A 57671-nucleotide genomic window follows, 5' to 3' on the forward strand; every position below is an offset into this window, starting at 1 on the left:
CGCCGCCAAACGCGCGCTCTGGCAACAGATGTGTAACCATGACAGCCATCTCTTTTCTCACCCCTGACGACCGGGCGCAGGCCTTTGCCATTGAGTGTCGTAGTCACGCCTTTCCCTGGAGTGAACAGACGTTTGCCCGTAACCAGGGCGAACGCTTTCTCAATCTGCGACTCGACGTTGAGGGTCAAATGGCCGGCTTCGCCATCACTCAGGTGGTACTGGATGAAGCTTCGCTGTTCAACATTGCGGTCGATCCCGCCTGGCAGCGCCGGGGATTTGGCCGTCAATTGTTACAGCATCTGATTGATGAACTGATTAAACGCGACGTGCTGACGCTGTGGCTGGAAGTGCGGGCCTCAAATCTGCCAGCGATTGCGCTCTATCAGCAGCTGGAATTTAACCAGGTCAGCCGTCGTCCCAATTATTATCCCACCGTCAGCGGTCGTGAAGACGCCATCATCATGGCGCTGACGCTGTAGCGGTGTTAAGGAGCTTTGATGTTAGATAACTGGGATTGCATCCTGTTTGATGCTGACGATACCCTTTTTCATTTCGATGCTTACGCCGGTTTACAGCGGCTGTTTGCCGGCTACGACGTGCAGTTTTCCGACCAGGACTACGCCGACTATCAGGCGATTAACAAGCCGCTGTGGGTCGATTATCAGAACGGCGCCATCTCGGCGCTGCAGCTGCAGACCCAGCGCTTTAATCACTGGAGCGAAAAGCTCAGCGTGGCGCCGGAGATCCTCAACAGCGGCTTTCTCACAGCGATGGGCGAGATCTGCACGCCGCTGCCGGGCGCGGTCAGCCTGATGAACCGGCTGCATGGCCGGGTGAAGATGGGCATCATCACCAACGGTTTTACCGCGCTGCAGCAGACGCGGCTGGAACGCACCGGTTTTCGTGACTACTTCTCGGCGCTGGTGATCTCGGAACAGGTGGGCGTGCCGAAACCGGCCGCAGAGATCTTTGATTATGCGCTGAAGCAGATGGGCACCCCGGATCGTCAGCGGGTGCTGATGGTGGGCGATACGCCGGAATCGGATATTCTCGGTGGAATGAATGCTGGTCTGAAAACCTGCTGGCTCGATCACGGTACCCGTCCACTGCCGGAACATATTCATCCGACCTGGCAGGTCAAATCGCTAAGCGAACTGGAAGCCCTGCTGGCTGGTTAATGCGGGATGCCTCGCAAAGCCACACGCTGATAGCTAAAAAGGCCCGTCTGACGGGCCTTTTCAGTTGTATCATCGCGCTGCGGGACAACAGACGAGGCGCTACTCTTTTTTCTCATCTTCCTCATCGCGATCTTCTTTCACCGGCGTACTGGCGGTGAGCAGAAACGGCGACTGCTGCCAGCGGGTACGGCGATGGCGCAGCAGGGTGCGGGAGAGGATAATGCCGATCGCCAGCGCCAGCAGCATCATCAGGCGCAGAATATTGGTGGTGTTATCCACCTGACGCGATTCGGTGACCAGCACGTGGGTATCGAGCGTGACGCGTAAAAAGCCGAGCGGGCCATCGTTACCGGCCAGCGGCTGGACAATCTGATGATTGAAATAGCTGCCGGCGCGTTTGCCGTCCAGCGCCAGCCGGTCGCGCACATTGATATTTTCACCGCTGTGCGCCACTAAGCTGCCGTCGCCGTCATACACCGAGGCATCAAGGATGCGGCTGTTGGCGGTCATCTGATTAAGAATGGCTTCAATCTGGTTGCGGTTATTTTCGCTGTTATCCATCAATGGCTTCAGGCTGAACGCCACCTGATTGGTCAGGGTATGCGCCAGCTCCTCGACCTGTTCGGAACGCGCCATTTGATGGCCGAGACTGAACCAGGAGGCGCCCTGCATCAGGACCACCAGCAGCGCCATTGAGATCAGCACAATCACCGTGCGATGTAAGCGAAATTTTAGTGCGGTTTTAGCCATCAATAATCCGTGTCACGTCACAACAGAAAGCCTGGAGATTATGTTGCCAGAAGCGGCGCAGACAAGGTAGCCTCTTGCGTGGTTTTGTTGTCCCTACAGGAGCTGTGATGCCAAATCGTTTAACCTGGTGCGATCTGCCCGCCGATGTCTCTCTCTGGCCGGGTTTGCCCCTTTCCCTTAGCGGTGATGAAGTGATGCCGCTGGATTATCGCGCTGGCCGGACTGGCTGGCTACTGTATGGCCGCGGGCTGGATAAGCAACGGCTGACCGACTACCAGCACCAGCTGGGCGCCGCGATGGTGATCGTCAGCGCCTGGAACGTTGATGAGTATCAGGTGATTCGCCTGGCGGGCTCACTGACGCCGTTCGCCAGCAAACTGGCGCATGACGCCGGACTGGACGTGGCACCGCTGGGTAAAATTCCGCACCTGAAGACGCCGGGCCTGTTGCTGATGGATATGGACTCGACCGCCATTCAAATCGAGTGTATCGACGAGATTGCAAAACTGGCCGGTAGCGGCGAGCGGGTGGCAGACGTCACCGAACGGGCGATGCGTGGCGAGCTCGACTTCACCGCCAGCCTGCGTGAACGGGTGGCGACCTTGCACGGGGCCGATGCTAATATTCTGAAGCAGGTGCGCGATGCGCTGCCACTGATGCCGGGCCTGACCACGCTGACGCAAAAACTGCAGGCGCTGGGCTGGCAGGTGGCGATTGCCTCGGGCGGCTTTACCTATTACGCCGAATACCTGCGCGATAAGCTGCATCTGTCAGCGGTGGTGGCCAATGAACTGGAAATTCGCGACGGCAAACTGACCGGCAACCTGCTGGGACCGATTGTCGACGCACAATACAAAGCCGACACGCTGAAAAAACTGGCGCAGCGTTTTGACATCGCGCCGGAACAGACCGTGGCGGTCGGCGATGGGGCCAATGACCTGCTGATGATTAAAGCCTCAGCGCTGGGCATTGCCTACCATGCGAAACCTAAGGTGAATGAGCAGACTGCGGTCACCATTCGCCATGCCGATTTGATGGGGGTGTTCTGCATCCTCACCGGCAGTTTGATCCACGAAGAGCGTTAACAGAGGTATTGATTTGGCCAAAGTGGCAAAACGCGCATTTGTCTGTAACGAATGCGGCGCAGACTATCCACGCTGGCAGGGGCAGTGCAGCGCCTGTCACGCGTGGAATACCATCACCGAGGTGCGGATTGCCGCCTCGCCTGCTGCGGCGCGTAACGAGCGTCTGAGCGGCTATGCAGGCAGCGCCGGTACCAGTCGGGTACAGAAGCTGTCCGAAATCAGTCTGGAGGCGTTACCGCGCTTCTCGACCAGCTTTAAAGAGTTTGACCGGGTGCTCGGTGGCGGCGTGGTGCCGGGCAGCGCCATTCTGATCGGCGGCAGTCCGGGTGCCGGTAAATCGACGCTGCTGCTGCAGGTGATGTGCCGCTTGTCGGAAGGAATGAAAACCCTTTACGTCACCGGGGAAGAGTCGCTGCAACAGGTCGCGATGCGCGCCCATCGTCTGGGGTTACCGACCGAAAACGTCAATATGCTGTCGGAAACCAGCATCGAGCAGATCTGCCTGATCGCCGAGCAGGAGCAGCCGCAGCTGATGGTGATCGACTCGATCCAGGTGATGCATATGGCGGAGATCCAGTCTTCGCCGGGCAGCGTGGCGCAGGTGCGTGAAACCGCTGCCTACCTGACGCGCTTCGCCAAAACGCGCGGCGTGGCAATCATCATGGTCGGCCACGTGACGAAAGATGGTTCGCTGGCCGGTCCTAAAGTGCTGGAACACTGTATCGACTGTTCAGTGCTGCTGGATGGTGATGCCGATTCCCGTTTCCGCACTCTGCGCAGCCACAAGAACCGGTTTGGCGCGGTAAACGAATTAGGTGTTTTCGCCATGACCGAGCAGGGGATGCGTGAAGTCAGCAACCCGTCGGCCATCTTCCTGTCGCGCGGCGAAGAGGTGACTTCCGGCAGCTCGGTCATGGTGCTGTGGGAAGGGACCCGTCCGCTGCTGGTGGAGATTCAGGCGCTGGTGGACCATTCGATGATGGGTAATCCGCGTCGCGTGGCGGTGGGTCTGGAACAGAACCGCCTGGCGATCCTGCTGGCGGTGCTGCACCGTCATGGCGGGCTACAGATGGCGGACCAGGATGTGTTCGTCAACGTGGTCGGTGGGGTCAAGGTGACGGAAACCAGCGCCGATCTGGCGCTGATGCTGTCGATGGTATCGAGCCTGCGCGATCGTCCGCTGCCGCAGGATCTGGTGATTTTCGGCGAAGTGGGGCTGGCGGGCGAAATCCGTCCGGTGCCCAGCGGTCAGGAACGTATCTCCGAAGCGGCAAAGCATGGCTTTAAACGGGCCATTGTGCCGGCTGGCAATGCACCGAAAAAACCGATCGACGGAATGCAGGTTTTCAGCGCGAAGAAGCTGGCCGACGCGCTGGCGATTCTGGACGACCTGTAATGCGCCAGGCGTCCGCTGATGGCGTGCCGTCAGCGGACGAGGGGGCGTCGTTCAACCTTAACCGCATTCACGCAGGAGGCACGACATGTCGTCGTTTGATTATCTGAAAACGGCCATTCGCCAGCAGGGCCACACGCTGCAACAGGTCGCTGATGCCAGCGGCATGACCAAAGGCTATCTCAGCCAGTTGCTCAATGCCAAAATCAAAAGCCCCAGCGCGCAAAAGCTGGAAGCGCTGCACCGCTTTCTCGGGCTGGAATTTCCGCGCCGTGATAAAACGGTCGGCGTGGTGTTCGGTAAGTTTTATCCGCTGCACACCGGCCATATCTATCTGATCCAGCGCGCCTGCAGTCAGGTGGATGAACTGCATATCATCATGGGCTATGACGAACCGCGCGATCGTGAGCTGTTTGATAACAGCGCCATGTCGCAGCAGCCGACGGTCAGCGACCGGCTGCGCTGGCTGCTGCAAACCTTCAAGTATCAGAAAAACATCCGCATCCACGCCTTCAATGAAGAGGGAATAGAGCCCTATCCGCACGGCTGGGATGTCTGGAGTGAAGGCGTCAGCGGCTTCCTGAACGAGCATGGCATCACCCCGGATTGCATTTATACCAGTGAAGCGCCCGATGCGGAGATGTATCAGCAGCATCTGGGGATTCAGACGATACTGGTCGATCCCAACCGATCTTTTATGAGCATCAGCGGCGCACAGATTCGCCAGGATCCGTTCCGTTTCTGGGAATACATTCCGACCGAAGTAAAACCGTTTTTCGTGCGTACCGTGGCGATCCTGGGCGGCGAATCGAGTGGTAAATCGACGCTGGTGAATAAGCTCGCCAATATTTTCAACACCACCAGTGCCTGGGAATATGGCCGCGACTATGTCTTTTCGCATCTTGGCGGTGACGAAATGGCGCTGCAATATTCTGACTACGACAAAATTGCACTGGGGCAGGCGCAGTACATCGACTTCGCGGTCAAATATGCCAACAAGGTAGCGTTTATCGACACCGATTTTGTCACCACTCAGGCGTTCTGTCTGAAGTACGAAGGGCGCGAACATCCCTTTGTTCAGGCGCTGATCGACGAATATCGCTTTGATTTGGTGATTTTGCTGGAAAATAACGTGCCGTGGGTAGCAGATGGATTGCGCAGTCTCGGCAGTTCAGTTGACCGTCGTGAATTTCAGTCGATGCTGGTGACAATGCTGCGTGAAAACAATATCGATTTCGTTCATGTGCGTGAAGATGATTATGACACCCGTTTCCTGCGCTGCATTGAAGTGGTGAAAGGGATGCTGGGCGAGAAGAACGCCCAACCCTGATGCGACAAGGGGACCGCGGCGGGTCCCCTGCTGAATTAATAAACCATCACCACTTTGCCACGCATGTGGCCTTCCAGCACCCGCTGATGGGCCGCTTTCAGCGTCTCAACGCTTAATCCCTGCAGCGTCTCGCTCAGGGTGGTTTGCAGCTTACCTTCATCCAGTAAGGCCGCAACAGCATCCAGAATTTCACCCTGACGCGCCATGTCTGGCGTGTTAAACATGCTGCGGGTATACATCAGCTCAAAGTGCAGTGCTGCGCTTTTCAGCTTCAGCTGATCCATCGACAGCGGATGCTCATTCTCTACGATGGTGCAGATGTGACCCTGCGGCGCGATCAGTTTCGCCATGGTCTCCCAGTGACCGTCGGTATCGTTGAGGCAGAAGATATAATCGACCTGCTTGATCCCCTGTTTCTCCAGTTCACCCGGCATATCTTTATAGTTAATCACCAGATCGGCACCGCGATCGCGGCACCATTGCGCCGAATCCTCACGGGAGGCGGTGGCAATGACTTTCACCTTGCTGTGCAGCTTCGCCAGCGGGATCGCCAGCGATCCGACACCGCCAGCGCCACCGACGATCAGCAGCGTTTGATCTTCGCGGGCAGCGGTCAGATTCAGCCGCTCAAACAGTCCTTCCCAGGCGGTCAGCGCCGTCAGTGGGATCGCCGCCGACTGCGCCCAGTCGAGGCTCTTCGGCTTGTGGCCGGTAATACGTGCATCGATCAGCTGTTCGGTGCTGTTACTGCCGGGTCGGGTCAGATCGCCAGCATAGTAGACTTCATCGCCCGGCTTAAAGTTGCTGACTTTGCTGCCGGCTTCCAGTACCACGCCGCTGGCGTCCCAGCCGAGAATACGCGGCACCTGCAGCCCGTTTTTGATCGCGCCTTTGTGAACCTTGGTATCAACCGGATTCACCGAGGCGGCTTTAACTTCAACCCGCAGGTCATACTCACCTGGCGTCGGGGTTTCAGGAAAGATTTCAATAAAGTTCTCAGGACTCTCTGGATTAACAGCAATAGCGCGAATAGACATAGTGGATCTCCTGTGTAGTTACGCTAAGTGTAGAACCTGGATTTAGCGGTGATAAGATGGACAATCTTTCATAGAGTGTTCGTCTGAGGTGAACAATGGCGTTTCGTCAGTGGCAGGATATGGCGCTTTTTGCGCTGGTGGCAGAGTGCGGCAGTTTTACCGCTGCGGCGGAGCGCGCGGGATTGCCAAAGTCGAGCGTCAGCCAGCGCATCAGCCAGCTGGAGCAGCGGCTCGGCATCCGGCTGCTGAACCGCACCACCCGCCAGCTCAATCTGACTTTTGCTGGTGAGCGCTATCTGCTGCATTGTCAGGAGATGATGCAGGCCAGCGAACGCGCGGACCAGGCGATCGCCAGCCTGCGTGAAAATCCCAGCGGGCGTCTGCGCATCACCAGCCCGGCCGGCATTGGCGCCACGCTGCTGGCGCGCTGCAATGCGGCGTTTTTACAGCTTTATCCCGATGTAACGCTGGATGTTTCGATCTCAGATGATATGCGTGATCTGGTGCAGGAGGGGTTTGATGTGGCGCTGCGCACCGGTCAGCCGCAGGAGTCGTCGCTGATAGGTCGTCGGGTTGGCTATTGCCAGCGACGGCTGGTGGCCTCGCAACACTATCTTGATCGGCATCTGCCGCTGGTGCATCCGCAACAGCTGGCTGCGCATCGCTGCATCGCCCATCGTGCCTGGAACAAATGGGTATTACAGCGTGACGACGAGTATTATCGCTGGCTGCTGCCGCCCGGCCATCTGACCGATAATTTAATCTACGCCCGTGAATCTGCGCTGGCAGATGCCGGCATTACGCTGCTGCCGCATTTTCTCACCGATGGTGCGATGGCGGACCCGCGTCTGGTGCCGGTGCTGCCGGACTGGCAGATGGAAGGGAATGAACTGTGGCTGGTCTATCCGGGACGTAAACTCAACTCTCCGGCGCTGGCGCGCTTTGTTGAGTTCGCGCTGCAATCCCCGGTGTTCAGGGATTTTTATCGCTGACTTTTATATAACAGGAATTACATTAACTTATAAGTTTGATACCTGTAGCAGAAAATTATATTTCATTAAATATGATGATGTTTCCTGTGGTTCTCAGAGGAAGAGGATTTTTATGAAAGCTCAAAATTTAAAGACTGCATGTATCAAAACCTTATCAAAAAGTGAGCTTTACGATCAGCGAGAGTTTAATGGCGTAACGGCTCTTAAAAATATTCTGGGTGATGAAAATAGGGTGATTGAAACTACTTTTATCCTTAGGGGCAGTAATGTCAGCTGCAATGCATCCGTTACCTGGTATGATGCCAGAGAGTCACATGAAACTCGTTCCGAGTTCCGACTTTACTATGAAAGCAATCCGATAACAGAACTGGCGGTTCCCGGAGATAATATTGTGATTGGTTTTGATAAAAAGAATATATTCACCTGCATTTTATTTAAAACAAATGATGAGGAGCATCAAGGGCTTATTGAACAATGGACTCAGATTTATTAACTTAATAAAAAAGGGAAGCACTCGCTTCCCTTTTTAACATCAATCACGCTGCGATTACTTAATCATACGCTTGTACTTGATACGCTTCGGCTCCAGCGCTTCGGCACCGAGGGTGCGCTTCTTGTACTCTTCGTATTCGGTAAAGTTACCTTCGAAGAATTCGATGTTGCCTTCATCCTGATAGTCCAGGATATGGGTCGCGATACGGTCCAGGAACCAGCGGTCATGCGAGATCACCATCGCGCAACCCGGGAACTCCAGCAGGGCGTTTTCCAGCGCGCGCAGGGTTTCAATATCCAGGTCGTTGGTGGGTTCATCGAGCAGCAGCATGTTGCCGCCGACCTGCAGCAGCTTGGCGAGGTGCAGACGACCGCGCTCACCGCCCGACAGTTCACCGACACGTTTGCCCTGATCGACGCCTTTGAAGTTAAAGCGGCCAACATAGGCGCGGCTTGGCATTTCGGTGTTGCCGATACGCATGATGTCCTGACCGCCGGAGACCTCTTCCCACACGGTTTTGGAATTGTCCATGCTGTCACGGAACTGATCGACTGACGCCAGCTTGACGGTGTCGCCGAGCACGATGCTGCCGGAATCAGGCTGTTCCTGACCGGACATCATGCGGAACAGTGTCGATTTACCGGCGCCGTTCGGACCGATGATACCGACAATCGCCCCTTTCGGTACCGAGAAAGAAAGATCGTCGATCAGCACGCGGTCACCGTACGATTTACGCAGGTTGCTGACTTCCAGCACTTTGTCACCCAGACGCGGGCCAGGCGGAATAAACAGTTCGTTGGTTTCGTTACGCTTCTGGTATTCGGTGTTGTTCAGCTCTTCGAAGCGCGCCAGACGGGCTTTACCCTTGGACTGACGGCCTTTAGTGCCCTGACGAACCCACTCCAGCTCTTTCTCAATCGACTTGCGGCGGGCCGCTTCAGAAGAGGCTTCCTGCGCCAGACGCGCATCTTTCTGCTCCAGCCAGGAAGAGTAGTTGCCTTCCCACGGGATGCCTTCGCCGCGGTCCAGTTCCAGAATCCAGCCTGCCACGTTGTCAAGGAAGTAACGGTCGTGGGTAATTGCCACGACGGTGCCTTCGAAGTCGTGCAGGAAGCGTTCCAGCCAGGCGACAGATTCAGCATCCAGGTGGTTGGTAGGTTCGTCGAGCAGCAGCATGTCTGGCTTTTCCAGCAGCAGACGGCAGAGCGCGACGCGGCGACGTTCACCACCGGAGAGCGTGGCGACTTTCGCTTCCCAGTCAGGCAGACGCAATGCATCCGCAGCACGCTCCAGCTGAGTATTCAGATTGTGACCGTCGTGTGCCTGGATGATCTCTTCCAGACGGCCCTGCTCAGCGGCCAGTTTGTCAAAGTCCGCGCCCTCTTCGGCATACAGCGCGTAGACTTCGTCGAGACGTTTTAACGCGCCAACCACTTCAGACAGCGCCTCTTCAACCGACTCGCGCACGGTGTGTTCCAGGTTGAGCTGCGGCTCCTGCGGCAGGTAGCCAATTTTAATGCCTGGCTGCGGGCGCGCTTCCCCTTCGATATCTTTATCGATACCGGCCATGATGCGCAGCAGGGTAGATTTACCCGCGCCGTTCAGGCCGAGGACGCCGATTTTGGCGCCAGGGAAGAAGCTAAGTGAGATGTTCTTCAGGATGTGTCGCTTCGGTGGAACCACTTTGCCGACGCGGTGCATGCTATAGACGAATTGAGCCACGTTGTATTGAGCCTCTGGGTCTGTTGGTCATTTGGATGATGTCGAAGTTTAGCCTTTTTCACCGTCTAATCACAGCCGGGGCGCGGCGAATATTCCGATGCGTGCCGCAGTTCGGGATAACTGTTTGATTTCCGCGCAACCCCGGCACTATGCTGCTTTTTTGCCTTAAAAACCGGGAGAGTGATGATGAGAGTATTGATCGCAGCGGATGAACACGCCTGGGGCGGATTGATTCCGTCTATTCGTCAGCGGCTGCCGGACGTGGAGTTTGTCGCCTCGGCAGGCCACGCCGCCGAAAGCCTTGCCGGCTTCGATGCGCTGATCCCCGGCATGTGCAAAGTGGATGCGGCGCTGCTGGCGACAGCCGATCGGTTAGCTCTGATCCAGCAGGCAGGCACCGGGCTGGAGGGGATCGACATCGCTGCGGCAAAACAGCGCGGCATCATGGTTGCCAATGTGCCGTCCGACAGCTCAGGCAATGCCGATTCGGTGGCGGAACTGGGCATCTGGATGATGATTGGTCTGGCGCGTCGTTATCACGAAATCGCCGATTGCCTGGCGCAGCAGCAGCTGGGACAGCCGGTCGGCCTGGGATTGAAGGGCAAAACGGTCGGGCTGGTCGGCCTGGGCGGCATCGGCAAAGCGCTGGCGGCGCGGCTCAGACCCTTTGGCATGCGGATGATCGGCGTCAGACGTGAAGCCGATCCGGCCTTTGCTTACCAGCACGGTCTGGCGTGGCTGGGCGATATGACACAACTGCCGCAGCTGTTGCAGCAGGCCGATTTTGTGGTGCTTAGCCTGCCGGATAATCCGCAGACCCACCAGATTATTGACGCGGCAGCGCTGGCGCAGATGAAACCGCAGAGCTTTCTGATCAACCTTGGGCGCGGTGGATTAATCGACAAAACGGCCTTTCTCAACGCGCTGAAAAACCAGGCGCTGGCCGGTGCCGGGCTGGATGTTTTCTGGCAGGAGCCGCCCGATCCGCAGGATGAGGTGTTTCGCTATAACGTTATCGCCACGCCGCACATTGGCGGTGTTACCGATATCTCTCTGGCGGGCAACCTGACCGGGGTGTGTGACAATCTGCGCCGCCTGCGTGACGGCGAAGCGGTAGCAAACCGCTGGGCGTAAACTTACGGCAGGCGCAGCGGAATCGCCTGTTGCGCCAGCCAGTTTTGCAGTGCCTGATCGGGCGCGCTGTCACTGACCAGCAGATCAAAGCGGCGCAGTTCGGCGATGCGGGCAGGCAGCACCTTGCCATATTTACTGCTGTCAGCCACCAGAATGCACTGGCGCGCCCGGCGCATTGCGTGGTGCTTCATCGCCAGTTCATTGGTGTTGTAGCAGGTCGCGCCCTGATCTTTATCGATCCCGGCCGCCGAGATAAAGGCCAGAGTCGGACAGAGATCGTCGAGGATCGAATGGGCACCGATCGGCGTAAACAGCGCATTGTCGGCATGAAATTCGCCGCCACTGAGGATCACGTTACAGGCTGGCTTCTCTTTTAACGCCAGGAAGGTGTTCATGGCGCAGCAGATCGCGGTAAATGGCAGCGCGTCAGGAATGGCATCGACGATATAGGGCAGGGTGGTGCCGCAGTCAAAAAACACCGTGTCATTTTCACCGATCAGACTGGCGGCCGTTTGTGCCAGCCGCTGTTTTCTGGCGGCATTCTGACCGTGCTGGTCGGTGACAAAATAGTGACCGGCATGGCTTTTCGGATCGCTGACGATGTAGCCGCCCAGCAGCACTACGCTGGAGGCCGGCTCGGTCAGATCGCGGCGGATGGTCATCTCTGATACGCCAAGCAGCTGCGCCGCGTCTTTCAGATGCAGTTTATCGGTGCGTTTAAGCGCCTGAGCCAGCTTATGAATACGTTCGTCGCGCCGGGTTTCCATGGTCATCTCTGTCTGTTGAGTATCCTGCTGGGCTGATTGAGGGGCCGGAAACCGGCGTAATCATCGCGACAAACCTCACAGATTTTAAGGGGTTGCGTCCTCTCCGCCAGGCTGATTTTCAATCTTACCTGCAATTGCTAAACCCCGCAAACCTCACGCGACACCGTCCGGTGGTGGCATCACTGCGGTCAGGCCGCGGCCCTTGCTGCGGTCTGCTCTGATGTCTGATTGTTACAATCGTAACACGATAACCGGCCTTTTATCGGCGCAAATCGGGTTATATGCCGCTTCAGGATGTGGTTTTTATCACATATTTAACCTTTCAGAATTGTTATTGTTAATTTTATAACATTTGAAGGTTAAAAAACATCCGGGAGAAAACAGTCATGGATATCGCGGTCATCGGCTCAAATATGGTCGACCTGATTACCTATACCAACAGCCTGCCAAAAGCGGGCGAAACCCTTGAAGCGCCAGATTTTGCCCTTGGCTGTGGTGGCAAAGGGGCTAACCAGGCGGTTGCTGCCGCCCGAATGGGCGCTAAAGTGATGATGGTCAGCAAAGTGGGCGACGATCTGTTTGCGCCCAACACCGTTGCTAATCTGCAACAGCAGGGCGTGGATACCCGCTTCGTCACCACGGCGGCGGGTACCTCCAGCGGCGTCGCGCCGATTTTTGTCGATGATCAGTCACAGAACCGCATCCTGATTATTAAAGGCGCCAACCAGCAGCTGAAGCCGGCCGATATCGACGATGCCGCTGAGGCGCTGAAAGCCTGCCAGCTGATCATCCTGCAGCTGGAGATCCCGCTGGAAACGGTCTATTACGCCATCGATTTCGCCCGTCAGCATCAGATCAAAGTGATCCTCAATCCTGCGCCAGCGGTAGCCGATCTCAATATCCACTACGCCTGCAAGTGTGACTTCTTTATGCCTAACGAAACCGAGCTGGAGATCCTCACCGGCCTGCCGGTGGCCAGCGATGAAGAGGTGATCCTCGCCGGGCAGTCGCTGTTAAAGCGCGGGCTGAAAAACCTGATTATCACACTCGGCAGTCGCGGCTCGGTATGGATGAGTGGCGATAGGGTGCATCGGGTGGCGGCGACACCGGTTCAGGCCGTCGACACCAGCGGGGCCGGCGATGCCTTTATTGGTTGTTTTGCTCACCTGCTGGTTAAACCGGCGACATCGCGACCGCCATGACGCAGGCATCGGCCTATGCCGCCTGCAGCGTCACCGGACGCGGCACCCAGCGCGCCTATCCCGACTCAGAGAGTTTTCAGCGCTTTCTTAACCTTCACTGAGGTCACGCTATGCAACAGAAAATTGTTCAGCAATCTGATGGCTATCTGAACCGAACGCCGCGTTTTCAGTTCATCCTGCTGTCGTGCCTGTTTCCGCTGTGGGGCTGCGCCGCCAGCCTCAACGATATCCTGATTACCCAGTTCAAAAGCGTGTTCGCGTTAAGCGACTTTGCCAGCGCGCTGGTCCAGAGTGCCTTTTACGGCGGCTATTTTCTGATTGCGATCCCGGCGTCACTGGTGATCCGACAAACCAGCTACAAGCTGGCGATCCTGACCGGGCTGGCGCTCTACATCCTCGGCTGCGTGGCGTTTTATCCCGCCTCGCACATGGCGACCTATACCATGTTTCTCGCAGCGATTTTTGCTATCGCCATCGGGCTGAGCTTTCTTGAGACCGCCGCCAACACTTACAGCTCAATGATTGGCCACCGCGACCACGCCACGCTGCGGCTCAACATCAGCCAGACTTTCTATCCGATTGGCGCGCTGATGGGCATTGTGCTGGGTAAATATCTGGTATTTCAGGAAGGCGACAGCCTTGAGAGTCAGATGGCGTCCATGACCGCAGAGCAGGCGCACGCGTTCCGCCTGACGATGCTGGAACATACGCTGGAACCCTACAAATATCTGGTGATGGTGTTAGTGGTGGTGATGCTGCTGTTTATGTTCACCCGCTATCCGCGCTGCAAGCCGCAAAGTAATGAATCATCGCTGCCCTCACTGGCGGAGACCTTTCGCTATCTGGCGACCAACCGCCATTTTAAACGCGGCATCGTAACGCAGTTTCTCTATGTCGGGATGCAGGTCGCGGTCTGGTCGTTCACCATTCGTCTGGCGCTGACGCTGGGGGCGACCAATGAACGTCACGCCTCCAACTTTATGATCTACAGCTTCATCTGCTTCTTCATCGGCAAGTTCGTGGCGAATTTCCTGATGACCCGTTTCCGCGCTGAGAAAGTGCTGATCGCCTATTCGGTGCTGGGGGTGCTGACGCTGGCGTATGTGATGCTGGTGCCTGACTTCACCGCTGTTTATGCCGCAGTATTTGTCAGCGTGCTGTTTGGTCCCTGCTAGGCGACCATTTACGCCGGAACCCTGGCGACGGTAGACAATAAATATACTGAAGTGGCTGGCGCATTTATCGTGATGGCAATTGTTGGCGCCGCATTCGTGCCGGCGCTACAGGGGCTGGTCTCTGACCTGGCTGGCTCGATGCAGCTGGCGTTTGGCGTCTCGCTGCTTTGCTTCGCCTGGGTCGGCTTTTACTTCTATGGCGAGCTGCGCCATAAGAAACCGGTGTCCGGCGGTCGTCTGCTGGAGGAGTTACCATGAAAACCCATTTACCGTTACGCCGTGAGCAGTTTCATTTTACTCCTGAGGTGTTGCTGGAGAGCGATGACTTTCGGGTGGAGCTGTTTCGCTACCCGGCGGGGATTGAAGCGGTGCGCATACATAACCGGCGAGGATCGGTGACGGTGCTGCCCTTCTTTGGTCAGATGATCTGGGACGTGCAGTTCGACGATCATAACCTGACCATGGGCAACAGCTTTAAGCAGCCGCTGCCCGGCGATTCGATCATCGACACCTACGGCTGTTTTGCGTTCCACTCGGGATTGCTGGCGAACGGCTGCCCGTCGCCCGAGGACGATCATCCGCTGCATGGCGAAATGCCGTGCGCCCGGATGGACAGTGCGTGGCTGGTGCTGGAGCCGGACAGGCTGTCACTGGAAGGGGAGTGTGAATATATCAAAGGCTTCGGCCATCACTACCTGGCGGCACCCGCCGTCCGCATTCAGGCCGATCGGCCCCGGCTGACGATCGAGATGACGGTGACTAACCTGGCTGGCGCATCGATGCCGCTGCAGTATATGTGTCATCTCAACAGCGCGTGGATCGATCAGGGACGCTTCCGGCAGTCGATCCCGGATCGGGCCTTTCAGCTACGGACCTCGATCCCGGCCCATCTCAAACCGACGCCTGCCTGGCGCGACTACACCGCGCAGCTGGCTGCGGATCCGCAGGCGTTACAGCAACTCGATCAACCGCAGTTGTGCGATCCGGAGATCGTCTTTTTCGCCGACGACCTGCCGCAGTATGGCGATGTGGTGCAGTTTGAGCTGCACGCGCCGGCGGGCTACGCCCTGATGACGCGCTTCTCTACCGCGCAGTTTCCTCACGCCACCCGCTGGCTGCTGCACAACACCGATCAACAGGTCGCGGCCTGTATCCTGCCCGCCACCTGTCGGCCGGAAGGCTTTCTGGCGGCGCAGCAGGCTGGCACCCTAATCACCCTGGCCAGCGGCGAACAACGCCACTTTTCCGTCGAGACCGGTTTGCTGTAAGCGTGATGCGCGGCCTTAAATTGCTACCAGGCCGCGCACGCCTTCGGCTTCCATGCTGTCGCCACGGCCACGCTGCACGATTTCACCGCGCGACATCACCAGATAACTGTCCGCCAGTTCGGCGGCAAAATCATAAAACTGCTCAACCAGCAGGATCGCCATATCCCCACGCTGCGCCAGCTGACGGATCACTGCGCCGATCTCTTTGATCACCGACGGCTGGATCCCTTCGGTAGGCTCATCAAGGATCAACAGCTGTGGGCGGCAAGCCAGCGCCCGGCCGATCGCCAGTTGCTGCTGCTGTCCGCCCGAGAGATCGCCGCCACGGCGTGACTTCATGGCAAACAGCACCGGGAACAGCTGGTAGATCTCGTCCGGGACCTGACGTGCCTGTGACGCCGGAAAGCGGGACAAACCCAGCAGCAGGTTCTCCTCCACCGTCAGCCGCGGAAAAATCTCCCGGCCCTGCGGCACATAGGCGATGCCGGACTGTACCCGCTGGTGCGGTTTACGACCGTTGAGCTTCTGCTGCTGCCAGTGGATCTCGCCCGATTTCGCCGGGATCAAGCCCATCAGGCACTTCAGCAGCGTGGTTTTCCCCACACCGTTGCGGCCCAGCAGGCAGGTGATCTCACCCACTTTCACCTCAAACGACAGGCCGCGCAGAATATGACTGCCGCCATAATATTGATTCAGTTCAGTAACCTGTAACATCTCAGCGCCCCAGATAAACGTCGATCACCTGCTCATTGGCCTGTACGTCGCGCAATGATCCCTCGGCCAGCACCTGTCCCTGATGCAGTACCGTTACGTGGTCGGCAATGGTTTCGACAAAGCCCATATCATGCTCCACCACCATCAGCGAATGCTTACCCGCCAGATCGCGGAACAGCTCGGCGGTGTAGTCCGTTTCAGCGTCGGTCATGCCCGCTGCCGGCTCATCCAGCAGCAGCAGATGCGGCTCCTGCACCAGCAGCATGCCGATCTCCAGAAACTGCTTCTGACCGTGCGACAGCAGGCCCGCGCGGCGCTGCCGTTCAGCGCCGAGCCGCAACAGCCTGAGGACCTCATCAATCCGATCCTGCTGCTCGCCATTGAGTCGGGCGCGCAGACTGGCCCACACCGATTTGTCAGCTTTCAGAGCGATCTCCAGATTCTCAAACACGGTTAACGCTTCAAACACCGTCGGCTTCTGGAACTTACGGCCGATCCCGGCGCGGGCGATCTCCACCGGCGACAGGCGGGTAAGATCGCTGTCCTGATCGTAGATTACCCGGCCGGCGTCGGGCCGCGTCTTGCCGGTGATCACATCCATTAGCGTGGTTTTGCCTGCGCCGTTGGGGCCGATCACGCAGCGCAGTTCGCCGACGCCGATCTGCAATGAGAGATCGGTCAGGGCGCGGAAGCCGTCGAACGAGACGCTGATCTTCTCCAGTTGCAACACCGGATCGCGCTGCGCCCGATGGCGATCCGCCGGATGAGGTTGGGTAAAGAGTGCGTCAGTCATGTTTCCTCCGGCGCAGCAGGCCAATCACGCCGTGCGGCAGAAAGAGCGTCACAAGGATGAACATCAGGCCGAGGAAAAACAGCCAGTATTCCGGAAACGCGACGGTGAAAAAGCTGCGCGCGCCGTTCACGATCGCCGCACCCAGCAGCGGGCCGATCAGCGTACCTCGACCACCCAGCGCCACCCAGATGGCGGCTTCAATTGAGTTGGCTGGCGACATCTCGCCGGGATTAATAATCCGACCTGCGGCACGTAAAGCGCCCCGGCCAGCCCGCACAGCATCGCCGACAGCGTCCAGACAAACAGCTTAAAGCCGCGCGGATCGTAACCGCAAAACATCAGGCGGTTTTCGGCATCGCGCACCGCGGTCAGCACCCGGCCAAACTTGCTGCGCGCCAGCGCGAAGCCGATCGCCAGGCTCAGCAACAGCAATCCTACCGTGGCGATAAACAGGCCGATGCGGGTGCCGGTCGCGCTGACTGAAAAGCCGAGCAGGGTGGTAAAGCCGGTGAAACCGTTGTTGCCGCCAAAGCCGGTTTCATTGCGGAAAAACAGCAGCATACCGGCGTAGGTCAGCGCCTGGGTGATGATGGAGAAGTAAACGCCTTTGATGCGGGAGCGAAAGGCAAAAAAGCCAAATACCAGCGCCAGCAGGCCCGGTGCCAGCACGCTGAGGCAGAGCGCCCAGGCGAAGTGCTCGGTGCCGCTCCAGAACCACGGCAGCTCACGCCACGACAGAAAGGACATAAAGGCCGGCAAGCCTTCGCCCGCCGCCTGACGCATCAGGTACATGCCCATCGCGTAGCCGCCGAGGGCGAAAAAAGAGGCCGTGGCCCAGCGACAGTAATCCGGCGTAGCCCCATACCAGATCCAGCGCCACCGCCACTACCGCATAGCAGAGGATTTTGCCGACCAGCGTCAGGGTATAGGTGGAGATCGCCAGCGGATGACTGGCTGGCAGCAGTGCCAGAAACGGCATCACCAGCAGCGCCAGCGTCACCACCAGGCCGATACTGAGAGTCAGGCGCGGCGCTTTGCGCGCAGCGCGGAGCGTCATGGGTTGCGTCATCAGTCAGTCACCCTTCCTTTCACCGCAAACAGCCCCTGAGGGCGTTTCTGGATAAACAGCACGATAATCACCAGAATCAGGATCTTGCCGAGCACCGCGCCAATCTGCGGTTCCAGCACTTTATTGAGAATGCCGAGGCTGAAGGCGGCGACCACGGTGCCCGCCAGCTGGCCGACGCCGCCCAGCACCACCACCAGAAACGAGTCGATAATGTAGCCCTGGCCGAGTTCCGGTCCGACGTTACCGAGCTGCGACAGCGCCACGCCGCCCAGTCCGGCAATGCCGGAACCCAGGCCAAACGCCAGCATATCAACCCGGCCGGTCGGCACGCCGCAGCAGTCCGCCATGGCGCGGTTCTGCGTCACGGCGCGCACGTTCATGCCAAGACGGGTGCGATTCAGCAGCAGCCAGGTGAGCGCCAGCACAAACACCACAAACAGGATCACCGCGATGCGGTTCCACGGCAGCACCAGGTTAGGCAGCACCTGCAGTCCGCCTGACAGCCATTGCGGATTTGCCACTTCGAGGTTTTGCGCCCCGAACAGCATCCGCACCGCCTGGATCAGCATCAGGCTGATCCCCCAGGTCGCCAGCAGCGTCTCCAGCGGGCGACCGTACAGATGGCGGATCACCGTGCGCTCCAGCGCCATCCCGATAGCGGCCGTCACCATAAACGCTACCGGCAACGCCAGCAGCGGATACCAGGCTAAATAGTGCGGAGCAAACTGCTGAAACAGGCTCTGTACCCACCAGGTGGCATAGGCACCGAGCATCAACATTTCGCCGTGCGCCATATTGATCACGCCAAGCAGACCGTAGGTGATCGCCAGTCCCAGCGCCGCCAGCAGCAATACCGAGCCCAGCGACAGGCCGCTGAACGCCTGGCCCAGCAGATCGCCCCACATCAGGCGTTTCTGGATCTGTTGCAGGCTGTCGGCGGCGGCGGCGCGCACCGTGGCGTCCGGTTCATTCGCTGGCTGGGTTAGGCGTTGCAGACTGGCCTGAGTATTGGGATCGCTGGAGTCACCCAGCAACGTCACCGCCTTGAGCCGCACCATCGGCTGGGCGTCCGCCAGCTGCAGGTTGGCCAGCGCCAGCGCCAGCGCGGCATGTACCCGACTATCTTTTTCGGCCGCCAGTCGCTGCTCAATCAACGGCAGCTGATCGGCCGCGCCATCATTTTGCAGCTGCCGGGCAGCACGCAGCCGCAGATCAGCATCGTCACTCACCAGCTGATGGGCCGCCAGCGCGCCGTTAACCAGCACCCGTAGCCGGTTGTTCATAAACAGTTTTTTCAGATTGCCGTCTGGCTGTGGCCGGGCATCCAGCGGCAGCAGCCGGTTGCCCTGCTGGCTGAACGGCTGTTTATTCTGGTCGATGACCACGCTTTCGGCGTTCAGCGCTTCCAGCAACGGTAACCGGCTGCTGTCTGGCGCGGCGGCCCACTGTTGCAGCAGCGTCGCCTGCTGGCTGCGGCTGGCAGCGGCGAAGTCGGCCGCCGGTCCGGCGCTGGCAAGCAGCGGCATCAGCAGCAGCAGGCTGAAAAGGCAGCGGCAAAGGTTCATAGAGAAGACCTCGTTAAAGGGATAAGCGGCAGACAATCTGCGTTTGTGCCATCCACGCAGCGGGGTGCCGGCCTGCAACGTTGCAGGCCGGCACCTGACGCACTTACTGCGCGGCTTTCATTGGGTGATCAGGTTTCTTGTCATTACCGGCAATGTACGGGCTCCACGGCTGCGCGCGCACTGGCTGATCGGTCTGCCACACCACGTTGAACTGGCCGTTCTCTTCCACTTCGCCAATCATCACCGGCTTATGCAGATGGTGGTTGGTCTGATCCATGGTCAGGGTAAAGCCGTCTGGTGCCTTAAAGGTCTGACCGGCCATCGCCGCCCGCACTTTGTCCACATCAGTGGTGCCCGCTTTTTCTACTGCCTGCGCCCACATATGGATGCCGACATAGGTCGCTTCCATTGGATCGTTGGTCACCACGCTGGCGGCGTTCGGCAGGTTGTGCGCTTTGGCGTAGGCGCGGTAATCAGCGACAAATTTCGCGTTGGTGGGGTTATCGATTGACTCAAAATAGTTCCAGGCGGCTAACTGACCGACCAGGGGTTTGGTATCGATACCGCGCAGCTCCTCTTCGCCCACCGAGAAGGCGACCACCGGAATATCAGTGGCTTTAATCCCCTGATTCGCCAGCTCTTTATAGAAGGGAACGTTAGAGTCACCGTTGATGGTGGAGACCACCGCCGTTTTGCCGCCGGCAGCAAACTTTTTGATGTTGGAGACGATGGTCTGGTAATCGCTGTAACCAAACGGCGTGTAGACCTCTTCGATATCTTTATCCTCTACGCCTTTGCTGTGCAGGAAGGCGCGCAGGATTTTGTTAGTGGTGCGCGGATAGACATAATCGGTGCCGAGCAGGAAGAAGCGTTTTGCGCTGCCGCCATCCTCGCTCATCAGATATTCCACCGCCGGGATCGCCTGCTGGTTAGGCGCGGCGCCGGTGTAGAAGACGTTAGGTGACATCTCTTCGCCTTCATACTGCACCGGATAGAACAGCAGGCCATTCAGCTCCTCAAACACCGGCAGGACCGATTTACGCGATACCGAGGTCCAGCAGCCAAACACCACCGCCGCTTTATCCTGGGTGAGTAACTGTCGCGCCTTCTCGGCAAACAGTGGCCAGTTGGAGGCGGGATCGACCACCACCGGCTCCAGCTTTTTCCCCAGCACGCCGCCTTTGGCATTGATCTCATCAATGGTCATTAGCGCCACATCTTTCAGCGGCGTTTCCGAAATCGCCATGGTCCCGGACAGGGAGTGCATGATGCCGACCTTAATGGTATCAGCCGCCTGCGCACTCCAGGCGAGACCCATGCTGGCAACGGTAGCGGAAAGCGCGAAAGCCTTGAGCAATGAACGTCTTTTCATGGTGTTAAAACCCCTTAATGTTGTGTTTGTTATTCAATGGGTTGAAGCCGGGCCTGCTGGAGCCGGTGCAAAGTGATTTTCCTGACTTCTGCCTTGCTGACGGCGATATGGTCGGTCAGGATGCGTTGTGCCTCCTCGGTCTGTTGCTGAAAAATCGCCTGTAAAATCTGTTCATGCTCCTGATAGGTCGCGGTTATCCGATCGTCCGAGGTGAAGTCGAGTCGGCGGATAATGCGGATTTTCTCCGTCAGCTCGGCGTGAATACGCGCCATCTCCGGGTTACCCGCGGCGGCCACCAGCGTCATGTGAAACGCCTCATCGTGTTGTGACACGGTAAGGCCGGCGGTCAGCCGTTCGTCCTGGCACCAGAAGCGCGTCAGCCCGGTTAACAGGGCGCTGCACTGCGCCGCAGGCAGGGCGCACAATCGTTTTACCGCCTCACACTCCAGCACGGTACGCAGGTCATATAGCGACTCGAACCAGGCAAAATCGAAATTCCTGATCTGCCAGCCGCTGCGGAACCACACTTCAACGAAGCCTTCGCGTTCCAGCCGGAACAGCGCCTGACGGACCGGGGTGCGGCTGACCGCCATGCGACCGGCAATTTCACTTTCGCTGAAACGATCGCCGGGCATCAGGCGAAAAGCGAAAATCTCCTCCTTCAGCGCCTGATAAACCCGTTCCGCCAGCGCTTCCGGCCGGACCTTTGGGGTGGGGGAGTGCATCGTCATAGGGACTCCTTATTCCAGCCACAGCAGGTTCTCGCCGGGACTCACCGGACGGCCCGCCTGGCAGGCAATGCGTTTCACTCGCCCGTTCTGCGGCGCGACAATCGCCAGCTCCATCTTCATCGCCTCGACGATCACCAGCGTCTGACCGGCGCTGACCGTCTCACCCGGTTGCACCAGCACTTTCCAGATGTTGCCGTTCATATCGGCCTGCACCGCCAGCGCGCTCTCATCCTGCTCAGCGACCGGCGGCGGGGCGTCCGGCGTCAACGGTGCGTTCTGCTCTTCCTCTGCCCACAGCGTTACTTCCCGCTCAAACGCGGTCGCCTGACGCTGGCGGAAGGCCGCAATCTCATCGGCGTTGTCCGCCAGAAACTGCTGGTGGGCAGCAAAATCAAACTCTGTCTCTTCAATCCGCACACTGGCGCGGCCTTCGCGGAAATCTTCCCGCAGCTGCGTCAGTTCGGTTTCGCTCACCGGATAGAAACGCACCTGATCGAAAAAGCGCAGCAGCCAGGGCTCTTCAGCCGCGAACTGCGGGTTTTTCAGGAAGGTGTTCCAGATGGGCAGTGTGCGGCCAACCAGCTGATAGCCGCCGGGTGAATCCATGCCGTAAATGCACATGTACATGCCGCCGATGCCGACCGTGCCTTCGGCGGTGAAGGTGCGTGCCGGGCTGTATTTGGAACTCAGCAGACGATGGCGCGGATCGATCGGCACCGCACAGGGCGCGCCGAGATAGACATCGCCCAGCCCGAGCACCAGATAACTGGCGTTGAACAGGGTGTCGCGCACCTGTTCGCGATCGGTTAATCCATTGATACGCTGTATAAAATCAACGTTGTTTGGCAGCCAGGGAGCGCTGGACCGCACCGTTTCCTGATAGCGGGTTACCGCATCCAGAGTGGCACTGTCCTCAAACGCCATCGGCATCCAGACTACGCGTGACGGCACTTTCAGCGTGCTGACGTCGCCCAGCGTCGCTTCCAGCGTCAGCAACAGCGACATCAGTTCAGACTGACTGAGGATGCGGCTGTCGTAGCGCACCTGCAGGGAACGCACGCCGGGCGACAGCTCTTCGACGCCGGGTACCGCCCGTTCGCGTAGCGCAGCCATCAGCAGGTGAACGCGCAGTCGCAGCGCCAGATCCAGCACGTTGTCGCCATATTCAATCAGCACATATTTGTCGCCCGCCTGACGATAAACCGCCTTCGGTGTGGTCGCGGTGGCGTCCAGTGCGGCCAGCACGCTGGCGGAACCGTGCGCGGTTTCAGCCAGAGAAGGGATAGCAAATGCGGGGGAATGATGTGGGCGCAGCGTGGCGATCGCCTGCTGCTGTGCCTTTTCCCGCGCCAGTGCTTCATCAGCCGCGATCGGATGGAAACGAATGCGATCGCCCGGTTTAACCTGACCGACTTTCCACAGCTCGGCTTTGGCGATGGTGACCGGGCAGACGAACCCGCCCAGGCTGGGACCGTCATGCGTCAGGATCACCGGGAAGTCGCCGGTAAAATTGATGGCACCAATGGCATATTCGCAGTCGTGGACGTTAGAAGGGTGCAGACCCGCCTCGCCGCCGTTGGCGCGGGTCCAGCTCGGTTTCGGGCCGACCAGCCGTACGCCGAGGCGGTTGGAGTTGTAATGAACCTGCCAGTCGCTGGCAAAAAATTCGTCGATAGCGGCCTGGGTGAAGAAGTCCGGGGCGCCGTGCGGGCCGTAGAGCACGCCAATGCGCCACTCGGTACCGTAGTGCGGGATCATGGCCGGATCGGGCGACTGTGGCGCGCTGACCGGCGGCGGCGTGGTGCAGGCCGCCAGCTCAGGCCGGGAGATTGTCAGCATATCCGCGACGCGCAGCGTCCGTCCGGCATGGCCGCCAAACTGGCCCAGTGAGAAGGTGCTGCGGCTGCGAGGTATTCCGGCACGTCGAAACCGTTGCGTACCGCCAGATAGCTGCGACAGCCCTGCTGCGCGCGACCCAGTGCCAGCGTCTGTCCCGCTTTGATCGTCAGCGGCTGCCAGTTGCTGACCGGCTCGCCCTCCAGCGTTGCCGCACAGTCTGCGCCGGTCAGGGCGATAATCGCATCACAGTGGAAGCGCAGCGTCGGGCCCTGCAGGGTAAACTCCAGACCCGCCGCCGATTCGTCGTTACCGACAATCCGGTTCGCCAGCCGAAAGGCGAAATCATCCATCGGGCCGGACGGCGGAACGCCAATGTCCCAGTAGCCGAGGCGGCCCGGATAATCCTGAACCGAGCTGAAGGTGCCAGGCTGCAGCACTTCAATCACCGGCGCGGATGGGGTGAAGCTATCAAGATATCTGGTCCAGACCGCGCCGCTGCGAAACGCTTCGGTCGCCACGATCTGACGCAGATAGTCGAGATTGGTGGCGATGCCGTGCAGCTGAGTAGCGTCCAGCGCCTGCTGCATTTTTGCCAGCGCCGCCTCGCGGCTGTCGGCGTGCACAATCAGCTTGGCGACCATCGGATCGTAGAAGCTGGAGACTTCGCTGCCGGTTTCAATGCCGCTGTCGACGCGCACGCCCGCGGGAAAGCTGACGGCGGTGAGCAGGCCGGGGCTGGGCTGGAAGTTTTTCAGCGGATCTTCCGCGTAGAGCCGCACTTCAATGGCGGCGCCCTGCGGTGGCTGCTGCAGGCGCGGCCAGTCAATCTCATCGCCCGCCGCCACTTTTAACATGCATTCGACCAGATCCAGCCCGGTAACGCATTCGGTGACCGGATGCTCAACCTGCAGCCGGGTATTCACTTCGAGAAAGTAAAACGCCTGCTGAGTGACGTCATAGATATACTCGACGGTACCGGCGCTGCGGTAGCTGACCAGCTCACCCAGACGTACTGCCGAGGCGAGCAGGGCGTCACGCGTGGCGGCCGACAGGCCCGGAGCCGGGGTCTCTTCCACCACCTTTTGATTACGGCGCTGTAGTGAGCAGTCGCGCTCACCCAGCGCCACCACGGTGCCGCGACCGTCGCCAAAAATCTGCACTTCAACATGGCGGGCACGATCGATGCAGCGCTCCAGAAACACGCCGGCATCACTGAAGAACTGTTCGCCGAGACGACGCACACTCTCCCAGGCACTGGCTAACGCCGTGGCATCGGCGCAGCGCGTCAGGCCAATTCCGCCGCCGCCCGCGGTGCTTTTCAGCATCACCGGATAACCGATCTCATCGGCGGCCTGCAATGCCGCCTCCAGCGAATCCAGCAGCGGGGTGCCGGGCGTCATCGGCACACCGGCTCGCGCGGCCAGTTCCCGGGCGCGGTGCTTCAGACCAAACTCACCGATCTGTTGCGCTGTCGGGCCGACAAAAGCGATCCCCGCCTGCTCGCAGGCTTCGGCGAACGGCAGGCTCTCGGACAGGAATCCGTAGCCCGGCCAGATGGCTTCAGCGCCGCTCTGCTGCGCCGCCGCCAGAATTTTGTCGATGCGCAGATAGCTGTCGCTGGCTTTATCGCCGCCCAGCGCAATCGCCACATCTGCCTGCTTAACGTGCTGCGCATTACGGTCGGCATCGGAGTAGACCGCGACGCTTTTTACGCCAAGTCGTTTCAGCGTACGGATGGCGCGACAGGCAATTTCGCCACGGTTGGCAATTAATACGGTGCTGAACATGGTTTAGTGACTCCCTTGTGTCGCCAGCCAGTTGCGCCAGCCACCCGTTTCAGTAATCTCCAGCGCGTTATTGAGCGCAGACCCCTCACAGATAAAGCCTTTCACTACCCGACCGTCGGCCAGCGTCAGGCTGCCGATGCCCAGCGGCGGCGGGATTTCCGCCACGAATTCGCCAAAGCGCGCCAGCGGGATATCCCATAGCTCGACGGTGATAGCCGCACCCCGATCGTCGCGCATCAGGCCCGGTTTTTTGATCGGCCCATTCAGCAGCGCGAACAGGCGATAATCTGGCGCGGTCTGCGTCTCCTCCACCCACACCGCCTGACGGCTGGTGAGCTGGAAGTTGAGCGGCATACCGGTGAGATGCGCACCGACCACCGCCACACGCACGTGATCGGCGGAAGGCGGCAGGGCGCGCGACCGGGCTGGCTGCGGCTGTCCGGTGGCACCGAGCGGCAACGCTAACTGCTGCTGCCAGCGCAAACCAAAGTCGGCCAGCGCGCGATCGTGCCAGGCGGGTGCAATCAGTGTGATACCCGCCGGCAAATCGTCATTGCGGAACGGTCCGGGCAGCGCCAGCGCGGCGAGATCGGCCAGGTTGGTGAAGTTGGTGTAGGTGCCGAACTGTGAGTTGTACGCCACCGGTTCCTGCTTCATCTCCGCCAGCGTGTGGATGGTGGGCGAGGTTGGTACTACCAGCGCGTCAAACTGCGCCAGAGTCTGTTGAATCTGTCGCGACAGCTCCGCCCGCAGGTACTCCGCCTGATACGCCTCAACGGCGCTGTATTTCAGGCCGCTGGCGACGATGCCGTACACCACCGGGTCCATCTCCGCCGGACGATGCAGCATGTCGCCGACCGCAGCGGTACGCTCGGCCACCCAGGGACCGGAATAGAGCTGCGCTGCCAGCTGGCTAAACGGCGTGAAATCAATCGGCTGCAGCGTTACGCCCGCCACCAGCAGCGCTTCCAGCGCCCGATCCCAGGCCGCTTCAGCCGCCGCATCGTCAAAAAATTCGGGATTGGCCGGGATGGCAAAGTGAGGATGAGCGGGCAGGCTGGCCGGGGCAGTATGCGGATTGATGCGGGAGTAGGCGTCAGCGGCGTCATAGCCACCGGCCAGGCTGGCGACGCTAAAGGCATCCTCCACCGTCAGGGCAAAGACGGAAAGGGTGTCATTCAGCCGACAGGCCGGGACCACGCCGTGCGCAGAAAACCAGCCTTTAGTGGGTTTCAGGCCGACAATATTATTAAATCCGGCCGGGACCCGACCCGACCCGGCGGTGTCGGTGCCGAGCGAGAAGCCGACCAGCCCGCGCGCTAACACCGAGGCGGAACCGGAACTGGAGCCGCCGCTGACGTAGTCGGCATCAAAGGTGTTAGCGACCGCGCCATAGGGCGAACGGGTGCCGACCAGGCCGGTAGCAAACTGATCGAGGTTGGTTTTGCCAATCACCACCGCGCCAGCGGCTTTCAGCCTGGCAACCACCGTCGCGTCGTTTTCTGCGATATAGGTGAAGGCCGGGCAGGCGGCGCTGGTCGGCCAGCCGGCAATGTCGATGTTGTCCTTGACGGCGAACGGCACGCCAAACAGCGGCAGCGACGCGGGATCGCGCTGGTACTGCGCCAGTAGCGGTTCCAGCTGCGCCATTAGCTGCGCCGGAGTGGCGAGATAGATCCAGGCGTTATCCTGCGGGTCCAGCGCCGCCAGATGCGCCTCCAGCAGCGGAATAACCTGCTGCGGTGCCGATTGATAGCGTTGCTGCCAGTCGTGAAGGGTCAAGCCAAAGGTCGAAGCCATACGTTGAATTCCAGCTGGTATACAAGATGGAGTTCAACAGAGCAAAGGCTGTGCCATATTTTTAACGCTATGATTCAACGCGTTAAGTGTGGTTGCCATAAGTTTTTGTGATGGTTATTTGCACAATTGCGGCGCAGCGGACGGGCGATGACGGTGCGTTTAACCTCTGCGTGCGTAAATTTTGTGAAGAACATGGCAAGAGCCGGGTGGCCTGGTTAGCATGAAGGGAGTCTGGCAACCTGCCGGCGCCCAGCAACAGAGGAGATTTACGTGGTGAAGTGGCGTAACTGGATGATAGGGATCTGCCTGGTCGGCACGGCCAGCAGCGCGTGGGCCGATTCGCTTGATCAACAACGACAGCGTTATCAACAAATTAAACAGGCCTGGGACAGTAACCAGATGGCCACGGTGGATCAGCTGTTGCCAACGCTACAGGATTATCCACTCTATCCTTATCTGCAGTATCGTCTGCTGGCGCAGGATCTCGATCAGGAGACCAGCCTGGCGGTACAAAACTTTATCCGTCAGTATCCGACGTTGCCACCGGCGCGCTCGCTCAGCACCCGTTTTATCAACGTGCTGGCGCATCGCCAGGACTGGCAGGGCGTGCTTAACTTCAGCCCGACCGAGCCGAAACCGGTGCAGGCGCGCTGTAACTGGTACTACGCCAAATGGGCCACCGGCCAGCAGCAGGCGGCCTTTGACGGTGCGAAGCAGATCTGGCTGCGCGGCACGGCGCTGCCCAATGATTGCGATAAACTCTTCTCGGTATGGCAAGCCTCCGGCCAGCTCTCACCGATTACCATTCTGGAACGCATCCGGCTGGCGATGAAAGCGGGCAACGACAGCCTGGTGAGCTATCTGGCGAAAACCCTGCCGGCCGATTACCAGACCATGTCAGATGCGATCCAGGCGCTGCAGCAGGACCCGCTGACGGTCAGCACTTTTGCCAGCGCGGTCGGGCCAACAGACTTTACCCGCCAGGCAACGATTTACGCCTTCACGCGGGTGGCACGCCAGGATATGGAAAACGCCCGCAGCCTGATCCCGATTCTGGTACGGGCCCAGAAAATGGGGCCGGAGGATGAGCAGGCGCTGAAGGAGATCGTGGTGTGGCGCATGATGGGCAGCGACCTGACCTCGGAACAGGCGCGCTGGCGTGATGCGGTGGTGATGAGCAGTGAATCGACCGCGCTGGTGGAACGTCGGGTGCGGCTGGCGCTCTCTCAGCACGACCGTCGGGGCCTGAATACCTGGATCGCGCGTCTGCCGCTGGAAGCCAAAGAGAAGGATGAGTGGCAATACTGGCAGGCCGATCTGTTGTTTGAAAAAGATCGCAAAGAGGAAGCGGAAGAGATCCTGCGTAAGCTGATGCAGGCCCGCGGCTTCTATCCGATGGTGGCGGCGCAGCGCCTGGGCGTGGACTATCCGCTGCAGGTCGATGAAGCGCCGAAGCCCGATAGCGCAACGGTACAGGGCGCAGAGCTGGCCAGGGTGCGTGAGCTGATGTACTGGGGACTGGATAACCTGGCGCGCAGCGAATGGGCTAACCTGATTGCCAGTCGCCCGCACAGTCAGCAGCAGATGCTGGCGCGTTACGCTAACGAGCAGGACTGGTGGGATCTCAGCGTGCAGGCCACCATTACCGCGAAAATGTGGGACAGCCTGAAAGAGCGCTTCCCGCTGGCGTGGCAGAGTGTCTATCAGCGTAATACCCAGGACAAGCAGATTCCGCCGAGCTACGCGATGGCCATCTCACGTCAGGAGAGTGCGTGGAACCCGAAAGCGCGTTCACCGGTCGGTGCCAGCGGCCTGATGCAGATCATGCCAGCCACCGCGGCGCATACCGTCAAAATGTACACTATTCCGGGTTACGCCAATACCAGTCAGCTGCTGGACCCTGAGACCAATATCCAGATCGGGACGCAGTATCTGGAATATGTCTATCAGCAGTTTGGTCAGAATCGTATTTTCGCCTCGGCGGCTTACAATGCCGGACCCGGACGGGTACGCAGCTGGCAGAAAGTCAGTGGCGGTAACCTTGATGCGGTGGCGTTTATTGAGACCATTCCGTTCTCAGAAACCCGTGGCTACGTGAAGAATGTACTGGCGTATGACGCCTACTATCGTCACTTCATGGGCCAGCCTGACAAGATCCTGTCAGATGCTGAGTGGAATCGCCGTTACTAGCTGTGCTAAGCTTCCGTACTCTTTAGCGAGTACGGAAGCCACTTCATGACCCAACCTGATTCCCCAACCGATGCGCACCAGGCAGAGGATAGCTGGCATCGCTTTGTCGGGCTGATGCAGCAGGCCTTTGCGGATGGCCATGCGCTGCCGCTGATGCAGCTGATGATGACGCCGGATGAGCGCGAGGCTTTTGGCACCCGTCTGCGGATTATTGAAGAGCTGATGAACGGCGAGATGAGCCAGCGCGAGCTGAAAAACGAGCTTGGGGTCGGTATTGCGACCATCACGCGTGGCTCAAACAGCCTGAAAGAGGCCCCGCCCGAGCTGAAACGCTGGCTGGAAGCGCATCTGGGCCGCCGCTGATTACTGCTGATAAAGCGGATGAACAAACGGGCAGAGCGCCAGGATCAGTGCCTGATGATAAACGCTGGAGCGGCTGAGCAGGCCCTGAGTAAAAGCACCAATCGCGCCGCCCTGCTGTTTAATATTCTCAATGCCGGTTAAGCGGGCCATCTCCTCGCCCAGCTCGCGGCCTTCCCGCACGCCAGCCAGAACTACCGGTGGCAACGTGAAGCTGGCCGAGCGGGATTCTCCACGCTGTTTCTGATTTTCCACCACCATCCAGGCAAAGGCGCAGTCATCTTCAATGCCGGCCTCGATGGCCACCCAGAATGCCGCTTCAGGTCGGACCTGTCGGGCATTCATTACCCGCTGACGTGCGCCAGTTCGCGTTTCAAGATGGGTTAACGGCTGTGCTGCAACGCCGCTATCGACCTCGACCCCTTCAATATGGCAGGATCCCTCGCCGAAAACGTCGTTGAATGCCTGCGCAATCGCGCGAATCTTCGCTGGGTTGGTGGTGGCTGCGACAACATGGTACATAATTGGTTGAACCCTTAGGTGATTAAGAGCCTGGCCCATCAGGCTATTTTATTTGTCAGTCTGAACCTGTGCAGTGCACACAATCCTTACGTACGCTATGTACGCTCCGGTTGTTCCGCGCTGTCCCTGTCCAGACTGTCTGCAACAATAGCGCCTGATGGGGTCGGCTCTAAGGCGATTTTTGTCGCAGTATAACGGAAACTAAGCATGCTACAGGTCTATCTTGTTCGTCACGGTGAAACGGTATGGAATGCGGAACGCCGCATTCAGGGTCAGTCCGACAGTCCGCTGACGGAAAAAGGTGAGCAACAAGCCCATCAGGTGGGTGAACGCGTCAGGAGTCTGGGTATCACACACATCATCGCCAGCGATCTCGGGCGTACGCGCCACACTGCTGAGATCATCGCCGATGCCTGTGGTTGCGTGGTGACGCTCGACCCTCGTCTGCGCGAACTGAACATGGGGGTGCTGGAGAAGCGTCCTCTCGACGGGTTAACCGCCGAAGAAGAGCAGTGGCGCGCCACGCTGGTTAACGGTACCGAAGGGGGACGTATCCCGAACGGTGAGTCGATGACCGAGATGGCTACGCGGATGCACCAGGCGCTGAACGCCTGTCTCGACCTGCCTGCGGGCAGCCGGCCACTGCTTGTCAGTCACGGCATGGCGCTGGGGGTACTGGTCAGTACGATTCTCGGCCTGCCAGCCCATGCGGAGCGGCGGCTGCGGCTGCGTAACTGCTCGATCTCACGCGTAGATCATCAACAGAGCGCCTGGCTGGCGCAGGGCTGGGTGGTTGAAACGGCCGGGGATATTTCCCATCTTGATGCGCCAGCGCTCGACGAGTTGCAGCGCTAAAGAGAAACGCTTCTGCCGTCAGCATGACGGCAGAATGGCTTAACTGGCGGCGGGCTGGTGGCGAATCGGAATCAGATATTCACAGCGGATCTCCGCTGGCGGTTCGCTGCGTTTTTTACCACCGTGGGTAATAAACCGTTCAATATCCTGTCCCTGGCGGCGGGTCAGGCCCAGCGTCGGCATACAGGTGCCGTACAGCAACAGGATAAATTCCTGCAGCTCAACGCGCGGTCCGGTGTAGGTGAACTGCACATAGTCGCCCGCTTCGAGGATAACGCTCTGGCCGGAGTGCAGATTTATGGCGCTGTCGGCCGGCACCGCAGTGGTGTAGAGAATTTCCTGCTCATCATCCTTATCCTGACTGGCGCGTACCTGATGCAGGCCATACAGCACCGGCGGCACCGTGTCGGTCTCCAGCAGGAACTGCTTCCAGAAATGGATGCGCATTTCGTCGCGGTAACTGGAGATCTGCTCCAGGGTACAGGTGTAGTTCTGGGTTTGCCCCACCAGCACCGTTTCCGGCAGGGTGACGAAGCTCGGTTCAGGCTGCGTCTCGTCGCTGAGGCGAATCGGTGGACGGATCCCAAATGAATTCCACTCTGAAGAGCGGCGATACCAGGCCGGCGTCTGGTTAAACTGCTTTTTAAACGCACGGGTAAAGGTCTGCTGCGAATCAAAACGATACTGCAGTGCAATATCCAGAATCGGGCGGCTGGTAAGACGCAATGCAACCGCGGCTTTTGACAGACGTCGCGCTCGGATATAAGCGCCAATGGCATGGCCGGTGACGTCCTTGAACATCCTTTGTAAATGCCATTTAGAGTAACCCGCTTTCAGGGCGACATTGTCCAGTGAAAGGGGTTGATCCAGATGGCTCTCCAGCCAGACAAGCAAATCGCGAATGATACCGGCTTGGTCCATAAAACATCCTCATACTCTGGTGGTGCAGCTAAACGCAGTCGTCGAATAATAGCACTAAATGCTCAAAAGGCGTGGGCAGCTTTCTCAGGAAGATGGTGCTACATCAGTGCGGGCTTAAACCCGTTTTGGTTTGGTCATTAACTCGATTGACAGTACATTACAGTCACATCTATTCCCTTTGCAATGGTAACGCCATGACAATATCTCGCCTTATGATCGCCGCATTTGCCACTCTGACCTTTTCCAGCCCGCTGCTTGCCGAGGAGATTGGCTCGGTGGATACGGTATTCAAGATATTTGGACCCGACCACAAGATTGTCGTTGAAGCCTTCGATGATCCCGATGTTAAAAATGTAACCTGTTATATCAGTCGGGCGAAAACCGGCGGCATTAAAGGCGGATTAGGTCTGGCGGAAGACACCTCTGACGCAGCCATCTCGTGCCAGCAGGTTGGGCCGGTCGAGCTGAGTGAGAAGATTGTGCAGGGCAAAGCGCAGGGCGACGTGGTGTTTCGCCAGCGCACCTCACTGATCTTCAAGAAGCTGCAGGTTGTACGCTTCTTCGATAAAAAGCGCAACGCCTTAGTCTATCTGACCTACTCCGACAAAGTGGTGGAAGGCTCGCCGAAGAATGCCCTGAGCGCAGTACCGATTATGCCGTGGCGCTAAGGCAAAAAAAAACGCCCGTCAGGGCGTTTTTTTGCCAGCGGACCGGTTAGTCCTGCAGGTCGCCGCAGAAGCGATAACCTTCACCATGAATGGTGGCGATAATCTCTGGCGTATCCGGCGTTGACTCGAAATGCTTACGGATGCGGCGGATGGTCACGTCGACGGTACGATCATGCGGCTTGAGATCGCGACCGGTCATTTTTTTCAGCAGATCCGCACGGGTCTGGATCTTGCCCGGGTTCTCGCAGAAGTGCAGCATGGCGCGGAATTCACTGCGCGGCAGCTTGTAATGTTCACCGTTCGGGTTGATCAGCGAGCGGCTATTAATATCCAGCTCCCAGCCGTTGAACTTATAGCTCTCAACCTGACGACGCTCTTCGCCTGGCAGCGCCAGATTCATGGTGCGTGACAGCAGGTTGCGGGCACGGATCGTCAGTTCACGCGGGTTAAAGGGCTTGGTGATGTAGTCGTCAGCGCCAATCTCCAGACCGAGAATTTTATCGACTTCGTTATCACGGCCGGTCAGGAACATCAGGGCGACGTTAGCCTGTTCGCGCAGTTCACGGGCCAGTAACAGGCCGTTTTTACCGGGCAGGTTGATGTCCATAATGACCAGATTGACGTCATTGTCGGTCAGCACCTGATGCATTTCAGCACCATCTGTCGCCTCATACACCACATAACCTTCCGCCTCAAAAATGCTTTTGAGGGTATTACGCGTGACCAGTTCGTCTTCAACGATAAGAATGTGCGGGGTCTGCATGTTTAGCTACCTAAAATTTGCCAACAAATTAAAAACAGGGCGTACAGCGGTATGGCGTTCTTCATCTTTGAGAGCGGCGGACCGTGCTGAACCGTTGCAGGAAATACTATTTTGATAAGCCCTCTATCAACGTCAACAACAGTATTAGCTCAGCCAGTCAGGATGAAAGTTGCATGCCCCGTGAGAGAAAGATAATGGCGCATATCCTAACTGCATTAACAGCAACCTAACAGCACCAACTACAACCGATAAGCATAAAAACAACGCTTCGTTGACTTATATCAAATGCAATTGTAGCACGTTAACACTTTTGTGAAAAACTTCTAGCAGATTGCCTGCTTAGCTCACAAAAAGCAGCAATTTTGCTACATTTAATGCAAGTAATTTGCAAACTAAAACCGGATGGGAACAGTATTTTAGATCACTGAATTTCAACGGATTTATAACGATTTTATTAATAAGGCCAGTTTACATCGCAAAATGCGTCTGATCATCGATTTTTACCAGTTTTAACATCCGCTTTTGTTGTTTCCGCGAGGCGGCTAATTCATTAACAGCCGTGTTAATATGGCGTTATGTCAGCAAACCCAACGGAATAAACATGCTTTTTCCCCTGATTCTGGTCTCGCCTGCCCGGGCAGAAAATATTGGCGCTGCGGCGCGCGCGATGAAAACCATGGGCTTTAGCCAGCTGCGGATTGTCGCCAGTGACGCCTGGCAGGATCCGGCTGCACGCCGGGTCGCGCACGGCGCTGGCGACATCCTCGATAACCTCCAGACCTACGCGACCCTGGCTGAGGCGTTAGCGGATATTGACTTCTCGGTGGCGACCACCGCCCGCAGCCGGGCAAAGTTTCGCTATTACGCCACGCCTGAACAGGTTGAAATCCAGCTGCTGGAAAAGCGTCAGTGGGTGAGCAGCATGGCGTTGGTATTTGGTCGTGAGGACAGCGGACTGACCAATGAGGAACTGGAACAGGTTGACCTGCTGACCGGCATCCCGATGGCGAACGACTATCCGTCGCTGAATCTGGGGCAGGCGGTCATGGTTTACTGCTATCAGCTGGCGAAGCTGAATCAGGTAGCGGCGCCGGCGGTACCGGCGGCGGACGGTCAACAGCTGCAGGCGCTGCGTCAGCGTTTTCATCAGTTACTGCAGACGCTGGAGGTCAGCGACGATGAGAAAATGGCGGACTGGATTAACCAGCGCATTGGCCTGCTGGAACAGCGCGACAGCGCGATGCTGCACCGCCTGCTGCACGACATAGAAAAAAAGCTTATAGATAAATCCTCGGGAAAAAGCGGGTTTTCCAGCGACAGATCGTAGAGAATTTTAGCATGGCAAACGATCGCACACGATTTAGCGCTTTCACAGGCAGCTGTGCGCAGTGCCGGAAATTTGACCTTCGGACAAATTCGTTGACTTAACGTGCGCTTTGCTTTACTTCTGAAAGCCAGACGGACAGACAAAAACAGACAGAAAATAAATCTCAATGCGTAAAAACAGCCTGAACACCACAATTATTACCACCACCATTACCCCAGGTAACGGTGCGGGCTGACGCATACAGGAAAAAATAGAAAAAAGCCCGCACCTAAACAGTGCGGGCTTTTTTTTCGGCTTAAATTCAGGAGAGTTTATATCATGCGAGTGCTGAAATTCGGCGGGACCTCGGTGGCGAATGCGGAAAGGTTTCTTCGCGTCGCCGACATTCTGGAAAATAATGCGCAACAAGGACAGGTTGCAACCGTGCTCTCTGCGCCAGCGAAGATTACTAACCATCTGGTGGCGATGATTGAAAAAACCATCAGTGGTCAGGATGCTTTGCCGAATATCAGCGATGCTGAACGCATCTTCAGCGAGCTGCTGCAGGGCCTGGCGGCGGCGCAGCCCGGCTTTGAATACGATCGTCTGAAACCCGCGTTGACCTTGAATTTGCTCAGCTGAAACAGGTGCTGCATGGCATCAGCCTGTTAGGGCAATGTCCCGACAGCGTCAATGCGGCCATCATTTGTCGCGGTGAAAAGCTCTCGATCGCCATTATGGAAGCGCTGCTGCAGGCGCGGGGTCATGAGGTCAGCGTTATCGATCCGGTCGAAAAGCTGCTGGCGATCGGCCACTACCTTGAATCGACGGTGGATATTGCTGAATCGACCCGTCGCATTGCCGCCAGCCAGATCCCGCCACAGAACATGATCCTGATGGCGGGCTTCACCGCCGGCAATGAGCGCGGTGAACTGGTGGTACTGGGACGTAACGGCTCTGACTATTCGGCAGCGGTGCTGGCCGCCTGTCTGCGCGCCGACTGCTGTGAAATCTGGACCGATGTCGATGGCGTCTATACCTGCGATCCGCGCCAGGTGCCGGATGCGCGTCTGCTGAAATCGATGTCCTATCAGGAGGCGATGGAGCTCTCCTATTTTGGTGCCAAGGTGCTGCATCCGCGTACCATTGCGCCAATCGCCCAGTTCCAGATCCCGTGCCTGATTAAAAATACCGCCAATCCCCAGGCGCCCGGCACGCTCATCAGCGGCCAGGGTGAGCTGGATGAAAATCCGGTTAAAGGCATCACTAACCTGAACAATATGGCGATGGTCAACGTCTCCGGTCCTGGCATGAAAGGGATGGTCGGGATGGCGGCTCGCGTGTTTGCTGCGATGTCACGCACCGGCATCTCCGTGGTGCTGATCACCCAGTCCTCTTCCGAATACAGCATCAGCTTCTGCGTACCGCAAAATGAGCTGGCGCGGGCGCGTCACGTGCTGGAAGAGGAGTTTTATCTTGAACTGAAAGATGGCCTGCTCGATCCGCTGGATATCATTGAAAACCTGGCGGTGATTTCGGTGGTCGGTGACGGTATGCGCACGCTGCGCGGCATCTCGGCAAAATTCTTCTCGGCGCTGGCGCGCGCCAACATCAATATCGTGGCGATTGCCCAGGGCTCGTCCGAGCGCTCGATCTCGGTGGTGGTGAATAATGACGAAGTGATCACCGGGGTACGCGTGGTGCATCAGATGTTGTTCGCCACCGATCAGGTGATCGAAGTCTTTGTGGTCGCGTCGGTGGGGTTGGCGGTGCGCTGCTGGATCAGTTACACCGTCAGCAGGCGTGGCTGAAGCAAAAGCATATCGATCTGCGGGTCTGCGGCATTGCCAACTCGCGCGCGCTGTTGACTCATGTACACGGCATTGACCTCAGCAACTGGAAAGCGGCGCTGAGCGAAGCCAAAGAGCCGTTCAACCTCGGCCGTCTGACCCGCCTGGTGAAAGAGTACCATCTGCTGAACCCGGTGATTGTCGACTGTACCTCCAGCCAGGCGGTGGCCGATCAGTATGCGGATTTCCTCAGCGAGGGCTTCCACGTGGTGACGCCGAACAAAAAGGCCAACACCTCGTCGTGGAATTACTACCAGCAGATGCGGGCGGCGGCGGCGAAGTCACGGCGTAAATTCCTTTACGACACCAACGTCGGCGCGGGCTTACCGGTGATCGAAAACCTGCAGAATCTGATGAATGCCGGTGACGAGCTGCTGCGCTTTTCCGGTATTCTCTCCGGCTCGCTATCGTTTATCTTCGGCAAGCTGGATGAGGGCGTATCGCTGTCGCAGGCGACTAACATGGCACGCGAAATGGGATTCACTGAACCGGATCCGCGAGACGATCTCTCCGGCACCGATGTCGCGCGTAAGCTGCTGATTCTGGCGCGTGAAGCGGGTCATCAGCTGGAGCTGAGCGACATTGAAATCGAACCGTTGCTGCCGGACAGCCTGACCGCGATTCAGGATGTCGAACAGTTTATGCAGCGCCTGCCGGAGCTGGATAACGCCTTTGCCGCACGCGTGGCGCAGGCACGCGATGAAGGGAAAGTGTTGCGCTACGTCGGAGCGATTGAAGAGGGCGGCGTCTGCAAAGTGAAAATCGACGCGGTCGACGGTAATGATCCGCTGTATAAAGTGAAAAACGGCGAGAACGCGCTGGCATTTTACAGCCGCTACTATCAGCCGATTCCACTGGTGCTGCGCGGCTACGGTGCAGGAAATGATGTGACGGCAGCCGGTGTTTTTGCTGACCTGCTGCGCACGCTGTCATGGAAGTTGGGAGTTTAATAATGGTAAAAATTTATGCACCGGCCTCAATTGGTAACGTTAGCGTCGGCTTTGATGTGCTGGGCGCGGCGGTGTCGCCGGTGGATGGCTCGCTGCTGGGCGACTGCGTCTCGGTAGAGGCGGCCGATCGTTTCAGCCTGACCAACGCGGGTCGCTTTGTCAGTAAGCTGCCGGCCGATCCCAAAGAGAATATCGTTTATCAGTGCTGGCAGCGGTTCTGTGAGGCGATGGGTAAAGAGATTCCGGTGGCGATGACGCTGGAGAAGAACATGCCGATCGGCTCCGGGCTGGGGTCGAGCGCCTGTTCGGTGGTGGCTGGCCTGATGGCAATGAACGAATTTTGCGGCAAGCCACTCAGCGACAGCCAGTTGCTGTTGCTGATGGGCGAGCTGGAAGGGCGGATTTCCGGCAGCGTCCATTATGATAATGTGGCTCCGTGCTTCCTCGGCGGCATTCAGCTGATGCTGGAAGAGAATGGCATTATCAGCCAGCCGGTGCCGGGTTTTGATGACTGGCTGTGGGTGATGGCTTACCCAGGCATTAAAGTTTCTACCGCCGAAGCGCGCGCGATACTGCCGGCGCAGTATCGTAAAGAGGACTGCATCAAGCACGGCCGTCTGCTGGCGGGCTTCATTCATGCCTGCCATACGCGTCAGCCGCAGCTGGCAGCTAAACTTATGCAGGATGTGATTGCCGAGCCTTATCGCACCCGACTGCTGCCAGGCTTCGCCGATGCGCGGCAGGCCGCGCAGGACATTGGCGCGCTGGCCTGCGGTATTTCTGGCTCCGGTCCGACACTTTTCGCCGTTTGCAACCAGATGGAAACGGCACAGCGGATGGCTGACTGGCTGAGCCAGCACTATCTGCAGAATGATGAAGGCTTCGTCCATATCTGCCGTCTTGACACGGCTGGCGCACGACAATTGGGATAACGCATGAAACTCTACAATCTAAAGGATCACAACGAGCAGGTCAGCTTCGCCCAGGCGGTGAAACAGGGGCTGGGTTCGCAGCAGGGGCTGTTTTTCCCGCTTGAACTGCCAGAGTTTGAACTGACCGACATCGACGCGATGCTGGAGATGGATTTTGTCAGCCGCAGCAGCAAAATTCTCTCGGCCTATATTGGTGACGAAATCCCGGCCCACCAGCTGGCTGAGCGTGTTAAAGCCGCGTTTGCTTTCCCGGCGCCGGTTAAAGCGGTCAGTGAAGATATCGCCTGCCTGGAGCTGTTCCACGGCCCGACGCTGGCGTTTAAAGATTTCGGTGGCCGTTTTATGGCGCAGATGCTGGCGTACGTCAGCGGCTCAGATGAGCAGATCACCATTTTAACCGCCACCTCCGGTGATACCGGTGCCGCAGTAGCGCACGCCTTTTATGGCATGAAAAACGTGCGGGTGGTGATCCTCTATCCGCAGGGCAAAATCAGCCCGTTGCAGGAGAAACTCTTCTGTACCCTGGGCGGTAATATCGAAACGATCTCTATCGACGGCGATTTCGATGCCTGCCAGGCGCTGGTGAAACAGGCGTTTGATGATGAAGAGCTGAAGCGGGCGATTGGCCTGAATTCGGCTAACTCGATCAACATCAGCCGCCTGCTGGCGCAGATCTGCTACTACTTTGAAGCGGTCGCTCAGCTGCCCCAGGAAAAACGTAATCAGCTGGTGGTATCGGTGCCGAGCGGCAACTTTGGCGATCTGACCGCCGGTCTGCTGGCGAAATCGCTGGGCCTGCCGATCAAGCGCTTTATCGCCGCCACTAACGCCAACGATACGGTGCCGCGCTTCCTGGGTAACGGCGAGTGGCAGCCGAATCTGACGGTTTCGACGTTATCGAATGCAATGGATGTCAGCCAGCCTAATAACTGGCCGCGGGTGGAAGAGCTGTTCCGCCGTAAGACCTGGCGGTTAACCGATCTGGCCTACGGTGCGGTTTCAGATGAGACCACCCGCGCCGCAATGCGTGAGCTGGCGGAAATGGGCTATATCTCTGAGCCGCACGCTGCGATTGCCTGGCGTCTGCTGCGCGATCAGCTGCAGGAAGGGGAGTATGGTTTGTTCCTCGGCACCGCGCATCCGGCGAAATTCAGAGAGAGCGTGGAAGAGATTCTGGAGCAGACGCTGACGCTGCCACCTGAGCTGGCGGAGCGGGCAGAATTGCCGTTGCTGTCACATCAGATGCAGGCCGATTTTGCCGCGCTGCGGGCCTTTCTGCTGAAATAACCCTGTGTGGTGCTTCCCGAATAACGGGAAGCACCACGGGCGCAGCCGGTTACGGCTCGGCGCGCTTAAACACCAGCTCTGTCTCGCTGCTGCTGGCAGCATCAAAAGCATAGCCATCCAGATCAAACGCCTTAAGCTGTTCCGGCTTTGTCAGGCGCTGCTGAATCACGAAGCGACTCATCAATCCGCGCGCCTTCTTGGCATAGAAACTAATCACTTTGTAACTGCCGTTTTTCTGATCGAGGAACACCGGCTTAATCAGCTGCGCCTGCAGTTTTTTCGGTTTGATCGCCCTGAAGTATTCGTCGGAGGCGAGGTTAATCAGCACCTCGTCACCCTGTTCCGCCAGCGCGGCGTTCAGCGTCTCCGTCAGCAGATCGCCCCAGAAGCTATAGAGATCGTTGCCGGCCGGATTGGCCAGCCGGATGCCCATCTCCAGACGGTAAGGCTGCATCAGGTCGAGCGGTCGCAGCACGCCATACAGGCCGGACAGCATACGCAAATGCTGCTGGGCGAAATCAAAATCCTGATCGCTGAAGGTCTCTGCCTGCAAACCGGTGTAGACATCCCCTTTGAACGCCAGAATCGCCTGACGGGCGTTGTTCGGGCTGAAATCGGGCTGCCAGCTATTAAAACGCTCGGCATTGAGGTGCGCCAGCTTGTCACTGATGCCCATTAACGAGGCGATGTTGGCGGGTGACAAATCGCGCGCAATCTCAATCAGCTGTTGTGACTTTTCTAACAGGGCAGGCTGGGTAAACCGCGGGGTCGCCAGCGGACTTTCGTAATCCAGCGTCTTGGCGGGCGAGATCACCATCAACATAGTTGCTTCCTCGGTTAACACCTGGTTTTACAGGGGATTGGCTTTTCATTAAGCCTCGCAGTGTACCAAAAAAGCCGCAAAGAATGACGAATCACACCTATTTGTTCACGCTATGGTAAACGGCATTCCCTGACCTTGCGCCACCGTTGACGCGTGATATTATCGCAACAGCCTTTTTTCACCCTGACAGTTAACTAAGAGAAAAGAACATGACGGACAAACTTACTTCCCTGCGTCAGCTCACCACCGTGGTAGCCGACACCGGTGATATTGCAGCCATGAAGCTGTATCAGCCGCAGGACGCTACCACCAACCCTTCTCTGATTCTCAACGCCGCACAAATCCCTGAATACCGCAAACTGATCGATGAAGCGATCGGCTGGGCGCGTGAGCAGAGCAGCAACAAAGAAGAGCAGCTGCAGCTGGTTTCTGACAAGCTGGCGGTTAACATTGGTCTGGAAATTCTCAAACTGATCCCCGGCCGTATCTCGACCGAAGTTGATGCCCGTCTCTCTTACGACACTGAAGGCAGCATCGCCAAAGCCCGCAGCCTGATCAAACTCTATAACGATGCCGGTATCAGCAACGATCGCATCCTGATCAAACTGGCTTCAACCTGGCAGGGTATTCGCGCGGCGGAGCAGCTGGAAAAAGAAGGCATCAACTGTAACCTGACGCTGCTGTTCTCCTTCGCTCAGGCGCGTGCCTGTGCCGAAGCGGGCGTGTTCCTGATTTCACCGTTTGTGGGCCGTATCCTCGACTGGTACAAAGCCAACACCGATAAGAAAGAGTACGCGGCACACGAAGATCCAGGCGTGGTTTCCGTCTCTGAAATCTACAACTACTACAAGCAGCACGGCTATGAAACCGTGGTGATGGGCGCCAGCTTCCGTAACGTCGGCGAAATTATCGAGCTGGCTGGCTGTGACCGTCTGACCATTTCACCTGCGCTGCTGAAAGAGCTGGCAGAGAGCGAAGGCACACTGGAGCGTAAACTGAGCTACAGCGGCGAAGTGAAAGCGCGTCCGGCCCGCATGACCGAGTCTGAGTTCCTGTGGCAGCACAACCAGGATCCAATGGCGGTGGCGAAGCTGGCCGAAGGTATCCGCAATTTTGCCGTTGATCAGGGCAAGCTTGAGAAGATGCTGGCAGAACTGCTGTAATGACTGACCGTGACGGCACTGTCCGTCACGGTTTCCCTTTTCCGTCACTTTCGCTTTGTATTATCCTTTCCGCTCTTCCCCTTTTATTCCACCGCACCGCGGTAAATCACAGCGAAGATAATCATGAACACATTACGCATAGGCCTGATCTCGGTATCCGATCGCGCCGCCAACGGCATTTATCAGGATCAGGGCATTCCGGCGCTGGAAAGCTGGCTGAGCAGCGCTATCAGCACGCCATTTGAGATCGAATCACGGCTGGTGCCGGATGAGCAGCCGATGATCGAGCAGGCCATTTGCGAACTGGTTGATGAACGTTTTTGCCATCTGGTACTGACCACCGGCGGCACCGGACCGGCACGACGTGATGTCACACCGGACGCCACCTTAGCCGTTGCCGATCGCGAAATGCCTGGTTTTGGTGAGCAGATGCGCCAGATCAGCCTGCAGTTTGTGCCGACCGCCATTCTGTCGCGTCAGGTCGGGGTGATCCGCAAGCAGTCACTGATCCTTAATCTGCCCGGCCAGCCGAAATCGATCAAAGAGACGCTGGAAGGGCTGAAGGATGAAGAGGGTAAGGTGAAGGTGCACGGCATTTTCGCCTCCGTACCTTATTGTTTACAGTTGCTGGAAGGGCCGTACGTGGAAACCCACGCCAGCGTGGTAGCAGCTTTTCGGCCTAAAAGCGCGATACGTGAGATAAATAACTAAATATTCTGCTTTTCAGGCATAAGCTACAGCCTGGCTGGTGTGGCAAAAGATTGACGGTATAGTAAGCCCAGCTTTACAACCTTTTCTCTTTTGCCTCTGGAATATTATGAATCCGACACCTGCTCAGCGCCTGACTGGCAAAGATTACAAAACGCTGGCGCTGGCCGCTCTCGGCGGCGCGCTGGAATTTTACGACTTTATTATTTTCGTCTTCTTCGCTGCGGTGATTGGCGAACTCTTTTTCCCCGCCGATATGCCTGAGTGGCTGCGCCAGTTGCAAACCTTCGCAATTTTCGCGGCCGGTTATCTGGCGCGCCCGCTGGGCGGCATTATCATGGCGCACTTTGGCGATAAGGTCGGGCGTAAGAAGATGTTCAGCCTGAGCATCTTACTGATGGCGCTGCCGACCCTGATGATGGGTGCGTTACCGACCTGGCAAACGCTCGGCATTGCTGCGCCGATTTTGATGCTGCTGCTGCGTATGTTGCAGGGTGCGGCGATTGGCGGTGAAGTGCCAGGCGCCTGGGTCTTTGTGGCAGAGCATGTCCCTTATAAACGCATCGGTATCGCCTGCGGCACGCTGACCGCCGGACTGACCGTGGGTATTTTGCTGGGTTCGGTGGTGGCGACGCTGATCAATACCTCGATGACGCAGCAGGCGATCCTTGAGGGCGGCTGGCGTATTCCGTTCTTGCTCGGCGGGTTGTTTGGGCTGGGGCGATGTACCTGCGCCGCTGGCTGCATGAGACGCCGGTATTTGTGGCGATGCAACAGCGTAAAGCGCTGGCGGAGACGCTGCCGCTGAAGACCGTACTCACCCGGCATAAAAAATCGGTGGCGATCTCCATGCTGCTGACCTGGCTGTTGTCAGCCTGCATCGTGGTGGTCATCCTGATGTCGCCGGTCTGGTTGCAGAAGCAGCAGGGGATTGCGCCCGCGCTGACCCTGCAGGCCAACAGCATCGCCACTGTGATGCTCTGCTTCGGCTGCATTATTGCCGGCATGGCGGCTGACCGCTTTGGGGCCAGCCGTACGCTGTGCGTCGGCAGCGTGCTACTGGCGCTGTGTAGCTGGCTTTTTTACCATCAGGTTGCCAGCCATCCGCAACAGCTGTTTCTGCTGTATGGCGTGGTGGGATTAAGCGTCGGCGTGGTCGGCGTGGTGCCGTTTGTGATGGTGCGCGCGTTTCCGGCTGAGGTGCGTTTTACCGGTCTCTCATTCTCTTACAACCTTTCCTATGCGATTTTTGGCGGCCTGACGCCTATCGTGGTCACGCTGATGATGCGTTACTCGACCTTCGCGCCCGCCTGGTATGTGCTGGCCCTGGCGCTGGTGGGGCTGGTGGTGGGCATCTGGCTGCGGCGTGATATCAGCCACGCCAGCAGCAGTGCTGAAATGGTCCGGCAGCCCTGAATCGCGTCAGCGCGGTGCCGGGCGCCGCTTCCCGACCTGCGCGTGCCGTTACGGCCAGGCAAACAACAAAATTTTTTTTGGTTTAACCCTTGATGCGCATCGAAGCGGCCCCATTTACTTGTCATCGAGCGTTGTGAACGTTGGAAAAAAAGCATGTGCTGGCAGGTTGAATGCAAACAACCCGCCCACATAAAAGGTTCACAACCCAAATTGGCAACGAATTTAAGTGGGAGATGTTTAGATGGGTAAGATTATTGGTATTGACCTGGGTACAACCAACTCTTGTGTTGCGATCATGGATGGCACTAAAGCACGCGTGCTGGAGAATGCCGAGGGCGATCGCACCACGCCTTCAATTATTGCTTACACGCAGGATGGCGAGACTCTGGTCGGTCAACCGGCTAAACGTCAGGCAGTGACCAACCCGCAGAACACCCTGTTCGCGATTAAGCGTCTGATCGGTCGTCGCTTCCAGGACGAAGAAGTGCAGCGTGATATCAAAATCATGCCGTACAAAATCACCAATGCAGACAACGGTGACGCCTGGCTGGAAGTGAAAGGTCAGAAAATGGCACCACCGCAGATCTCTGCTGAAGTGCTGAAAAAAATGAAGAAAACCGCCGAAGATTACCTCGGTGAGCCCGTAACTGAAGCGGTCATTACCGTTCCGGCCTACTTTAACGATGCGCAGCGTCAGGCGACCAAAGATGCCGGCCGTATCGCGGGTCTGGAAGTGAAGCGTATTATCAACGAACCAACGGCAGCCGCGCTGGCGTATGGTCTGGATAAAGGCCAGGGCAACCGCACCATCGCAGTTTATGACCTGGGTGGCGGTACCTTCGATATCTCAATCATTGAGATCGACGAAGTTGACGGCGAAAAACCTTCGAAGTACTGGCAACCAACGGTGATACCCACCTGGGTGGTGAAGACTTCGATAGCCGCCTGATCAACTATCTGGTGGCGGAATTTAAGAAAGATCAGGGTATCGATCTGCACAACGATCCGCTGGCGATGCAGCGTCTGAAAGAAGCCGCAGAAAAAGCGAAAATTGAGCTTTCTTCAGCGCAGCAGACCGACGTTAACCTGCCATACATCACGGCAGACGCGACCGGTCCTAAGCACCTGAACATCAAAGTGACCCGTGCGAAACTGGAATCGCTGGTGGAAGATCTGGTTGCCCGTTCTATCGCGCCACTGAAAGTTGCGCTGCAGGATGCCGGTCTGTCAGTGTCTGACATCAACGACGTTATCCTGGTCGGTGGTCAGACGCGTATGCCACTGGTTCAGGCCAAAGTCACTGAGTTCTTTGGTAAAGAGCCACGTAAAGACGTGAACCCGGATGAAGCGGTTGCAGTCGGTGCAGCGGTTCAGGGTGGTGTACTGGGCGGTGACGTGAAAGATGTGCTGCTGCTGGACGTTACCCCACTGTCACTGGGTATCGAAACCATGGGTGGCGTAATGACGTCACTGATCAGCAAGAACACCACCATCCCGACCAAGCACAGCCAGGTGTTCTCAACAGCTGAAGATAACCAGTCAGCCGTGACCATTCACGTGCTGCAGGGTGAGCGTAAGCGCGCCAATGACAACAAGTCACTGGGCCAGTTCAACCTCGACGGTATCCAGGCTGCACCGCGTGGTATGCCGCAGATCGAAGTCACCTTCGATATCGATGCGGACGGTATCCTGCACGTATCAGCGAAAGATAAGAACAGCGGTAAAGAGCAGAAAATCACCATTAAAGCCTCTTCCGGTCTGAACGACGAAGAGATCGAAAAAATGGTGCGTGACGCGGAAGCGAACGCTGAATCTGACCGTAAGTTCGAAGAGCTGGTACAGACGCGTAACCAGGGTGACCAGATTGCCCACAGCACGCGTAAGCAGCTGGATGAAGCGGGCGATAAACTGACCGCTGACGACAAAGCGCCTATCGAAGCTGCGCTGGCCGCTCTGGAAACCGCGCTGAAAGGCGAAGATAAAGCGGAAATCGACGCCAAAATGCAGGCGCTGATGGAAGTGTCCGGCAAACTGATGGAAGCCGCACAGCAGTCTCAGGCGGGTGCGGCGGATGCCGGCGATGCGTCAGCGAAGAAAGATGATGACGTTGTCGACGCTGAATTCGAAGAAGTGAAAGACAACAAGAAATAATTGCCCCTGACCGGGCGCGACGGTTGGCCTGACAGCCGTTGAAACCAGCACGGGCGTAGGAGTTCTCTCCACGCCCGTGCGATCATGTTAAGGGCTAAATAAATATGGCGAAGAGTGATTACTACGAGATTTTAGGCGTCGCCAAATCCGCAGACGAGCGTGAAATCAAAAAGGCTTACAAACGCCTGGCGATGAAATTTCACCCGGACCGTAATCCGGGTGACAAAGAGGCCGAAGCCAAATTCAAAGAGGTCAAGGAAGCCTACGAAATCCTGACCGATGCGCAGAAGCGGGCGGCCTACGATCAATATGGCCACGCAGCCTTTGAACAGGGCGGCATGGGCGGCGGTGGATTCGGTGGCGGCGGCTTTGGTGGCGGCGGCGCAGACTTCAGCGATATCTTTGGCGACGTTTTCGGTGACATCTTTGGTGGTGGCCGCCGTCAGCGCGCAGCCCGTGGCGCCGATTTACGCTACAACATGGAGCTGTCGCTGGAAGAAGCGGTACGCGGCGTGACCAAAGAGATCCGCATTCCTACGCTGGAAGAGTGTGACGTCTGCCACGGCAGCGGCGCGAAAGCGGGAACGCAGCCTCAGACCTGTTCGACCTGTCACGGTGCCGGCCAGGTGCAGATGCGCCAGGGCTTCTTTACCGTGCAGCAAGCCTGTCCGACCTGTCACGGTCGCGGCTCGGTGATTAAAGATCCGTGCAATGCCTGTCATGGTCATGGCCGGGTAGAGAAGTCGAAAACGCTGTCAGTGAAAATCCCGGCCGGAGTCGACACCGGCGATCGCATTCGTCTGAACGGCGAAGGGGAAGCAGGCGAGCAGGGCGCACCAGCAGGCGATCTCTACGTCCAGGTTTCGGTGAAGAAGCACCCGATCTTTGAACGTGAAGATAACAACCTCTACTGTGAAGTGCCAATCAACTTTGCGATGGCAGCACTGGGCGGTGAGATTGAAGTGCCGACGCTGGATGGTCGCGTGAAGCTGAAAGTGCCGTCTGAGACCCAGACCGGCAAACTGTTCCGCATGCGCGGACGCGGCGTGAAGTCGGTGCGCGGCGGCGCGGTCGGCGATCTGCTGTGCCGGGTGGTAGTGGAAACGCCAGTCAGCCTCAATGAGAAACAGAAAGCACTGTTACGTGAACTCGAAGAGAGCTTTGGCGGACCAAGCGGCGAGCACAACAGTCCACGCTCCAAGAGCTTTTTCGACGGCGTGAAAAAATTCTTTGATGACTTAACCCGTTAAGTTCATCACCCTCTGAAGCCAGCGCTCTGACGCTGGCTTTTTTTGCCTGTCGCCATAGATCGCTATTTCCGAGTGATATACGCTAAATAATCTGTTTTTTTCGAGCTATCATTATCGTTACTCTTAGAGACTTTGATTGATCTCTGGATGGATAAGGATAACGCGTGTGAATATCAGACTAAAAAAAATCCTGAATAGTGACGCGACTGGCGGGGTCGTGCTGATCCTGGCGGCCGCGCTGGCGATGATTCTCGCCAACAACGGTGACACACAACAGGGTTACCGCGATCTGCTGGCAATACCGGTCGAGTTTCGTTTTGGCAATCTCGATATCAGCAAAAATCTGCTGCTGTGGATCAACGATGCGTTGATGGCGCTGTTTTTCCTGATGGTGGGACTGGAGGTCAAACGGGAACTGGTGATGGGCGCGCTGGCAAAGCGTGACCAGGCGATTTTCCCGCTGATTGCTGCGCTGGGCGGTATGGTGGCACCGGCGGTGCTGTTCCTGCTGTTTAACGGCGCTGATGCTGAAACACGCAGCGGCTGGGCGATCCCGACCGCCACTGACATCGCCTTTGCTCTCGGTATTCTGGCGCTGTTAGGCAGCCGCGTGCCGCCTGCGCTGAAGATCTTCCTGATGGCGCTGGCGATCATTGACGATCTTGGGGCGATTGTAATTATTGCGCTGTTCTACACCCACGATCTCTCGGTCGCTTCACTGGGGGTGGCTGCCGCCGCGATTGGCGTGCTGGCGCTGATGAACCTGCTCAATATCCGCAATACCGGGCTCTATTTACTGGTTGGCATGGTACTGTGGACGGCGGTGCTGAAATCGGGCGTCCACGCGACGCTGGCCGGTGTGGTGGTCGGCTTCCTGATCCCGCTGGCGAAAAAAGAGGGGCACTCACCGGCCATTCACCTGGAGCATGCGCTGCATCCCTGGGTGCGCTGGCTGATTCTGCCGCTGTTTGCCTTTGCCAATGCTGGCGTGTCACTACGAGGCGTCTCGTTCGACAGCCTGTTCTCGCTGCTGCCGCTCGGCATCATTGCCGGACTGCTGATCGGCAAACCGTTGGGTATCACCCTGTTCTGCTGGCTGGCAGTGAAAACCGGCTTAGCCCGGATGCCGGAAAATACTCACATTAAGGACATTGCGGCGGTGGGCGTGCTGTGTGGCATCGGCTTTACCATGTCGATCTTCATCGGCTCGCTGGCGTATGGTGATACCAATGCTGAACTGATTACGCTGGCGAAGCTGGGCATTCTGATCGGATCGATTCTCTCTGCTGTGCTGGGCTATCTGATTCTGTGGCAGCGTCTGGCAAAGCGCCCGGCACAGCTAAGCGGGAATCCGGACCATGTCGCACATTAATTACAATCATCTCTACTACTTCTGGCACGCCTGTCGGGAGGGCTCGATTGTCGGTGCGGCGGAGGCGCTTTCCCTGACGCCGCAAACCATTACCGGGCAGATTAAGGCGCTTGAAGAGCGCCTGCAGGGCAAGCTGTTCCGTCGTCACGGACGTGGGCTGGTGCCGACTGAGCTCGGGCAACTGGTGTTTCGCTATGCGGATCGCATGTTCATGCTCGGTCAGGAGATGCTGGATATCGTTAACTACCGCAAAAAGTCGCATCTGCTGTTTGATGTCGGCGTGGCAGATGCGCTCTCTAAGCAACTGGTGAGCAAAGTGCTGGAGACGGCGGTAGTGGCGGAAGAGAAGATCCATCTGCGCTGCTTCGAATCGACCCACGAAATGCTGCTGGAGCAGCTCAGTCAGCATAAGCTGGATATGATCATCTCTGACTGCTCCATCGACTCGACCCAGCAGGAGGGGCTGTTTTCGGTCAAGCTGGGAGAGTGTCCGGTCAGTTTCTGGTCAACCCAGCCGCTGCCGGAACAGCCTTTTCCCGCCTGTCTGGAGACGCGCCGCCTGCTGATTCCGGGACGCCGTTCAATGCTGGGACGTAAGATTCTTAACTGGATCGACACCCAGGGTTTGCAGGTCGAGATACTGGGCGAGTTTGATGATGCAGCGTTAATGAAAGCGTTTGGCGTCCAGCAGAATGCGATTTTTGTCGCTCCGGCACTGGACCGGCAGGAGATCTGGCAGCGTGAGGTGATCAAAGAGATCGGGCGGCTGGATACGGTGTTAGAGGAGTATCACATCATCTTTGCTGAGCGAATGATTCAGCATCCGGCGGTACAACGTATCTGCCATGCCGACTTCAGCGCGCTGTTTCCACGCCATATCGCAGACGAAAAAAAACCGGCATAGCGCCGGTTCTTTCAACAAAGCGATGAACAAGCGGCGATTAAGCCAGTTTGTTGATCTGTGCAGTCAGGTTTGCTTTATAACGTGCAGCTTTGTTTTTGTGGATCAGACCTTTAGCAGCCTGACGGTCCACGATTGGTTGCATTTCATTGAATGCGTTCTGCGCAGCAGCTTTGTCGCCTGAAGCGATCGCCGCGTATACTTTCTTAACGAAGGTACGCATCATAGAGCGGCGGCTAGCGTTATGCTTACGGCGTTTCTCAGATGTTACGGCGCGTTTCTTAGCTGATTTGATATTAGCCAAGGTCCAACTCCCAAATGTGTTCTATAGAGACAAATCAAAGGCCGAGGACTATGCCCTTCCAACCTGATTTTGTCAATGGATTTGTGCAAATAAGCGTCGCTCTATGAGCAGCACTCGGTTACGTATTTGATGGCGCAAGATTCTACCAGCTTCGCCTCGCTGAATACAGTATTTCGCGACAAAATTCTTATCCGGGGCTTCCACGCCAGTAAATGCGCACCGTTAAGCATGAAAGGCGTGCTGACGGGTTAACCTCAGCCGGTTTCAAGGGTATAATCCGCCGATTTCCACCGGTTTGAGTCAGCCATGAAGTTTATCCGCGGTATTCATAATATTAACGAGCAGCATCGCGGCTGCGTTCTGACCATTGGCAATTTCGATGGTGTGCACCGCGGTCACCAGGCGCTGATGTCCCGCCTGTGTGAAGAGGGACGGAAGCGTAATTTACCGGTGGTGGTGATGGTTTTTGAGCCACAACCGCTGGAGCTGTTTGCGGGTGATAAAGCCCCGGCTCGTCTGACGCGTCTGCGTGAAAAACTGCGCTATCTGGCTGAAGCTGGCGTCGATAAAGTGCTGTGCGTCCGGTTTGACCGCCGCTTTGCCGCCCTGTCCGCTCAGGGCTTTATCAGTGAATTACTGGTCGAAAAACTGGGTGTGAACTATCTCGCGGTGGGCGATGATTTCCGCTTTGGCGCTGGTCGCCAGGGGGATTTCCTGTTATTACAGAAAGCCGGTGTGGAGTATGGCTTTGATGTCGTCAGCACCGAAACCTTCTGTGACGGCGGCAAGCGCATCAGCAGCACCGCCGTACGCCAGGCGCTGGCCGCGGATGACTTAGCGCTGGCGCAGTCGCTGTTAGGCCACCCATTCAGTATTTCAGGTCGTGTGGTGCACGGAGATGCACTGGGACGCACGCTGGGTTTTCCTACCGCTAACCTTCCTTTGCGCCGCAGCGTTTCACCGGTGAAAGGGGTCTATGCGGTCGAGGTACAGGGTCTGACGCCTGAGCCGCTTCCCGGTGTCGCCAACATCGGTACCCGTCCGACGGTAAAAGGTTTACGCCAGCAGCTTGAAGTTCACCTGCTTGACATCAATATGAATCTATATGGCCGGCACATCGACGTGGTGCTGAAGCATAAATTACGAAACGAGCAGCGCTTTGCCTCACTGGAGGCGTTGAAAGAACAAATTGCGAAAGATGTGGTAACGGCCCGGCAGTTCTTTGGGCTTTAACCTGAGCGAAAAACGGAATCGAGAATCTGATGAGTGACTATAAATCTACCCTGAATTTGCCGGAAACGGGATTCCCGATGCGTGGCGATCTGGCCAAACGCGAACCGGGAATGTTGCAACGCTGGAATGCTGACAACCTGTACGGCATTATCCGCGAAGCCAAAAAAGGGAAAAAAACCTTTATCCTGCATGATGGCCCTCCGTATGCAAACGGCAGCATTCATATTGGTCACTCCGTTAACAAGATTCTGAAAGACATTATCGTTAAGTCGAAAGGCATGGCGGGCTACGACTCGCCGTATGTGCCGGGCTGGGACTGCCACGGTCTGCCGATTGAGCATAAAGTTGAACAGATGATCGGCAAGCCTGGCGAGAAGGTTACTGCCGCCGAGTTCCGCGCCGCCTGTCGCAAATATGCAGCTGAGCAGGTTGAAGGCCAGAAGGCGGACTTTATTCGTCTGGGCGTGCTCGGCGACTGGGATCGTCCTTACCTGACGATGGATTTCGCCACCGAAGCCAACATCATTCGCGCGCTGGGTAAAATCATCGGTAACGGTCACCTGCACAAAGGCGCTAAGCCGGTGCACTGGTGCCTTGACTGCCGTTCTGCGCTGGCAGAAGCGGAAGTGGAGTATTACGACAAGACTTCGCCTTCGATCGACGTGATGTTCAACGCCATTGATGCCGATGCGGTGCGTCAGGCCTTTGGCGCGGCGCAGGTTGATGGCCCGATTTCACTGGTCATCTGGACCACCACGCCGTGGACGCTGCCGGCTAACCGCGCGATCTCATTGAATGCTGAATTTGACTACCAGCTGCTGCAGATCGACGGCCGTGCGCTGATCCTGGCGAAAGAGATGGTTGAAAGCGTGATGAAGCGCGCGGGCGTCAGCGAATGGCGCGTGCTGGGCGAATGCAAAGGTGCGGCGCTGGAGCTGCAGAAATTCCAGCATCCGTTCCTGGCGATTCAGTCGCTGGTGGTGCTGGGCGATCACGTGACGCTGGAAGCGGGTACCGGTGCGGTACACACGGCGCCAGGCCACGGCCCGGATGACTATGTCATCGGTCAGAAATATGGTATCGAAACCGCCAATCCGGTCGGGCCGGATGGCAGCTATCTGCCAGGCACCTATCCGACGCTGGATGGGGTCAACGTCTTTAAAGCCAACGACATGATCGTTGAACTGCTAAAAGAGAAAGGCGCGCTGCTGCACGTTGAGAAACTGCTGCACAGCTATCCGCACTGCTGGCGTCACAAAACGCCGATCATCTTCCGCGCCACACCGCAATGGTTCATCAGCATGGATCAGAAAGGCCTGCGTGCGCAGTCGCTGCAGGAGATCAAAGGCGTGCAGTGGATCCCGGACTGGGGCCAGGCGCGCATTGAATCGATGGTGGCTAACCGTCCTGACTGGTGCATCTCGCGTCAGCGTACCTGGGGCGTGCCGATGGCGCTGTTCGTCCATAAAGAGACCGAGCAGCTGCATCCGGAGACCCTGGCGCTGATGGAGAAAGTGGCGCAGCGCGTAGAGCAGGATGGCATTCAGGCATGGTGGGATCTCGATCCGCGTGAACTGATGGGCGATGACGCCGATGATTACGTTAAGGTGCCTGACACCCTGGACGTCTGGTTTGACTCCGGTTCAACCAGCTACTCCGTGGTCGATGCGCGTCCGGAATTTGGCGGTCACGCTCCGGATATGTATCTGGAAGGATCGGATCAGCATCGCGGCTGGTTTATGTCCTCACTGATGATCTCGACGGCGATGAAAGGCAAAGCGCCTTATCGTCAGGTACTGACCCACGGCTTCACCGTGGATGGTCAGGGCCGCAAGATGTCGAAGTCGATCGGCAACACCGTTTCGCCGCAGGATGTGATGAACAAACTGGGCGCTGATATTCTGCGTCTGTGGGTTGCTTCAACCGACTACTCCGGCGAAATGGCGGTGTCAGACGAGATCCTGAAGCGTTCTGCCGATGCTTATCGTCGTATCCGTAACACTGCCCGTTTCCTGCTGGCTAACCTCAGTGGTTTCAACCCGGCTACCGATCTGGTGCAGCCGGAAGAGATGGTGGTGGTGGATCGCTGGGCAGTGGGCCGCGCACAGGCGGCGCAGGCGGATATTACCGCCTCCTACGAAAACTACGATTTCCATGAAGTGATCCAGCGCCTGATGCAGTTTTGCTCGGTGGAGATGGGCAGCTTCTATCTCGATATCATCAAAGATCGTCAGTACACCGCCAAAGGCGACAGCCTGGCGCGTCGCAGCTGCCAGACCGCGCTGTGGCACATTGTTGAAGCGCTGGTGCGCTGGATGGCACCGATCATGTCCTTTACCGCGGATGAGATCTGGGGCTACCTGCCCGGCGACCGCGCGCAGTATGTCTTCACCGAAGAGTGGTATCAGGGTCTGTTTGGCCTGGCAGAAGATGAAGCGCTGAACGATGCCTACTGGGCTGAACTGCTGAAAGTGCGCGGCGAAGTCAACAAGGTGATCGAGCAGGCGCGTGCCGACAAACGTATCGGCGGCGCACTGGAAGCGACGGTGACGCTCTATGCCGAGCCGGAACTGGCGGCCAAACTGCAGGCGCTGGGCAATGAGCTACGCTTTGTGCTGCTGACCTCGGGCGCGCAGGTGGCGGATTACGCCCTGGCGAGCGACGAAGCACAGCAGAGTGAATTGCTGAAAGGTCTGAAAATTGCCCTGCATAAAGCGGAAGGCGAGAAATGTCAGCGCTGCTGGCACTACACTACCGACGTCGGTCAGAACCCGGAGCACGCCGAAGTGTGTGGTCGCTGTTACACCAACGTAGCCGGCAACGGTGAAGAGCGTAAATTTGCCTGATGCGTAAACCTATTTTCTCAACCGGATTGCGCTGGCTGTGGCTGGTGCTGGTGGTGATTGTTGTCGACTTCGCCAGTAAGCAATGGGTGATGAACAACATGATGCTGCACGAAACGCAGCCGTTAATGCCGTTCCTGAATCTGTTCTACGCCCACAACTACGGTGCGGCGTTCAGCTTCCTGGCGGACAAAGGCGGCTGGCAGCGCTGGTTCTTTGCCGGTATCGCGCTGGCGATTGTGGTCTCGCTGCTGGTGATGATGTATCGCAATCGCGCCAGTCAGAAGATAACCAATATCGCCTATGCACTGATCATCGGCGGAGCGATAGGCAACCTGTTTGATCGCTCTTATCACGGCTTTGTGGTCGATTTTATCGATTTCTACGTCGGTAACTGGCACTTCGCTACATTTAATATCGCTGACTGCGGCATCTGTATTGGTGCGGCGTTAGTGGTGCTGGAGGGTTTTTTCAGCCCGGCCAGCAAACAGGCAAAACAGAAAGGGTAAGTGATGAGTGAGTCTGTACAGCGCGACAGCGCGGTGTTGGTGCATTTTACGCTGAAGCTGGAAGATGGCTCGACGGCGGAATCGACCCGTGCAAACGGCAAGCCGGCGCTGTTTCGTCTGGGCGATGGCAGTCTGTCAGCCGCGCTGGAACAGGCGCTGCTGGGGCTGAAGGCGGGTGAATCTAAACAGTTCACCCTGGCGCCGGAAGAGGCGTTCGGCAGCGTCAGTCCTGATCTGATCCAGTATTTCTCCCGTCGTGATTTTATCGACGCGGGCGAACCTGAAGTGGGTGCCATTATGCTGTTCACCGGCATGGGCGGCAGTGAAATGCCAGGCGTGATCCGTGAAGTCTCCGGTGATTCTATCACCGTCGATTTTAACCATCCGCTGGCAGGTCATCGCGTTCAGTTTGATATCGAGGTGCTGGAGATTGATCCGGCACTGGAGGCGAACGATGCAAATCCTGTTGGCTAATCCGCGCGGTTTCTGCGCTGGCGTTGATCGGGCAATCAGTATTGTCGAGCGTGCGCTGGAGATGTACGGCGCGCCGATCTATGTTCGTCATGAAGTGGTGCACAACCGCTACGTGGTTAACAGCCTGCGCGAGCGCGGTGCCATCTTCATTGAAGAGATCAGTGAAGTGCCGGATGACGCAATTCTGATCTTCTCGGCGCACGGCGTCTCTCAGGCGGTGCGCGCAGAAGCTAAGGCGCGCAATCTCACCATGCTGTTTGATGCTACCTGTCCACTGGTGACCAAAGTGCATATGGAAGTGGCGCGCGCCAGCCGTAAGGGTGTGGAAGCGATTCTGATTGGTCACGCCGGGCATCCGGAAGTGGAAGGCACCATGGGGCAGTACAACAACCCTAAAGGCGGCATGTATCTGGTTGAGTCACCGGAAGATGTGTTTAAGCTGACGGTGAAAAACGAGAACAATCTCAGCTTCACGACCCAGACCACGCTGTCAGTGGATGATACTTCTGACATCATTGATGCGCTGCGTCAGCGCTTCCCGGCAATTATCGGGCCGCGCAAAGATGATATCTGCTATGCCACCACTAACCGGCAGGAAGCAGTGCGTACCCTGGCTAAAGATGCGGAAGTGGTGCTGGTGGTGGGCTCGAAGAACTCCTCCAACTCTAACCGACTGGCGGAACTGGCCCAGCGTGCCGGTAAACTGGCGAAGCTGATCGACTCTGCCGATGATATTCAGGAAGAGTGGGTCAAAGACGTCGCCTGCATCGGCGTGACGGCGGGCGCATCTGCGCCCGATATTCTGGTACAGCAGGTGATCCAGCGCTTGCGTGAACTGGGCGGCGAAGCGGCGATTGAGCTGATTGGTCGTGAAGAGAATATCGTTTTTGAAGTGCCGAAAGAGCTGCGGGTTGATGTGCGTAACGTGCAGTAACGCAGGCTAACCGAACGCGAACAATGCCAGCGGGCTTTCACCTGCTGGCTTTTTTTGCGCAAAGCCGTGCTCTGGTGGTTACCGATCCCGGCATAGCCCGCGCTGTCGGCGACTGACTAGCCAGTAAATAAGCCGATTGCCACGCCAGCCGCTGCCACCACCAGCAGTAAAAGCATCGCTTTTACCGGTGACAACCCGCGTTTTGCCATTAAATACCAGGTTCCAATTACCACCATCAGCGGCAGCAGCTGAGGAAAAATGCCATCCAGCATAGGCTGTAGCTGAATATTCACCCCATCCCGGGTGGCAAATTCCATCCCGGTTCCCAGCCTGACGTAGCTGGCCGCCACGCCGCCCATAACGAACACACCCAGCAGAGAAAGCGCTTCCCGCAGGCGGGTTGATTTGCTGCTCACCAGCATCTCTACTGAGGTGGAACCCATATGGTATCCCTTGAGAAACAAGAACCACGTACCGGGAAGAATGATTCCCAGCCAGGCAACGGTGTAAAATAGCGGGCCGAGAATACTGCCGCCGGCAGCCAGTGCCATACCGATACTGAGCAGAATCGGGATTAACATTCCGGGGATCATTGAGTCGCCAATGCCGGCAACGGGGCCCATCAGGCCGACCTTCAGCGTGTTGATGGTTTCACCATCAATCGGTTCGCCATTGGCGCGCTTTTCCTCCAGCCCCAGCACCATCCCGTTGACGATAGCTCCGATTTGCGGCTCGGTATTGTAAAAGGAAGCATGGCGTTTCAGCATCTCTTTGCGCTGCTGCAGATCAGGATAAAGCTTTCTGGCGACCGGCAGCATACTGAGGCAGAAGCCAAATGAGGCCAGACGTTCAAAACTCATGGAGGAGAGGTTATACATCATCCAGCTGCGCCAGCAGCGGCGCAGATCCTGGCGGGAAAGTTTGCGTTGTTCCATCAGAATTCGTCCTCATCATCGACCAGTACGGTTGCACCTGCTGCCTGCGGCTCCGGCTTATAGTTGTAGTGAATCAGCGCCAGCAGCGCCCCCACAATGACCAGCGCAATCATATTCAGCTTAAGGAAGACGATGCAGATAAAACCCACCAGAAAGTAGATCAACATGCTGTAACGCTTGATGATCTGCTTCAGCAGGATGGCGATCCCGACCGCAGGCAGAATGCCGCCCAGCACGTTCATGGTCGACAAAACCATCTTTGGCAGGCTGTCCATTACCACATTGATATACTGCGCGCCGAAATAAACGGCGATAAAGGTGGGCACAAAGCGCATCAGGAACAGGGAAGTCTGCGGCCAGATAGCGCTGTTAAGATAAATTCCGCGCTCGCTGCCGTTTTCCAGCGCCACATCGGCCCGATGATTCCACCAGGAGTTGAGCACCAGCATGAAGTTAAACAGCACCGTGCCCGCAATGCCGATGGTCGCTGCCAGCGCAACGGCCACTTCCGGTCCTTTGCCAGACAAAATCCCCAATGCGATAGCGGGATAGGCGACAAAGTTAAGATCGGCTGGCATCGAACCGCCAGGCGTAACCATCGCGATATAGACCGCCTGTACGGCCACGCCGATGAGGATACCGGATTGCATATCGCCCAGAATAAATCCGACCAGCATGCCTGACACCAGCGGGCGGGAAAGCAGATACCAGCCGCCGGTAACACCCAGCAGCCACGGGCTACTCAGTGCGCCGAGATAACAGAGAATCCCGATTAACGTCGCTTCAAAAGCCATTACGTTTTCCTTATTTTATTTTTTGCCGCGCATCCTGCCAGCGGCAGGCGCTTGCATCCGG

Annotated in this window: 45 protein-coding genes, 7 pseudogenes and 1 other annotated feature (1 of these 53 running past the window's edge); of the genes and pseudogenes, 32 read left to right on the top strand and 20 right to left on the bottom strand. The window is 57.5% G+C overall.

What is annotated here, in order from left to right:
- Window positions 1-38: 38 nt before the first annotated feature.
- Together rimI and yjjG are read left to right on the top strand one after the other, a co-directional pair.
- Window positions 39-479 carry a ribosomal protein S18-alanine N-acetyltransferase gene (gene rimI, locus HA41_RS00995; RefSeq protein ID WP_094119190.1) on the top strand — a complete coding sequence of 147 codons (441 nt, stop codon included), beginning with the start codon at window positions 39-41 and terminating at the stop codon, window positions 477-479.
- A gap of 18 nt (window positions 480-497) precedes the next feature.
- The gene (gene yjjG, locus HA41_RS01000) at window positions 498-1178 is read left to right on the top strand and encodes a pyrimidine 5'-nucleotidase (RefSeq protein ID WP_094119191.1); all 681 of its coding nucleotides are present in this window, start codon (window positions 498-500) and stop codon (window positions 1176-1178) included.
- Window positions 1179-1277: 99 nt separating this feature from the next.
- On the opposite strand, the gene HA41_RS01005 is transcribed toward yjjG, so the two are convergent.
- Complete coding sequence (locus HA41_RS01005; protein ID WP_094119192.1) at window positions 1278-1928, bottom strand: YtjB family periplasmic protein; 651 nt, start codon at window positions 1926-1928, stop codon at window positions 1278-1280.
- A gap of 107 nt (window positions 1929-2035) precedes the next feature.
- Between HA41_RS01005 and serB the strand changes: the two genes are divergently transcribed.
- The 3 genes from serB (at window position 2036) to nadR (ending at window position 5736) form a co-directional block, all read left to right on the top strand.
- Window positions 2036-3013: a phosphoserine phosphatase gene (gene serB, locus HA41_RS01010; RefSeq protein WP_094119193.1), complete on the top strand. Its 978-nt coding sequence runs from the start codon at window positions 2036-2038 to the stop codon at window positions 3011-3013.
- Between the two features lie 13 nt (window positions 3014-3026).
- Window positions 3027-4409, top strand: coding sequence for a DNA repair protein RadA (gene radA, locus HA41_RS01015; protein WP_094119194.1), 1383 nt, complete (start codon window positions 3027-3029; stop codon window positions 4407-4409).
- Window positions 4410-4494: 85 nt separating this feature from the next.
- Window positions 4495-5736 (top strand): multifunctional transcriptional regulator/nicotinamide-nucleotide adenylyltransferase/ribosylnicotinamide kinase NadR, encoded by a 1242-nt coding sequence (nadR, locus tag HA41_RS01020; protein WP_094119195.1) that lies wholly within the window; start codon window positions 4495-4497, stop codon window positions 5734-5736.
- Window positions 5737-5771: 35 nt separating this feature from the next.
- On the opposite strand, the gene HA41_RS01025 is transcribed toward nadR, so the two are convergent.
- Window positions 5772-6773 carry a zinc-binding alcohol dehydrogenase family protein gene (locus tag HA41_RS01025; protein ID WP_094119196.1) on the bottom strand — a complete coding sequence of 334 codons (1002 nt, stop codon included), beginning with the start codon at window positions 6771-6773 and terminating at the stop codon, window positions 5772-5774.
- Between the two features lie 95 nt (window positions 6774-6868).
- On the opposite strand from HA41_RS01025, the gene HA41_RS01030 reads away from it, so the two are divergent.
- Entirely contained in the window at window positions 6869-7765 is an 897-nt protein-coding gene (locus HA41_RS01030) for a LysR family transcriptional regulator (RefSeq protein WP_094119197.1), read from the top strand.
- Window positions 7766-7877: 112 nt separating this feature from the next.
- Window positions 7878-8258 carry a hypothetical protein gene (locus HA41_RS01035; protein WP_094119198.1) on the top strand — a complete coding sequence of 127 codons (381 nt, stop codon included), beginning with the start codon at window positions 7878-7880 and terminating at the stop codon, window positions 8256-8258.
- Window positions 8259-8312: 54 nt separating this feature from the next.
- On the opposite strand, the gene ettA is transcribed toward HA41_RS01035, so the two are convergent.
- Window positions 8313-9980: an energy-dependent translational throttle protein EttA gene (ettA, locus tag HA41_RS01040; protein ID WP_094119199.1), complete on the bottom strand. Its 1668-nt coding sequence runs from the start codon at window positions 9978-9980 to the stop codon at window positions 8313-8315.
- Window positions 9981-10163: 183 nt separating this feature from the next.
- Here ettA and HA41_RS01045 point away from each other — a divergent pair, with 183 nt between their 5' ends.
- A complete protein-coding gene (locus HA41_RS01045; protein ID WP_244175077.1) occupies window positions 10164-11114 on the top strand; it encodes a 2-hydroxyacid dehydrogenase in 951 nt (316 codons plus the stop codon).
- A 2-nt stretch (window positions 11115-11116) separates the two neighbouring features.
- Here the strand turns inward: HA41_RS01045 and deoR are convergent, their stop codons facing one another.
- Complete coding sequence (deoR, locus tag HA41_RS01050) at window positions 11117-11881, bottom strand: DNA-binding transcriptional repressor DeoR (protein ID WP_094119307.1); 765 nt, start codon at window positions 11879-11881, stop codon at window positions 11117-11119.
- Window positions 11882-12267: 386 nt separating this feature from the next.
- Between deoR and rbsK the strand changes: the two are divergent.
- The 3 genes and pseudogenes from rbsK to HA41_RS01065 all read left to right on the top strand — a co-directional run bounded on the left by rbsK (window position 12268) and on the right by HA41_RS01065 (window position 15526).
- Window positions 12268-13184: pseudogene (gene rbsK / locus HA41_RS01055) on the top strand (ribokinase).
- A 9-nt stretch (window positions 13185-13193) separates the two neighbouring features.
- Window positions 13194-14516 (top strand): annotated as a pseudogene (gene fucP, locus HA41_RS01060) (L-fucose:H+ symporter permease).
- Window positions 14513-15526, top strand: coding sequence for an aldose 1-epimerase family protein (locus HA41_RS01065; RefSeq protein ID WP_094119201.1), 1014 nt, complete (start codon window positions 14513-14515; stop codon window positions 15524-15526). The pseudogene fucP and the gene HA41_RS01065 overlap by 4 nt, the downstream one beginning before the upstream one ends.
- Before the next feature lie 15 nt (window positions 15527-15541).
- Here HA41_RS01065 and urtE read toward each other — a convergent pair whose 3' ends face one another.
- The 8 genes and pseudogenes from urtE to atzF all read right to left on the bottom strand — a co-directional run bounded on the left by urtE (window position 15542) and on the right by atzF (window position 27196).
- Window positions 15542-16240, bottom strand: coding sequence for an urea ABC transporter ATP-binding subunit UrtE (gene urtE, locus HA41_RS01070; RefSeq protein WP_094119202.1), 699 nt, complete (start codon window positions 16238-16240; stop codon window positions 15542-15544).
- 1 nt (window position 16241) lies between these two features.
- Window positions 16242-17033 carry an urea ABC transporter ATP-binding protein UrtD gene (urtD, locus tag HA41_RS01075; RefSeq protein ID WP_094119203.1) on the bottom strand — a complete coding sequence of 264 codons (792 nt, stop codon included), beginning with the start codon at window positions 17031-17033 and terminating at the stop codon, window positions 16242-16244.
- A pseudogene (gene urtC, locus HA41_RS01080) lies at window positions 17026-18102 on the bottom strand (urea ABC transporter permease subunit UrtC). The gene urtD and the pseudogene urtC overlap by 8 nt, the downstream one beginning before the upstream one ends.
- The gene (urtB, locus tag HA41_RS01085) at window positions 18102-19667 is read right to left on the bottom strand and encodes an urea ABC transporter permease subunit UrtB (protein ID WP_094119308.1); all 1566 of its coding nucleotides are present in this window, start codon (window positions 19665-19667) and stop codon (window positions 18102-18104) included. Before urtB ends, urtC begins: the two are co-directional and overlap by 1 nt.
- A 103-nt stretch (window positions 19668-19770) precedes the next feature.
- Window positions 19771-21039: an urea ABC transporter substrate-binding protein gene (gene urtA / locus HA41_RS01090; RefSeq protein ID WP_094119204.1), complete on the bottom strand. Its 1269-nt coding sequence runs from the start codon at window positions 21037-21039 to the stop codon at window positions 19771-19773.
- Window positions 21040-21068: 29 nt separating this feature from the next.
- Window positions 21069-21770: a GntR family transcriptional regulator gene (locus HA41_RS01095; protein WP_094119205.1), complete on the bottom strand. Its 702-nt coding sequence runs from the start codon at window positions 21768-21770 to the stop codon at window positions 21069-21071.
- Between the two features lie 9 nt (window positions 21771-21779).
- Window positions 21780-25396, bottom strand: a pseudogene (gene uca, locus HA41_RS01100) (urea carboxylase).
- 3 nt (window positions 25397-25399) lie between these two features.
- Window positions 25400-27196, bottom strand: a complete 1797-nt coding sequence (atzF, locus tag HA41_RS01105; RefSeq protein ID WP_094119206.1) for an allophanate hydrolase — start codon at window positions 27194-27196, stop codon at window positions 25400-25402.
- Between the two features lie 270 nt (window positions 27197-27466).
- Between atzF and sltY the strand changes: the two genes are divergently transcribed.
- Both sltY and trpR read left to right on the top strand, forming a co-directional pair.
- Complete coding sequence (sltY, locus tag HA41_RS01110) at window positions 27467-29386, top strand: murein transglycosylase (RefSeq protein WP_094119207.1); 1920 nt, start codon at window positions 27467-27469, stop codon at window positions 29384-29386.
- Window positions 29387-29431: 45 nt separating this feature from the next.
- Complete coding sequence (trpR, locus tag HA41_RS01115) at window positions 29432-29749, top strand: trp operon repressor (RefSeq protein ID WP_094119208.1); 318 nt, start codon at window positions 29432-29434, stop codon at window positions 29747-29749.
- Here trpR and yjjX read toward each other — a convergent pair whose 3' ends face one another.
- Entirely contained in the window at window positions 29750-30268 is a 519-nt protein-coding gene (gene yjjX, locus HA41_RS01120) for an inosine/xanthosine triphosphatase (RefSeq protein ID WP_094119209.1), read from the bottom strand.
- 207 nt (window positions 30269-30475) lie between these two features.
- On the opposite strand from yjjX, the gene gpmB reads away from it, so the two are divergent.
- Window positions 30476-31123, top strand: coding sequence for a 2,3-diphosphoglycerate-dependent phosphoglycerate mutase GpmB (gene gpmB / locus HA41_RS01125; RefSeq protein WP_094119210.1), 648 nt, complete (start codon window positions 30476-30478; stop codon window positions 31121-31123).
- Window positions 31124-31162: 39 nt separating this feature from the next.
- On the opposite strand, the gene robA is transcribed toward gpmB, so the two are convergent.
- On the bottom strand, window positions 31163-32044 hold the full coding sequence (gene robA, locus HA41_RS01130) for an MDR efflux pump AcrAB transcriptional activator RobA (RefSeq protein WP_094119211.1): 882 nt from the start codon (window positions 32042-32044) through the stop codon (window positions 31163-31165).
- A gap of 194 nt (window positions 32045-32238) precedes the next feature.
- On the opposite strand from robA, the gene creA reads away from it, so the two are divergent.
- Window positions 32239-32712 carry a protein CreA gene (creA, locus tag HA41_RS01135; protein ID WP_094119212.1) on the top strand — a complete coding sequence of 158 codons (474 nt, stop codon included), beginning with the start codon at window positions 32239-32241 and terminating at the stop codon, window positions 32710-32712.
- A 46-nt stretch (window positions 32713-32758) separates the two neighbouring features.
- Here creA and arcA read toward each other — a convergent pair whose 3' ends face one another.
- On the bottom strand, window positions 32759-33475 hold the full coding sequence (gene arcA / locus HA41_RS01140; RefSeq protein WP_094119213.1) for a two-component system response regulator ArcA: 717 nt from the start codon (window positions 33473-33475) through the stop codon (window positions 32759-32761).
- Between the two features lie 601 nt (window positions 33476-34076).
- Between arcA and HA41_RS01145 the strand changes: the two genes are divergently transcribed.
- The 5 genes and pseudogenes from HA41_RS01145 to thrC all read left to right on the top strand — a co-directional run bounded on the left by HA41_RS01145 (window position 34077) and on the right by thrC (window position 39800).
- Entirely contained in the window at window positions 34077-34802 is a 726-nt protein-coding gene (locus HA41_RS01145; RefSeq protein WP_094119214.1) for a tRNA/rRNA methyltransferase, read from the top strand.
- 166 nt (window positions 34803-34968) lie between these two features.
- Complete coding sequence (gene thrL, locus HA41_RS21620; protein WP_094119309.1) at window positions 34969-35037, top strand: thr operon leader peptide; 69 nt, start codon at window positions 34969-34971, stop codon at window positions 35035-35037.
- Window positions 34976-35094, top strand: a sequence feature (Thr leader region). Its footprint overlaps the gene before it by 62 nt.
- A gap of 26 nt (window positions 35095-35120) precedes the next feature.
- Window positions 35121-37581 (top strand): annotated as a pseudogene (gene thrA, locus HA41_RS01155) (bifunctional aspartate kinase/homoserine dehydrogenase I).
- Window positions 37582-37583: 2 nt separating this feature from the next.
- Complete coding sequence (gene thrB, locus HA41_RS01160; RefSeq protein ID WP_094119215.1) at window positions 37584-38513, top strand: homoserine kinase; 930 nt, start codon at window positions 37584-37586, stop codon at window positions 38511-38513.
- Window positions 38514-38516: 3 nt separating this feature from the next.
- The gene (gene thrC, locus HA41_RS01165; protein ID WP_094119216.1) at window positions 38517-39800 is read left to right on the top strand and encodes a threonine synthase; all 1284 of its coding nucleotides are present in this window, start codon (window positions 38517-38519) and stop codon (window positions 39798-39800) included.
- Between the two features lie 49 nt (window positions 39801-39849).
- Here the strand turns inward: thrC and yaaA are convergent, their stop codons facing one another.
- The gene (gene yaaA / locus HA41_RS01170; protein ID WP_094119217.1) at window positions 39850-40623 is read right to left on the bottom strand and encodes a peroxide stress protein YaaA; all 774 of its coding nucleotides are present in this window, start codon (window positions 40621-40623) and stop codon (window positions 39850-39852) included.
- A 209-nt stretch (window positions 40624-40832) separates the two neighbouring features.
- Here yaaA and tal point away from each other — a divergent pair, with 209 nt between their 5' ends.
- The 7 genes and pseudogenes from tal (at window position 40833) to nhaR (ending at window position 49587) form a co-directional block, all read left to right on the top strand.
- Window positions 40833-41786 (top strand): transaldolase, encoded by a 954-nt coding sequence (gene tal / locus HA41_RS01175; protein ID WP_013356716.1) that lies wholly within the window; start codon window positions 40833-40835, stop codon window positions 41784-41786.
- 123 nt (window positions 41787-41909) lie between these two features.
- Window positions 41910-42497 (top strand): molybdopterin adenylyltransferase, encoded by a 588-nt coding sequence (gene mog, locus HA41_RS01180; RefSeq protein ID WP_094119218.1) that lies wholly within the window; start codon window positions 41910-41912, stop codon window positions 42495-42497.
- A 106-nt stretch (window positions 42498-42603) separates the two neighbouring features.
- Window positions 42604-43910 (top strand): annotated as a pseudogene (locus HA41_RS01185) (MFS transporter).
- Between the two features lie 241 nt (window positions 43911-44151).
- Window positions 44152-46061 (top strand): annotated as a pseudogene (dnaK, locus tag HA41_RS01190) (molecular chaperone DnaK).
- Between the two features lie 104 nt (window positions 46062-46165).
- Window positions 46166-47311, top strand: coding sequence for a molecular chaperone DnaJ (dnaJ, locus tag HA41_RS01195; RefSeq protein WP_094119219.1), 1146 nt, complete (start codon window positions 46166-46168; stop codon window positions 47309-47311).
- 166 nt (window positions 47312-47477) lie between these two features.
- Window positions 47478-48683, top strand: coding sequence for a Na+/H+ antiporter NhaA (gene nhaA / locus HA41_RS01200; protein ID WP_094119220.1), 1206 nt, complete (start codon window positions 47478-47480; stop codon window positions 48681-48683).
- Window positions 48670-49587: a transcriptional activator NhaR gene (gene nhaR / locus HA41_RS01205; RefSeq protein WP_094119221.1), complete on the top strand. Its 918-nt coding sequence runs from the start codon at window positions 48670-48672 to the stop codon at window positions 49585-49587. Before nhaA ends, nhaR begins: the two co-directional genes overlap by 14 nt.
- Window positions 49588-49624: 37 nt before the next feature.
- Here nhaR and rpsT read toward each other — a convergent pair whose 3' ends face one another.
- Complete coding sequence (gene rpsT / locus HA41_RS01210) at window positions 49625-49888, bottom strand: 30S ribosomal protein S20 (RefSeq protein WP_006117633.1); 264 nt, start codon at window positions 49886-49888, stop codon at window positions 49625-49627.
- A gap of 306 nt (window positions 49889-50194) precedes the next feature.
- Between rpsT and ribF the strand changes: the two genes are divergently transcribed.
- The 5 genes from ribF to ispH are packed head-to-tail and all read left to right on the top strand — an operon-like array spanning window position 50195 to window position 55881.
- Window positions 50195-51121, top strand: coding sequence for a bifunctional riboflavin kinase/FAD synthetase (gene ribF / locus HA41_RS01215; protein WP_094119222.1), 927 nt, complete (start codon window positions 50195-50197; stop codon window positions 51119-51121).
- A 29-nt stretch (window positions 51122-51150) separates the two neighbouring features.
- Window positions 51151-53967: an isoleucine--tRNA ligase gene (gene ileS, locus HA41_RS01220; RefSeq protein WP_094119223.1), complete on the top strand. Its 2817-nt coding sequence runs from the start codon at window positions 51151-51153 to the stop codon at window positions 53965-53967.
- Window positions 53967-54473, top strand: coding sequence for a signal peptidase II (gene lspA, locus HA41_RS01225; RefSeq protein WP_094119224.1), 507 nt, complete (start codon window positions 53967-53969; stop codon window positions 54471-54473). The genes ileS and lspA overlap by 1 nt, the downstream gene beginning before the upstream one ends.
- 3 nt (window positions 54474-54476) lie before the next feature.
- Complete coding sequence (fkpB, locus tag HA41_RS01230; protein WP_094119225.1) at window positions 54477-54947, top strand: FKBP-type peptidyl-prolyl cis-trans isomerase; 471 nt, start codon at window positions 54477-54479, stop codon at window positions 54945-54947.
- Window positions 54928-55881 (top strand): 4-hydroxy-3-methylbut-2-enyl diphosphate reductase, encoded by a 954-nt coding sequence (ispH, locus tag HA41_RS01235; protein WP_094119226.1) that lies wholly within the window; start codon window positions 54928-54930, stop codon window positions 55879-55881. The genes fkpB and ispH overlap by 20 nt, the downstream gene beginning before the upstream one ends.
- A 116-nt stretch (window positions 55882-55997) precedes the next feature.
- Here ispH and HA41_RS01240 read toward each other — a convergent pair whose 3' ends face one another.
- The 3 genes in view from HA41_RS01240 to HA41_RS01250 are tightly spaced (at most 10 nt apart) and all read right to left on the bottom strand, a layout consistent with a single transcriptional unit that may run on beyond the window.
- Window positions 55998-56816, bottom strand: coding sequence for a PTS system mannose/fructose/sorbose family transporter subunit IID (locus HA41_RS01240; RefSeq protein ID WP_094119227.1), 819 nt, complete (start codon window positions 56814-56816; stop codon window positions 55998-56000).
- Window positions 56816-57610 (bottom strand): PTS mannose/fructose/sorbose/N-acetylgalactosamine transporter subunit IIC, encoded by a 795-nt coding sequence (locus HA41_RS01245; protein WP_094119228.1) that lies wholly within the window; start codon window positions 57608-57610, stop codon window positions 56816-56818. The genes HA41_RS01240 and HA41_RS01245 overlap by 1 nt, the downstream gene beginning before the upstream one ends.
- Before the next feature lie 10 nt (window positions 57611-57620).
- Window positions 57621-57671: the 3' portion of a PTS sugar transporter subunit IIB gene (locus tag HA41_RS01250; RefSeq protein ID WP_094119229.1), read on the bottom strand. It continues 444 nt past the right edge of the window; 51 of the gene's 495 nt are visible here — the last part of the coding sequence; the start codon falls outside the window, past its right edge; it ends in the stop codon at window positions 57621-57623.

Source organism: Pantoea conspicua, assembly GCF_002095315.1.
Lineage (GTDB): Bacteria > Pseudomonadota > Gammaproteobacteria > Enterobacterales > Enterobacteriaceae > Pantoea > Pantoea conspicua.

Excerpts from the sequence above, each read along its gene's own strand:
- rimI (WP_094119190.1), top strand. The coding sequence starts at position 39 with ATGACAGCCATCTCTTTTCTCACCCCTGACGACCGGGCGCAGGCCTTT.
- yjjG (WP_094119191.1), top strand. The coding sequence starts at position 498 with ATGTTAGATAACTGGGATTGCATCCTGTTTGATGCTGACGATACCCTT.
- HA41_RS01005 (WP_094119192.1), bottom strand. The coding sequence starts at position 1,928 with ATGGCTAAAACCGCACTAAAATTTCGCTTACATCGCACGGTGATTGTG.
- serB (WP_094119193.1), top strand. The coding sequence starts at position 2,036 with ATGCCAAATCGTTTAACCTGGTGCGATCTGCCCGCCGATGTCTCTCTC.
- nadR (WP_094119195.1), top strand. The coding sequence starts at position 4,495 with ATGTCGTCGTTTGATTATCTGAAAACGGCCATTCGCCAGCAGGGCCAC.
- HA41_RS01025 (WP_094119196.1), bottom strand. The coding sequence starts at position 6,773 with ATGTCTATTCGCGCTATTGCTGTTAATCCAGAGAGTCCTGAGAACTTT.
- HA41_RS01030 (WP_094119197.1), top strand. The coding sequence starts at position 6,869 with ATGGCGTTTCGTCAGTGGCAGGATATGGCGCTTTTTGCGCTGGTGGCA.
- HA41_RS01035 (WP_094119198.1), top strand. The coding sequence starts at position 7,878 with ATGAAAGCTCAAAATTTAAAGACTGCATGTATCAAAACCTTATCAAAA.
- HA41_RS01045 (WP_244175077.1), top strand. The coding sequence starts at position 10,164 with ATGATGAGAGTATTGATCGCAGCGGATGAACACGCCTGGGGCGGATTG.
- deoR (WP_094119307.1), bottom strand. The coding sequence starts at position 11,881 with ATGGAAACCCGGCGCGACGAACGTATTCATAAGCTGGCTCAGGCGCTT.
- HA41_RS01065 (WP_094119201.1), top strand. The coding sequence starts at position 14,513 with ATGAAAACCCATTTACCGTTACGCCGTGAGCAGTTTCATTTTACTCCT.
- urtE (WP_094119202.1), bottom strand. The coding sequence starts at position 16,240 with ATGTTACAGGTTACTGAACTGAATCAATATTATGGCGGCAGTCATATT.
- urtD (WP_094119203.1), bottom strand. The coding sequence starts at position 17,033 with ATGACTGACGCACTCTTTACCCAACCTCATCCGGCGGATCGCCATCGG.
- urtB (WP_094119308.1), bottom strand. The coding sequence starts at position 19,667 with ATGAACCTTTGCCGCTGCCTTTTCAGCCTGCTGCTGCTGATGCCGCTG.
- urtA (WP_094119204.1), bottom strand. The coding sequence starts at position 21,039 with ATGAAAAGACGTTCATTGCTCAAGGCTTTCGCGCTTTCCGCTACCGTT.
- HA41_RS01095 (WP_094119205.1), bottom strand. The coding sequence starts at position 21,770 with ATGACGATGCACTCCCCCACCCCAAAGGTCCGGCCGGAAGCGCTGGCG.
- atzF (WP_094119206.1), bottom strand. The coding sequence starts at position 27,196 with ATGGCTTCGACCTTTGGCTTGACCCTTCACGACTGGCAGCAACGCTAT.
- trpR (WP_094119208.1), top strand. The coding sequence starts at position 29,432 with ATGACCCAACCTGATTCCCCAACCGATGCGCACCAGGCAGAGGATAGC.
- yjjX (WP_094119209.1), bottom strand. The coding sequence starts at position 30,268 with ATGTACCATGTTGTCGCAGCCACCACCAACCCAGCGAAGATTCGCGCG.
- gpmB (WP_094119210.1), top strand. The coding sequence starts at position 30,476 with ATGCTACAGGTCTATCTTGTTCGTCACGGTGAAACGGTATGGAATGCG.
- robA (WP_094119211.1), bottom strand. The coding sequence starts at position 32,044 with ATGGACCAAGCCGGTATCATTCGCGATTTGCTTGTCTGGCTGGAGAGC.
- creA (WP_094119212.1), top strand. The coding sequence starts at position 32,239 with ATGACAATATCTCGCCTTATGATCGCCGCATTTGCCACTCTGACCTTT.
- arcA (WP_094119213.1), bottom strand. The coding sequence starts at position 33,475 with ATGCAGACCCCGCACATTCTTATCGTTGAAGACGAACTGGTCACGCGT.
- HA41_RS01145 (WP_094119214.1), top strand. The coding sequence starts at position 34,077 with ATGCTTTTTCCCCTGATTCTGGTCTCGCCTGCCCGGGCAGAAAATATT.
- thrB (WP_094119215.1), top strand. The coding sequence starts at position 37,584 with ATGGTAAAAATTTATGCACCGGCCTCAATTGGTAACGTTAGCGTCGGC.
- thrC (WP_094119216.1), top strand. The coding sequence starts at position 38,517 with ATGAAACTCTACAATCTAAAGGATCACAACGAGCAGGTCAGCTTCGCC.
- yaaA (WP_094119217.1), bottom strand. The coding sequence starts at position 40,623 with ATGTTGATGGTGATCTCGCCCGCCAAGACGCTGGATTACGAAAGTCCG.
- tal (WP_013356716.1), top strand. The coding sequence starts at position 40,833 with ATGACGGACAAACTTACTTCCCTGCGTCAGCTCACCACCGTGGTAGCC.
- mog (WP_094119218.1), top strand. The coding sequence starts at position 41,910 with ATGAACACATTACGCATAGGCCTGATCTCGGTATCCGATCGCGCCGCC.
- dnaJ (WP_094119219.1), top strand. The coding sequence starts at position 46,166 with ATGGCGAAGAGTGATTACTACGAGATTTTAGGCGTCGCCAAATCCGCA.
- nhaR (WP_094119221.1), top strand. The coding sequence starts at position 48,670 with ATGTCGCACATTAATTACAATCATCTCTACTACTTCTGGCACGCCTGT.
- ribF (WP_094119222.1), top strand. The coding sequence starts at position 50,195 with ATGAAGTTTATCCGCGGTATTCATAATATTAACGAGCAGCATCGCGGC.
- ileS (WP_094119223.1), top strand. The coding sequence starts at position 51,151 with ATGAGTGACTATAAATCTACCCTGAATTTGCCGGAAACGGGATTCCCG.
- lspA (WP_094119224.1), top strand. The coding sequence starts at position 53,967 with ATGCGTAAACCTATTTTCTCAACCGGATTGCGCTGGCTGTGGCTGGTG.
- fkpB (WP_094119225.1), top strand. The coding sequence starts at position 54,477 with ATGAGTGAGTCTGTACAGCGCGACAGCGCGGTGTTGGTGCATTTTACG.
- ispH (WP_094119226.1), top strand. The coding sequence starts at position 54,928 with ATGCAAATCCTGTTGGCTAATCCGCGCGGTTTCTGCGCTGGCGTTGAT.
- HA41_RS01240 (WP_094119227.1), bottom strand. The coding sequence starts at position 56,816 with ATGGAACAACGCAAACTTTCCCGCCAGGATCTGCGCCGCTGCTGGCGC.
- HA41_RS01245 (WP_094119228.1), bottom strand. The coding sequence starts at position 57,610 with ATGGCTTTTGAAGCGACGTTAATCGGGATTCTCTGTTATCTCGGCGCA.